Genomic DNA, 54375 nt, shown 5'->3' on the forward strand with positions numbered 1-54375 from the left:
AGTAGGGCAGTAGGGCAGTAGGGCAGTAGGGCAGTAGGGCAGTAGGGCAGTAGGGCAGTAGGGCAGTAGGGCAGTGGCTCGAGCGCCCTTTAAACATATTGCCCTACTGCCCTACTGCCCTATTCCCCTTAGCCACCAATCCCCCAGCGCCAACTGATCCGTGATCTCGAAGCGTTCGGAAACGCCGACACGGATCATGTTCAGGCTGCCCTCGCGGGTGTAGCGGAATTCACCTGATGCATTCGAGCCGGCGGGCCGACCGGCCTGGAATCTGATGACGCGGGTGCCGCCATCGGGCCAGGTCACGGTGACCTCGGCTTTGTCGCCCGTGTGGACAACGCCTGCCTTGCAACTGGTCATCGGCTGGCCGACATGGCGCGCGCAAGGAATTTCGTTGCGGGCACCCAGCGCCGGCGCGGGCCTGCCTGGCGGCTGCAGCCGCGCAACGGTTTGTGCGTTGGCCGGAGGCGCCGCATTGGCGGCGCGATTGCGGATGGGCTTGTCCGCTGCCGCGGGCGCCTGTGTCTCGCCGGCCGAAGGATTTTCGCTGGCAAAAAGCGCCAGGCGGTAAGCATCCTCGATGGCCACCCTGCCGATTGCCTCAACGGCAGTCATCGTGGGTTCGCGACCGGTCGCATCCAGGCGCGCCGTCAGGTCCGGCGGTGGCTGATCTGCAGTTGCCGGGTTCGAGTCGCCGGCTGCAGCGGCCGTGCTTTCGCCGGTCGCTTCGATATCCACCTCCGCAACTGCCGCCGGATTCTCGGGGTTCAGATAGCGCGCGGGAGCCCATCCCGTCCCTTGCGGGTTGTCGATTTCTGCGACCTTGCACCAACGATAGCCATTGACGTCGTTGCAGCCGAGATTGTTGACGCTCGTGCCATTCGGCAGCCGAGCCTTGATCTTGCCCATCGCCGATGCCGTGGCGCGGACGTTCAGGAGATCGCCCGGAGCAAGGTCGGTCACGATGGAGACGAAAGGCGCCTCCTCGGCCCTGGCCGGCAGCAGCGCCGTCAGCAGGAGAGGGGCGGCAATCAGCAGCGTCGTTCGGAGCGTAACTGTGCGCCTCATCATTTTGGCCGTGGGCGATAGAAGCATTTCCGAAGGCGCGGCCAGGCACCGAATCGCCACCGCATTCCAGGACGATTTTATAAGCGACGACATGGCGCTATGTAAGCCGGAAAATGCGGCTGGGGAATGGTGTTCGGTCCGCGGCATGAGCAAGCTCAGCGTGCGGCATGAACGCGTTGCGTTCAGTCGGACATGAATCCGGTGCGCAGCGCGTAGGCCCATTCCTGCCGTCCCGCCTGTTCGGCCTGCCGCGCTGCCGCCTCATGGTCATAGTCGACGGCGATGGCTTCGAAGCGGTCGGATCGGCCCGGCCCACCCAATTCGACGATGCCGTAGCGTGCATGCGGAGAGCCTTGCTCGGAGACATGCGCCGGTGGCGTGTCGTCGCCATAAGCGGGGCAGCCGATGCTGCCCGGATTGAAGACCACCGGGCCGTCGGGGATACGGATCAGTTCGCTGCGGTGGCTGTGGCCACACAGCACGATGCGGCAAGCGGGATCGAGCGCGGCCAGCCGCCGCTTGATGGCGACCAGCGGCGCGCGCGCCAGCCGGCCGTCGGCCATCGTATCGGTAAGGTATTTTTCGTCATGGTCGGGTCGGGCATGAAAGGCGGTCACGGCTGGGGCGATCTCCAGCGTGAGGGGCAAGGCCAACAGTGCCTCGCGCTGGACCGATGTCAGCCGTTCCTGCGCATAGCGGTCGGACGGCCACATGGCTTCATCCGCGGTATCTCGGGCGACGCGGCGGTCGTGGTTGCCGCGAACTGTCGGCAGGGCGAGCGCTTCAAGCCGCTCCATGGTTTCGCGCGGCCAGAGCGGGCCGGAGACGCAATCGCCGAGATTGACGATGAGGTCAGCACCACCGCGCAGCCGCAGATCGTCGAGCACGGCGTCCAGGGCGAGGATGTTGCCGTGGATATCGGCGAGAACGGCAATGCGCATGGGAAGCTCCGTTGGGTCGACGAATGACGCGTCGGGAAGGGCGGACCTGGCAGGACTTTGGTTGCTCTCCTCTGTTACACCAGGGCTATCGCAGCTGGAAAGCCGAGGCTTTCGCTCTACGATGTACCCCCACCCCTAACCCTCCCCAGTCCAAACAGTGGGGAGGGTTAGGGGCCCACCTTCGCAAGAATCCAAAATGCGATTGCCCTGCCTGCTACACGGGGGCGAGTTTCGGCCTCAGGCGCGGACTTCGATCTCGGAGGCGCCGACCGCGGGCAGAGCCGGGTCGTCGACGGCTGCGGCAATGACGCTATCGAGCAGCCCCGGAAAGCGGGCATTGAGATCGTCGCGCCGCAGCGTGATCAGCCGGCTGGTGCCGACGACCTCGGTGCGGGTGACGCCGGCCTCGCGCAATTTGGCCAGGTGGTAACTGAGATTGGTCTTTGAGCCGAGATCGAGGAATTGGCTGCAATTCAGCGGCACGCCCTCCTTGCTGGCGAGATAGCGCACGATGGCCAGCCGGGTGGGATCGCCGAGCACGGCAAGCACGTTCGGCAGGCTGATCTGGTCGGCGGTGGGGTGGGGCAGCGTCATGCCGGAGAACTAAGCGCAATCAGGGCCGATTTCAACGCATCTCCTCCTGGTGGATGCCCTCAGTTTCCACCTCCCGCTACCTTGTCCTGACATGGGGCTGTCAGCAGGGTTCGGCTATTCTCGGGCGGCTCATTGACAACATGCGCCATTATGTACAATTGTTCAATAACTTTTGAACTAAGGATTTCACTATGGACAAGCGCCTCTTCTGGCTTGCGCTCGGATCATTCACGATCGCGACCGAAGGCTTCGTCATCTCCAGCCTGCTGCCTGACATCGCGGGGGATGCCGGCATCTCGGTCCCGCTCGCCGGGACGCTGATCACCGCCTTCGCGCTCGCCTATGCGCTCGGCGCGCCGATCCTGGCGACGCTGACCGGCGAATGGGACCGGCGACGTGTCATCTTGTGGACGCTGGTGTTTTTCGTGCTGGGCAACCTGGCGGCGGCGCTCAGTTCCTCCTTCGAACTGCTGCTGATCGCGCGCATCGTCATGGCGCTGTCGTCCGGCCTGTTTGCGGCGACGGCGCAGGGGACGGCCGTGGCGCTTGTCGATGATCATCACCGCGCCCGCGCCATTGCCGTCGTCGTCGGCGGCACTACGGTGGCGGTGGCGGTCGGCGCACCGCTCGGCGCGCTTGTCGCGACGGTTGCCGGCTGGCGCGGCACGTTCTTTGCCATCGCCGGGCTCGGCGCACTGGCCGGCGCAATCCTGTGGTACCGGCTGCCGCGCGGCATCGTCGGCACCAAGCTGCCGCTCAGGCAGCGGCTGGCCGCAACGCTTCGCCCCGGCGTGCCGTCGATCCTGCTGACTACACTTTTGGCGCTCACCGGCGCCTTCACGGTCTTTGCCTTTGTCGCGCCGCTAGCCATCGAAGGTGGCGGCTTGAGCCCGATCGCGCTGCCCGGCATGCTGCTTGCCTTCGGCGTCGGCGCCGTCATCGGCAACATTGCCGGCGGGCAGGCCGCCGACCGCTTCGGCGCGACACGCACCGTCAGCTGGTCGCTGGCGCTGAGTGCGGTCATGCTGGTGATGCTTTCGGTGATCCCGGCCTTCCTGCCGCACAGCATCGCCGGGCCGGCGCTGATGGCCATGATGGTGCCGTGGGGCATCGTCGGCTGGGCCTTCCCGCCGGCGCAGGCCAGCCGCATCATCAGGCTGGCGCCCGACGCAGCGCCCATCGTGCTGTCGCTCAACGCTTCGGCGCTCTATCTCGGCGTGGCGCTGGGCGCCGTCGTCGGCGGCGCGGTGCTGCGCTATGGCGCGCCGGCTGATCTCGGCCTGGTCGCAGCGGTGTTCCCGATCCTGGGTCTTGGCGTCATGCTGGCCGGCCACCGGGCCGCCCGGGCGGTGGCCATGCCGGCGGAGTAAAGGGAGATCGCAGAAGCGTGGCGCTGTCCTCATCGCGCTGCCAGGCAGAATTTGGGCTCCTCTCCCCCACTCACATCTAGCCGAGTAAGGAACCCAGGTCCTGTAACCCCACACTACTTCCAGGTCCGGCGCCTCTCGATCTCGGCTTCGGATGGCTGTTGCTGGGCGAAGGAGCCAGTCTTGATCTCACCGGCGCGTTCATAGCTCGCTATGATGACGCCGGTGGTCGATGCCTGTGAGCGGTTCAGCTTGAAAGCCGCCGGCATTGCGCCGCTGCCAAACAGCCGCTTGCCCTTGCCCAGCACCAGCGGGAAGGTCAGCAGGCTGATCTCGTCGATCAGGTCGTTGGCGAGCAAGGTCTGGATGAGTTCGCTCGATCCCTGGATGAGCAGGTCCGGCCCGTCCTCCTGTTTGAGCTGGCGCAGGGTAGCCACGACGTCGTCGCCAAGCGACTGGCTGTTTTGCCACGACAGCGTGTCGGGCCGGTGGGTGGCCACATATTTGGTGACGGCGTTGAAACGGTCGGCGATCGGATCGTCTTTCTGGTACGGCCAATGCGCGGCGAAGATGTCGTAGGTCTTGCGGCCGAGGAGCAGCGCGAAGGGTTTTGCGAAGGTCTCACCAATAAAGGCGCTCCCGACGTCGTCCCAGTAATGGAACGTCCAGCCGCCGAATTCGAAGCCGCCGACCGGGTCTTCTTGCGGCCCACCGGGCGCCTGCATGACGCCGTCGAGGCTGACGAATGTCGCAGTGGTGATCTTCCTCATTGGAGTCTCCCTTTAATCATCCGAGCCGTTGCCGCCGGATTTCGGCCAAAGGACGTGCGAGCGGACGCCTGTCCGACAGGGCCGGAAAATTTCTGGGCTCCGGCGCATGTCGAGCGGCAAGCACAGGACGCCTCGACGCGGCGACGTCATTGCGACCGTCCGCCGCCAACACTTTGCGACGAGAACCAGACGTCGCCGATGACGGCGGTGGCGGTGCGGTCCGGCGCCTTGTCGGCCGTCAGCCAGATCTTGCGGCTGCGTGCCGCCTTGTCACGGTGGATTTTCGTCGAGGCCGCCGAGGCGCCGATGCAAGGGATAAACCATGATCGCATGAACGGATCGCAGGCAAACCCCTTATCCGTGCGTGTCACCATCACCGCGAGGCCAATGCGCTCGGCCGGACGCCACGGAAAGACCATGCGGCCGCCGGGCTTCAGCGCCTTCAGCCATTCGGCTGGGGGTGCCGCAACGCCGGCATTGACATAGATGATGTCGGACGGTGGCAGGCCGCCGACGACCGCATCGCCATGGATGACGGTCACATTGCCATAGGCTTCGAGATTCTTTCTTGCACGGTCGGCGAGACCGGAATCCAGTTCGAAGGCGGTGACTGCGCCGCCCGGCGAAACCAGTTTCGCCAGCAGAGCTGTGTAATAACCGGTGCCGGCGCCGACATGAGTGACGGCCTCGCCGGGTTTTGGCGCCACCTTGCCGATCCACATGGCATGCAGGAACGGCTCGCCATTGTTGATGCCCTTCTCGGCGTCGAGCGACACCAGCACGTTCTGATAGATGTGAACAGGATCGGCGCTCGGCGTTTCTACCTTGCCGTTGCCGGCGACGACCGTCCACGGCCCGGGCCCGAGAAAAGCTTCGCGCGGCACCGCGGCGAACACGTCCTCGAGACGCGGATCGGCCGAACCTGCATTGGCAGCCATCAGTCGCGCGTAGAATTTTCGGGTTTCGGCAATTCTGGTCATGTCGCGTGAGAAGATAGCGCGATTGACCGAATTGTCGCGCAGCCCCACGAACTCACTCAATGCATGGTCGAGAAAACCCTCAGCCGACGCGGCGAAGCGCGGCGCCGTGCGCTGCTCAAAGATTATGTGCAGCTTGTCGCCGACCTGATCGAGAACGGTAACGAGGCCCGCCAGGTCGACATCGCGGCGCGGCTCGGCGTCGCCCAGCCGACGGTGGCCAAGATGCTGACGCGGCCGACAGCCCTGCCGGAACCGCCGCGCTGCCGCGGCGTTTGAGATCGTGCCAGCAATTGGCGCGAGACCGAGGAGGATACGATGGGCGTTGAACAGGCACCGACAGCGAAGGGCAAGCAAGCGGCCAAGGGATTGAAGCAGGCTGCGGCGAAGGACGAACGCAAGACCGAAGCGGATACTGGACGCCCGCTCAAGAAGGGCGGGGCCCGCTTCGAGGAGCGCTCGAAAAGCTCGGACGGCAAGAGCGCGGGCACCAAGCAGAAGATCTGAGCGTGACTGACCAAGTCCAAGACCAAAAAAAGCGCCGGCAGGGCTCTCAGCCGCGGGTGTCGTGCAGGGACTGACCCCAGAGCCGGCGGCCCCTTGATGCGAAAAATACTGTGACTTGGCGCAACCATTGGGATAATTGTTTGTTGGGTCGGATCGGGCCATGAGATCGGCAAGATACCGGATACGTGCATCGCGGGGAGTTGCCATGCTCTGGAAAGGTCGTCGTCAAAGTGACAACGTCGAGGACCAACGCGGCCAGGGCGGCGGGCTCAACCTGCCGCGCGGCGGCCCCGGCCGTCTCCGCATCCCGATCGGCGGCCGCTCCGGCGGCGGAATGTCGCTGTCGACCATCATCATTCTCGTGGTCCTCTATTTCGGGCTGAAGGCCATCGGCATCGACCCGCTTCAGATCCTGGCCGGTGGCGGCTTGGTGCCGGGTGGCGGCGGTCAGATCACCGACACCAGCGGAGAACAGGGCGGTGGCACCGGGGCGCCCGCGTCCGACGAGATGAAGCAGTTCGTTTCGACCGTCCTGGCCGAGACCGAGGACACCTGGACCGGCATTTTCCAGGCCGAGGGCCTGACCTACGAGGACCCCAAGCTGGTCCTGTTCAGCGGCCAAATCCGTTCGGCTTGCGGCTTCGCCTCGTCCGCGGCCGGCCCGTTCTACTGCCCCGGCGACCGCAAGGTCTATCTCGACACCACCTTCTTCCAGCAGCTCGACCAGCAATTCGGCGCTTCGGGCGATTTTGCCCAGGCCTATGTGATCGCGCATGAGGTCGGCCACCATGTCCAGAACCTCACCGGCATCCTGCCCAAGTTCAACCAGATGCGGCAGCAGATGGGCGAGGCCGAGGCCAACCACATGTCGGTGCAGGTCGAGCTCCAGGCGGATTGCTTCGCCGGCGTCTGGGCGCATTTCACCGGGCAGAAAGGCATTCTGGAACAGGGCGACATGGATGAGGCGCTGAACGCCGCCCAGCAGATCGGCGACGACACGATGCAGAAGAAGATGCAGGGCTATGTCGTGCCGGAAAGCTTCAACCATGGCACCTCGCAGCAGCGTCAAACCTGGCTGGCACGCGGCTACAAGAGCGGCAAGCTGTCGGACTGCGATACGTTCAACACCCCGATCTGAGGTGTTTGGGCTCTCGTTGAAATGGGCGTTGAAAGCGGCGGCGATGCAGCCGCGCTCATGTCGACAGTTGATGTCAGGATGAAAATTCCTGGCCTGTTCCCTTATTGTTCTGTGGGGCTTGCTCGCCTATAACGAGCTTTCCGCCTTCGCTGCGAGGCGGCTCCAGGAGTCGATACCGTCATGATCGAAGCCAAAACCGCCAGGCGGGGCCTTGCGCTTGTTTTCACCACGCTGCTGCTCGACATCACCGGCATCGGCATCATCATGCCGGTGCTGCCGGCCTATCTGCAGGAACTGACCGGCGTCGGGGTCAGCGAAGCGGCGATCGAAGGCGGCTGGCTGTTCTTCGTCTATGCGGCCATGCAGTTCCTGTTCGCGCCGCTGGTCGGCAATCTCAGCGACCGCTTCGGCCGTCGTCCGATCCTGCTGGCCTCGGTGCTGACCTTCGCCGTCGACAATCTGATCTGCGCGGTGGCCTGGTCCTATTGGGTCCTGTTCATCGGCCGGGTGCTGGCCGGCATCAGCGGCGCCAGCTATTCGACCGCCTCCGCCTTCATCGCCGATGTCAGCACCGACGAGAACAGGGCGAAGAATTTCGGCCTGCTTGGCATCGCCTTCGGCGTCGGTTTCGTCATCGGCCCGGTGCTGGGCGGGTTGCTCGGCGAATTCGGGCCGCGCGTGCCGTTCTGGGGCGCGGCGGTGCTTGCTCTGATCAACTTCATCGTCGGCTGGTTCTTCCTGCCGGAAACGCTGGAGCAGCATCACCGGCGCCGCTTCGAATGGCGCCGCGCCAATCCTCTTGGCGCCCTGAAGCAGATGCGCAATTACAAGGGGATCGGCTGGATCGGGCTGGTGTTCTTCCTGATGACGCTCGGTCACATGATGTACCCTGCCGTGTGGTCGTTCGTCGGCAGTTACCGCTACGGCTGGAGCGAGCAGCAAATCGGCTTCTCACTCGGCGTCTTCGGCCTTGGCGGCGCATTGGTGATGGGTTTTGTTCTGCCGCGCGTCATCCCGCGGCTCGGCGAATGGCGGATCGCCGCCATCGGCCTTGCTTTTACCGCGCTCGCCGCCTTCGGCTATGCCGCGGCGTGGAAGGGCTGGATGATCTATGCGGTGATCGTGGCGACCTGCCTCGAAGCGCTGGCCGACCCGCCGCTGCGGAGCCTGGCGGCGGCCAAGGTGCCGCCCTCCGCGCAAGGCGAATTGCAAGGTGCGATGACCAGCGTGTTTTCGATCACCAGCATCATCACGCCGCTGCTTTATACGGGCATCTTCGCCTGGTTCACCGGGCCGAGCGCGCCGGTGACGTTCGGCGGCGCGCCCTTCGTGCTCGGCGGCATTTTTCTTGCTCTGTCGCTGATCGCATTCGTGCTCAGGGTCGAAAGACCGGTCGCGGTGAAGAACGTCACGACGGCGACGGTGCGAACCTGAATCAGGCGCGCTCTGCCAGCGCCGGCTCGCCGCGCTTTTCGCGGATGAGATTGACGAAGCGGCGGAACAGATAATGCGAGTCCTGCGGGCCCGGCGAGGCTTCGGGATGATGCTGGACCGAAAACACCGGCCTGCCGGTCAGGGTGATGCCGCAGTTCGAGCCGTCGAACAGCGAGACATGGGTTTCTTCGACGCCCGTGGGCAACGAGCCGGCATCGACGGCAAAGCCGTGGTTCATCGAGACGATCTCAACCTTGCCGGTGGTGTGATCCTTGACCGGATGATTGGCGCCGTGATGGCCTTGATGCATTTTGGCGGTCCTGCCGCCAAGCGCCAGCGCCAGCATCTGGTGGCCGAGGCAGATGCCGAAGACCGGGATGTCGGTCTTCAGCAGGTCCTGGATGACCGGAACGGCATAGTCGCCAGTGGCTTCCGGGTCGCCGGGACCGTTGGAGAGAAAGATGCCGTCGGGCCGCATGGCGAGGATATCCTCGGCGCCGGTGTTGGCCGGCACCACGGTGACCTTGGCGCCCAGGCCGGCAAGCAGGCGCAATATGTTGCGTTTTACGCCGTAGTCGATGGCGACGACATGCATGGACGGATCGGTCTGTTCGCCAAAGCCCTCGTCCCAGACCCACGGCGTCTCGCGCCAGACCGAGGACTGGCCGGAAGTGACGTCCTTGGCCAGGTCAAGCCCGATCAGGCCGGACCAGGCAGCGGCGCGGCGCTTCAGCTCCTCGATGTCGAAGATGCCGTCGGGCGCGTGCGCGATGACGGCGTTGGGCATGCCCTTTTCGCGGATCAGCGCGGTCAGCGCGCGGGTGTCGATGCCCGAAAGCGCAACGATGCCGCGTTTCTTCAGCCATTGGTCGAGACCAGAAGCGGCGCGATAGCTGGACGGATTGGTGACGTCGGCCTTGAACACGGCGCCGACTGCGCCGGCGCGGGCAACAGGGTTGAGATCCTCGATGTCCTCGTCATTGGTGCCGATATTGCCGATGTGCGGAAAGGTGAAGGTGACGATCTGGCCGGCATAGGACGGGTCGGTGAGGATTTCCTGATAGCCTGTCAGCGCGGTGTTGAAGCAGACTTCGGCGACGGCGGAGCCGGTGGCGCCAAGGCCGCGGCCCTCGATGACGGTTCCGTCGGCCAGCACCAGCAGGGCGGTCGGCTTCTCGGTGGCCCAAGTGGGGGTCGACGCGGCGGTCATCGTTGCCATGGCGGCACTCCTAAAGGCTGCGCCCTTCAATCGGTCCGGCGAACCATTCTGCGCAGCAAACCGCGCGCAGCGGCGATTTCGCAGCCAGCGCGCGCAAGCTTTTCGTATGGGCACGTCGTTGTCCCAAAACCGCTACGCACTTTTGGGCGAACGTGCACTAGAACTCAGTTCATGCAAGGCCCAGTACATAGGGGAAGGCGCCAGAGCGGTCAATGACGCTACGCCCGCAGGCGCGATTTATTTCGTCGAACAATATCAGCGCTTTGCCGGGCGGCGTCGAATTTGCCTTGGGCTTTCGGCACGGCTATTGTCCGTCGCATTCGAAGGAGAAAGCATCATGCGCGGCAAAATCGCCGAATCCCTGAAGAGCGCGATGAAGGCGCAGGACAAGCGCCGGCTGCCGACATTGCGGCTGATCCAGGCGGCCATTCACGATCGCGATATCGCCAATCGCGGCGCCGGCAAGGAGCCGGCCAGCGACGACGAGATCCTGCAGATACTGGCCAAGATGGTGAAGCAGCGCGAAGAGTCGGCCAAGGCCTTCGACGACGGCAAACGGCCGGAGCTTGCCGCGCAGGAGCGCGACGAGATGGCCATCATCCGCGATTTCCTGCCGACGCAACTGGGGCAGGCCGAGACCGAAACGGCGATCCGCGCCGCCATCGCCGAGACCGGCGCCAGCGGCGTCAAGGACATGGGCAAGGTTATGGCCGTGCTCAAGGAGAAATACGCCGGCCAGATGGATTTCTCCAAGGCGAGCGGCATCGTCAAGGGACTGCTGCAGTAGGATTTTGCCGCTGCAGCGAGTTCATAAAGCATTGGGGGAGGCGACAGCGAGGCGCCAGCCCTGGCCGCATATGATTGATTCTCAGGCACTCTTTGGTTTCTGAGAGCGGGCGGGGCGGGCGGCAGCTCGCACCGACAGGTTCAGTGCCACGGCGGCGCGAATGAGCGCCTTCAACGCCTCTTCATCGATCTTGTCGCCCTCATGGATGTCGATGGCGCGCCTGGTGTTGCCTTCGAGGCTGGAGTTGAAGAGGCCAGAAGGGTCCTCCAGCGAGGCGCCCTTGGCGAAGGTCATTTTCACGACATTCTTGTAGGTCTCACCGGTGCAGATAATTCCGGCGTGTTCCCACACCGGAACCCCTCTCCACTTCCACGCCTCGACCACTTCGGGATCGACCTGCTTGATGAGGGTTCGGATCCGAGCGAGCATCTCGCCCCGCCAATCGCTCAGCTCGTTGATTCTCGCATCTATCAACTGAGAGGGAGTGTCTCCTCCTGCTCCCTCCGTCGAGGCGCTCTTCTTCATGGCTGTTGTCGCTTTGGTCATGATTGGTCCCAGTGGCTTTCTGCACGTCGGCGTCCGGCGTCTGGGCTTCGTGCCAATGCCGGGTGACAACTCTCAACATCGCGGAGGAACCTTCGTCCCTCCGGACCCGATTTGCAATTGGGATCACACGAAAATGGAGCTACGATTTGGCGGCGCTTGTTGAACATTGTCGGCGCCGCCACCGGCGCCGGCGATCTTTCGGCGACATGGGCTCGCAGAGATGCTCGCGAGCCGACGCCGAACCATGAGGGGTCACGGCGATGTTGCACCGTCCCGATGGCAGACGCCCTTGGCTAATTCGCGATGCATCTCACATTCGCTCGCCGGGCAATTGGCTGGCTTGCTGCACCCAGGCGGCAAATTGAGCTTCGTCGAGCTGGTCCTCATAAATGTCGAGATAGCGCACGTCCTTGTGCTTGGACTCGCCGAGAGGGACAGGACGCAGCGACGTGCCCCGGAAGAAGGTCACTTTGACGTAGCGGGTGAAGACATGGAACGACAGGAACCAGCCCTGCCCCTCGATGCCGTAAAACGGCGAGTTCCATTTGACGGCCTTGTGCACGCCGGGGACGGTGCGCATGATGATTGCGTCGAGGCGGTGCCCGACATCGCTTTTCCAGCCCGGCATGGCCGCGATGTAGGCCTGCACGGGAGCGTCGCCTTCGGCCTTGGCGATCTGGGGGTTGCCGCCTGCGAGCAGTGCCGGCTTCGCTTCCTTGCCTGACTGCGGCTTCGGCGTCGCCTTGCGCGGTTTGGTTGCCGCGACCCGCTCGGCGGCGGCCTTCGCCGACTTCTCGGACCTGTGGTCGGCCATTGTGTTCACTCCAAAGTAGGTGGACCCAGTCGATGACACTTGATTTTAGAAAGCCGCCCCTGAAGATCAACGTCAGAATCTGAGGCGGCAGCGGAGCGATCGTACGTCATGGTTGAACTCGTCAAACCGGCGCTTGAACATCTGCCGTCGTACAAGGCCGCCCTTGAGCGCGGCTGGTCGCCGGACAATGTGCGGCTGATGGAGGCGACGCGCGAGCAGCTTGCGGCCATCGAAAAGGATCCAACGGCCTTCCTCGTCGATCTCGACGACCCTGATGCCAAGGGTGATCCGATCACCTTGCCTGATGGGACGAAAGTGCCGCGCCTGCCCGGATTCCGGCGCTGGATCTGGGACGGCGAAGTCGCCGGCTCGATCGGCCTTCGCTGGCAGCGCGGCACCGCCGAGCTGCCGCCACATGTGCTCGGCCACATCGGCTATGCCGTAGTGCCATGGAAGCGGCGGCGCGGCTATGCGACAGAGGCAGTGAGGCTGATGCTCGGCGAGGCGAGGGCGCTCGGCCTGCCCTTCGTCGAGATCACCGCCAAGCCGGGTAATCTCGCCTCGCAGAAGGTGGTCCTGGCCAATGGCGGACGGCTCGTCGGGCGATTCTTCGAGGACGCTGCCTATGGCGGCGCCGAAAGCCTGCGCTATCGCATCGACCTGTAGCGCCTGCCGACTATTCGGCAGCGGCCGGCAGCGGCGGCATCGTGTTTCGGCGCCACTCCCAGGTATGTGAGGCGAGCGCTACCGCCACGGCGACCAGCGTGGCCATGGCGCCAACCACCGGCAGGCTGCGATAGCCATAACCGGCATTGAGCATGGCGGCGCCGAGCGAGGCGGCCAGCGCGATGCCGACATTGAAGCCGGCCGGGATAAGCGATGAGGCGAGATTGGAGGCGTCCGCCGTCCAGGTCAGGATACGGGTCTGGATCGGGGTGCCGATGGCAAAGCTGAGACCACCCCAGATAGTGATCGCAACGACCATCGGCACCGGGTACGGGCTGGCGGCGTAAATGACGGCAAGTGTCACCGCCTGCATGAAAAGCATGGTGATGAGCGACGGCATCAGTTTCCAGTCGGAGAGCCGCCCGCCAAGAAAGACGCCGATCGTCGCGCCGACACCGTTGAGCAGCAGCACCCAGGGCACCAGGCCCTCGCCGAGGCCGGTGACTTCAAGCAGCGTCGGCGTGATGTAGGTGAACAGGCCGAACTGGCCGATCATCAGCATCAGCATGAGGATTAGCGACGTCCAAACCTGCTGGCGTGCGAGCACGCGGACCTCGCTGCCGAAACTGACGGGCCGGCGCGACGATCCCGTCCGGCGCGGCAGGAGGGCGGCCATGGCGGCGATGGAAACCACACCAAGCGCGCACATCACCCAGAACGTCGCGCGCCACCCCCAAATATTGCCGATCGCCGTGCCGGCCGGCACGCCGATGACATTGGAGACCGTGAGGCCCGACAGGATGAGCGCCACGGCCATTCCACGCTGATCCTGGCGGACCAGGCTGACCGCAACCACCATCGCGACGCCGAAATAGGCGCCGTGCGCCACGGCCACTGCAATCCGCAACAGCAACATGGAGGCGAAGTCGGGCGCAAGGGCGCAGGCGGCCTGGCCGATGGCGAAGGCTGCGGCAAGGCCAAGCAGCAACGCCTTGCGGGAGATTGTCTTGGTAGCGAGCGTCAACAGCGGTCCGCCGATCGCGATGCCGCCGGCGTAGCCGGAGACGAGATAGCCGGCCGTCGGGATGGAGACGCCAAGGCCGTCCGCCACCTGCGGCAGCAGGCCGGCGATGACGAACTCGGTGGTGCCGAATGCGAACGCAGCGATGAACAGGGCGATGAGGGGAAGCATGGCGCGGGAAGGCGATCCTTGAATGAGATGGCTCAAATCACGGACGAGAGCGGCGGGCAATCCAGAAATTCTCGACGCCGCTTTAGGTTTTCTTCATCGGTTCAGCCAGGCTCCGGCGGCACAAGACTAGACGGTCGCCGTCTTCCTTCCGTAGGGGGCGGATTTCAAGCGATCCTTAGAGCGCCTTGCGTTCTGGTGGAACCAATACCGCGCTCCAGGTCTTTGCTTGACGCGTGTTGTCCGACGCCAAGCGAAGACGGTTGGCTGAAAAATGCTCTAGCCGACAGACGGGAGGGTTAGCAAAGACTAATTTTCGCGCGCCGGCTGCAGGCAATTCCCGCGCTGGGCCCAATCTATCCGGCCTTCAGCCGCGAGCCGGTGAGCAGGCCGCGTTCCTCGAGCACGGGGTAGGCTATCGAGGCGAGCAGCGAGTTGATCTGCTTCAGGTCGCGGATGGTGTCGAGATGGATGGAACTGGTCTCGACGCTTTTGGCGGTGCCGTCGCGCAGCCGCACGAAATGGCTGGCGCTGGTCTCCTTCTCGCGGTCGCGCAGCCGATCCTTTTCCAGCACCAGCTGGCGGGCGGTCTCCGGATCGCGCGAGACCAGCACGTTGAAGGCAAGCCGCGCGTTGGCGAGCACCGAAGCGTGGAAGGCGCTAAGCTCGCGCCAACCCTCGGGCGTGAACTCCAGCCCGCGCTCGAGCTTCTTCCTGACATGCACCAGCATGTTGCGCACGATGATGTCGCCGACCTGTTCGAGCTTGACGCAGGCGCCGATCAACTCCTGGCAGCGCAGCGCCTCGTCCTCGCTCAGCGGGTTCCTGGTGACCTTGGCCAGATAGAGCTTTATCGACGCATGTTTCTTGTCGACGCGGTCGTCGAGCGCGGCCAGCGCCTTGATCTTGTCGGCGTCGGCGCTTTCATAGAGCTCGATGATGCGCTTCAGCATGATCTCGACCGTCTCGCAGACCCGCACCACCTCACGGGTGGCGTTGGCCAGCGCCTGGCTCGGCACATCGAGGGCGCTGTCGTTGAGCGCGGACAACTCGACGACGTCGAGCGCTTCTGCCGGCGCCGGTCTGGTGCCGAGCGCCACGATCTTTTCCGAAACGCGGTAGACGAGGCCGGCCAATGGCAGGCCGGCAACCAGGATCAGGATGTTGAAGAGGATATGGGCGTTGACGATCTGGTCGGGCACGGTGGCGCCGAGAAAGGTGACCGACGGTCTCAACCACAGGAACAGGATCAGCATGGCCAGCGAGCCCATGCCGCGCATTAGGAGATTGCCGATCGGTACGACACGCACGCCCGGCTCCGCATTGCGGGTGAGCAGCGGCGCGATGATCGACGAACCCAGATTGACGCCGAGCACCAGCACGATGCCGAGTTCGGGCGGGATGAAGCCGCGGCCGGCGAGCGTCACCATCAAAAGGACCGCGGCGATCGAGGAATGGAACAGCCAGGTGACCAGCGCCGCCAGCAGATAGGCGGTGACCGGATCGCCGGAGAAGTAATCGACGACGACCGGCATCAGCGTGCTCTGGCGCAGCGGCTCCGAGGCCTGGCCGATCATTTCCAGCGACAACACCAGCAGGCCGATGCCGACCAGGATGCGGCCGAACTGGCGCCAGTCGCGCCGCTCGGTGGCCATGAACATGACGGTGCCGGCGACAAGACAGACCGGCACCAGCAGCGACAGGTCGAAGGTGAGCAGCTTGACCACCAGCGCCGAGCCGATCTCGGCGCCGCGCACGGCAAGCTGGCCCGATATGCCGCTGACGATGCCGGCGCCGGCGAAGGAGCCGACCAGCAAGGTGACGGCGGTGGAGCTTTGCAGGGCGATCGCCAGGCCGCAGCCGGCCAGAACCGCCATGAAAGGATTGCGCATGGTGGCGCGCAGCTTGTGGCGCAGCACATCGCCATAGGCGCGCTCGACACCTGTCTTCACCAAGCGGGTGGCAAACAGCATCAGCGCCACCGCGCCGGCAAGATGCAGCAAAACGACCGAACCGCTCATGTCAGGCTCGCATTCCGACAGCCACCAGCAATATGGGAGCCGTGATGGCAAAGGCGCAAAAGAGGGGGCGAATCAAGGACATTGGAAAGGTCGATACTACTCCGATTACTTTTAGCCGGGTAATAAATTTTGCCCAATTCGGCCGGCTGTTGCGCGACAGGGCGTGTCGGAAATGGATGGATCGCAAAATGGTTGCATCGCCGGCCGGCTTCTTGATGGTCGCGCGCTCAAGTGCCGACGACCGCTTCAGATCAGGTTTGAGCCGAGTGTTGAGTTAGATGTTATAAACACATGAAATCATTACAAAAACGTAATCCGCGTGTTCAGTTTCGGTTCATTCTTCGGGCTCTATTGCTTGGGCATCGACAACCAAGGAGTACCCCGTCATGAAACGCATCATCCTTTCCGCAGTCGCCGTATCGATGCTGGCTGCGACGTCCCTGCAGGGCCAGGCAGCGCCGCTGAACGCGCCGAATGCACCGCAGTCGACCTACAGCCAGGTCGACTGGAAGAAGCCGGACAGGCACGTCAAGACGCGCGTCGTGGTGAAGAAGAAAGTCGTCGTCAAGAGGAACCATTGGCGCAACGGCCAGAGATATTCGAGTTGGAGGCGCCACCAGCCGGTCCGCGACTATCGCCACTATGGCCTGCGTCGTCCGGGCCGTGGCCAGGAATGGATCCGCGTCGGCAATGACTATCTCTTGGTCAGCGTCGTCTCCGGCATCATCTTCGGCGCGATTGCCGCGCACTGACTGTCAAACGTCGACCGGCGCAATGCCGGACAGGAAGGAGGGCTTGCAACCGGCCCCTAAGCCTAACTGAATGTGGATGTTCAGTCGGATAGTCGATGGTTATCCCTGGCATTGCAACGACTTGCAGGGGCTTGCTTGACCTGCTGGAGAAATCCGAAGAAGCGAGCATCCTTCCGGTTTGCAGGCGCTTCGGATTTCTCCTGCTTCTAGCCAGGATTGTCACAGGGTCAGCACTATGCGCGAGAGCCGGCCGAGTTCGACCAGTCGGTCGAGCAGGCCCGGCGTGCTTGCGAAATCGTCGGAACTCACGACGCCGATCGACGACGTGTCGACGCGGGTCCCGAACAGGATCAGGCATTTTTCTTCGTCGAAGCGCCGCGATGTCCAGATCATGCCGTCGAGTGTCTGATCGGCGTCGTGGATCGCTTGTGCCCAACCTCTTGTTGAGGGGTAGGAGGATGGCGGCGTGTCGATCAATGACTGACGGGTGATGCACCACTTGTTGAGATCCGGCTCGAAAAGGCGGGCTAGCTTCAAGTTGCGATCGATTTCGATGCGCGAGCCGGCGAGTTCTTCGATCTTGCTCAGCGGGACCGACTTGAAGGTCGCTGCAGGGTTGATGTCGTGGAACACTGGCTCGTAGGCGGCGCATCCGAAAGAAGTCGCTGCGTACATGGTCGGCACCTGGATACTCCGGCTTGTGAAGGGAGCGAACCTCGAGGAGCCGAAGCCGGGATTGAACTCGTGGGCGCGCCGGTTGCGTGAGTGTACGCGATGCAGTTCCGTCCCGGCGGGAAGCACGAGGACGTTGCATTCCAGGTCCGGAGGCGGAGCAGGGACGGATGTCAACCTGCCGCTTCCTCTCCCAACTTACGTGCCGCTTCGACGACCGCGTCTACCTTGCCCAGATTTTCCGAAGGAACCCCTCCGTCCAGCCACGGATTGGACGAAACGAACCAGAAAGCTACCTGCCACTGGCTCATGCCGGGCGGTAGCGCGTCCAGTACCCGCGCAACCGCCGGATCAGGCTTGCCGTCCTTGAACTGGAACGCGGGAAACAGCTCGCGGCCACTCAACTGTACGGAGAACGCCTTCCTTTCGGCCTTCCACCTGGACCCCGTGGCGCTCCTGTTGCGGGCGCTGTGGCCTGCCAGTTCGGCTAGCTCGGCACTCGTGAGGCAGGGGACTTCCTCCGCGAACCTCACGCGCGCCCTGGCGTTGTCAGCCTCGATCTTCGATCGGACTGCCGACATGGGGTCGTTGGCGGGCAACATGGCCTCCACCAAGAGTTCCATGTTCCGCTCCGACATCTCGGCTCGCTTTCTTGCAACAACTGCGCTGATCGGTTCCAGCAACCGGACGGCGGCGGGATCCAGTTTTTCGGAGGCCCCCACACCGTCGAAGACGTCCCTTACCGCCTTCCTCACGATGGCTTTCAATCGCTTTAAACCTGCGGCCTTGAGGTTCCGGCTTCGGGGTCCATTCTTTCCGCCGGCCTTCCTCGGCGCCTCTGCTGCGGTCAATCTTTCCATCAGCGTGTCCGCCATCAGCCGTTCGATTTCGGCCTCCTTGAGCATGCTGGACAGTGCGTTCGTCATTGGAGCCTCCACAGGTGAGATCAGTAATGATCGACGCAACTTACTTATATCATGTGCCGGCGTTCTTCAAGCGGAAGGCCGGCAACGGCCGTTCCGGCGCAGCCTTGACACATGCCTGCCGGCGGCCTGCTGGACGGTGCCGGGTGTGTCTCAGGCAAGTTGATGAGAACCATTGACACGGGTTCTTGACGGTGCGGCTGCCGACTACAAGATCGTGGGCACAGATATTCTCCGTGCGCTCACATGCATCCCACATTTCGGTTACGGGCCGGGGCTTGCAACGGCCGCCTTCTTTTTGCCCTGTGAAAACCGGGTATGGTTCGCATTAGGAGTCGTCGGGTTTCGCCGGCGTGATTATATGGACGCAAACGAGCCGTTTCCGATGCGCTTTCCACCTGCCTTCCTCGACGAAATACGCGACCGCGTGCCGATTTCCTCGGTGATCGGCCAGCGCGTGGCGTGGGACAGGAAGAAGACCAACGCGCCGCGCGGCGATTATTGGGCGTGCTGTCCCTTCCATGGCGAGAAGAGCCCGTCCTTTCACTGCGAGGACAAGAAGGGACGCTATCATTGCTTCGGCTGCTCGGTTTCGGGCGACCACTTCAAATTCCTCACCGAACTCGACGGAATGAGCTTTCCCGAAGCGGTCGAGAAGATCGCCGACATGGCCGGGGTGCCGATGCCGTTGCGCGATGCCCAGGAGGAACGGCGCGAAAAGGAACGCGCCAGCCTGACCGAAGTCATGGAAATGGCGACCGCCTTCTTCCAGGAGCGGCTGCAGGGACCGGAAGGCGCAAAAGCCCGCGCCTATCTGCGCGACCGCGGGCTGACGCCGGCGACGCAGCAGTCGTTCCGGCTCGGCTATGCGCCCGACAGTCGCAATGCGCTGAAGGAGCATCTTGCCGCCAAGGGCGTGCCCAAGGCCGATATCGAGGCATGCGGGCTGGTGCGCCATGGCGACGACGTTCCGGTTTCCTACGATTGGTTCCGCGACCGCATCATGTTCCCGATCCCGGACTCCAGAGGCAAGATAATCGCCTTTGGCGGGCGGGCGCTGGCAGCCGATGCGCTCGCCAAATACATGAATTCGCCCGACACCGAGCTCTTCCACAAGGGCAACGTGCTCTATAATTTCGCGCGAGCGCGCCAAGCGCTGGGAAAGGGGGCGCTGGGAAAGGGGGCGCTGGCCAAGGGCGGCACGGTGATTGCCGTCGAGGGCTATATGGACGTGATCGCGCTGGCGCAGGTCGGTTTCGAAAATGTCGTGGCGCCGCTCGGCACCGCGCTGACCGAAAACCAGCTTGAACTGCTGTGGCGGATGGCCGGCGAGCCGGTGCTGTGCTTCGATGGCGACCAGGCCGGACTGAAGGCGGCATGGCGCGCCGCCGACATGGCGCTGCCGGCGGTCCAGGCAGGCCGCTCGGTGCGTTTTGCGCTTCTGCCCGAAGGCAAGGACCCCGACGATCTGGTCAAGGCCGAAGGGCCGGACGCGTTTGGCGCCGTGCTTTCCGAGGCGCGGCCGCTCGCCGACCTTTTGTGGATGCGCGAAACGGCCGGCGGCATCTTCGACACGCCGGAACGACGGGCGGAACTGGAAAAAACGCTGCGCGAACTGACCAGCCGCATCCGCGACGAGAGCTTGCGCTATCACTACCAACAGGAAATGCGCGAGCGAGTGCTAAGCTTTTTCGGCGCCCAGCGCGGCGCGCGCCAAACCTATCAAGGGGGGCGCCAAGATGGGCGGTCCGGCGGGCGCTTTCAGGGCAAGGGCTCAGCTGCTGGCGGGCAGTTCGCACGCGGCGGCAATGCCGGTGGACGCACCGCGATCACCGAAAGCCTTGGCCGCTCGGCGCTGGTCAAGCGCGGCAGCGAGGGGATGTCGGTGCGCGAGGCGACGATCATCGCAGCTCTTGTCAATCATCCGGCGCTGATCGACGAGAATTTCGCGCATGTCGAGTTCCTCGACCTCGCCAACACCGATCTGAAGCGATTGCACGCGGCGATCCTCGATGCGATGGCGCATGACATGGCCAACGACCGCAACGCGGTGATCGCGACGATCGAACGTGCCGGCTGCGGCGAGATCTGGGCGCGCGTGGTGACGCTGATCAAACGGGCGCGGCAATGGCCGGCGCTGGAAACAGCCGGACTTGACGATGCCCGCGACGCCTTCAGCCAGGCGCTCCACTTGCAGCGCAGCGCGCGCACATTACATAAGGAGCTGAAACAGGCAGAAGCGGCGCTCGCCAGCGATCCCACGGACGAAAATTACCGGCATCTCGTCGAGATCCAGGCGCAATTTCGTGATGTGCAGGCGACGGAAGCGCTGATCGAAGGGTTCGGCGTGTCTTCGGGCCGGGCCGGGCGGGTGTAGGTCGAAGCTTACGAAAGAGTGAAAGTGCAGAACCGTGCTTGCGCGTCGAATCAGCCGCGGCGCTTTAAGTCGGGTAATTGATTCGCTTTTTTCATGCGAATCATGCGAGAGGCGCTTGACCTTCTGGCAGAATGACGGAATCAGGACGATTCGAAACGTTAACCCGCGCCGGCGTCGACGGAAATGCAGCGATGTGAGGTACCGGTCACTGGACAGGCAGTCAGCCTGCCACAGATACCAGGGTTAATCTGGACTTAACGAGAGATGCAGTTACTGGCCCGGGGGAACGCGTTCTAGCGCGAGCGCATCTGATAAACCGGTACGGCAGCTTACGCGGCTTGATACTTATGCGGCTAGATACCTGGCCGCTTGGAGAAAATAAAGAATGGCGACAAAAGAAAAGGAAGAGGTCGAGACCGAACGTGAAGGCGCCACCGATGGCCCTCTGCTCGACCTTTCCGACGATGCTGTCAAGAAGATGATCAAGGCCGCCAAGAAGCGCGGCTATGTCACCATGGACGAACTGAATTCGGTGCTGCCCTCGGAGGAAGTCACCTCCGAGCAGATCGAGGACACGATGGCCATGCTCTCCGACATGGGCATCAACGTGGTCGAGGACGACGAGCAGGGCGAGGAGCCCGAAGCTGCCGACGCGGCTGCCGACGCTGAGGAAGACGCCAACGAACTGGCCGAGCAGACCGGTACCGCCGTAGCTGCGACGACCACCAAGAAAGAGCCGACCGATCGCACCGACGATCCGGTTCGCATGTATCTGCGCGAGATGGGCTCGGTCGAGCTTCTGTCGCGCGAGGGCGAAATCGCGATTGCCAAGCGCATCGAGGCTGGCCGCGAGACGATGATCGCGGGCCTGTGCGAAAGCCCGCTGACCTTCCAGGCCATCATCATCTGGCGTGACGAGCTCAACGAATCGAAGATCCTCTTGCGCGAGATCATCGACCTCGAAGCGACCTATGCCGGACCGGAGGCCAAGCAGGCGCCGGTGGTCGAGCGGATCGAGGAAGCCAAGACCGACGACAAGCCGCGCCGTTCGCGCGAGGACGAGGACGACATCACCAATGTCGGCGGCGACACGCGCGGTCTGACTGATGACGACGAGGAAGACGAGGATGAAGCCAGCCTGTCGCTGGCGGCGATGGAAGCGGAGCTGCGCCCGCAGGTGATGGAGACGCTCGACGTCATCGCCGACACCTACAAGAAGTTGCGCAAGCTGCAGGACCAGCAGGTCGAGAACCGGCTGGCTGCCGCCGGCACGCTGTCGCCCAGCCAGGACCGCCGGCTGAAGGAGCTGAAGGACCAACTGATCAAGGCGGTGAAGTCGCTATCCCTGAACACGGCGCGCATCGAGGCATTGGTCGAGCAACTCTACGACATCAACAAGCGCCTGGTGCAGAACGAAGGCAAGCTGTTGCGGCTGGCCGAAAGCTATGGCGTGCGCCGCGAGGAATTCCTGAAGGAGTATCAGGGCTCGGAGCTCGATCCCAACTGGACGCGCTCGATCGGCAATCTGACCTCGCGCGGCTGGAAGGAATTCACCAAGAACGAGAAGGACGCGATCCGCGACCTGCGCGCCGAGATCCAGAACCTCGCCACCGAAACGGCGATCTCGATCCTGGAATTCCGCAGGATCGTCAACCAGGTGCAGAAGGGCGAGCGCGAAGCCGCGATCGCCAAGAAGGAAATGGTCGAGGCCAATCTGCGCCTCGTCATTTCCATCGCCAAGAAATACACCAATCGCGGCCTGCAGTTCCTCGATCTGATCCAGGAAGGCAATATCGGCCTGATGAAGGCGGTCGACAAATTCGAATATCGCCGCGGCTACAAGTTCTCGACCTATGCGACGTGGTGGATCCGGCAAGCGATCACCCGCTCGATCGCCGACCAGGCGCGCACCATCCGCATTCCGGTGCATATGATCGAGACGATCAACAAGATCGTGCGCACCTCGCGCCAGATGCTGCACGAGATCGGCCGCGAGCCGACACCGGAGGAACTGGCGGAAAAGCTCGCCATGCCGCTGGAAAAAGTGCGCAAGGTGCTGAAGATCGCCAAGGAACCGATCTCGCTCGAAACGCCGGTCGGCGACGAGGAGGATTCGCATCTGGGCGATTTCATCGAGGACAAGATGGCGATCCTGCCGATCGACGCGGCGATCCAGGCCAATCTGCGCGAGACGACGACGCGGGTGCTTGCTTCGCTCACCCCGCGTGAAGAGCGCGTGCTCAGAATGCGCTTCGGCATCGGCATGAACACCGACCACACGCTGGAGGAAGTCGGCCAGCAGTTCTCGGTCACCCGAGAGCGCATTCGCCAGATCGAAGCCAAGGCGCTGCGCAAGCTCAAGCACCCGAGCCGCTCGCGCAAGCTGCGGAGCTTCCTCGACAGCTGATGCCGGGCAAGATAACAATTTAAGGGGCGCTGCGGCGCCCTTTTTCGTTCAGGGATTGTCTCGCCGGACGGTGCGGTTGTTGTTGCAGCATACCGGCTGTGGGAGGATAATCGGGTGTCGGATGCATTTTCTGGGCGACAAACCCGGATGCCCGCCCCGGCGGTGACGCCGCGCTCCGAGGCCTCCGGAGGGAGGTGTGCATGACAACCTATATCGTGCTGATCAACTGGACCGAGCAGGGCGCCAGAAATGTGCGCGAGTCGCCGAAGCGGCTCGATGCCGCCAAGAAGCTGCTGGGAGACATGGGCGGCTCGTTCAAGGCTTTTTATCTCACCATGGGCGAATGCGACATGGTGGCGGTCGTCGAAGCGCCCGACGATGCGGTGCTCGCTCGTTTCTCGCTGATGCTGGCGTCAGGCGGCAACGTGAGGACGCGGACGCTCAAGGCCTTCCCGGAATTGGCGTATCGCGAAATCATCGCCTCGCTCGGCTGAGGCGTGCGCGGCCATAGACCCGCGCAAGCTGACGGACATCGGACGGTCAGGCGCCGCTCGACGGCGCCCGGCCGGCCAGTCTGGCCCGAAGTGGCTTGCCCGAAATGTTGCGGGGCGAAGGTATTTCCCAGATAGTCAGCACAGCATTTCAACGCGCGTCTCGAGACACATGCCCAAGCCTCTGCTGACCATCTGGTACAATACCCGTTGTCCGGTTTGCGATGCCGGCATCGTCAGGCAGAAGCGGCGGCTGGTCGAGGCGATCAAGGCCGGGCGGATCGCGTTTCGCGACATCAATGCCGAACCGGCGGCGCTGGCCGGATACGGCGTGTCGCTGGAGGACATCCGCCGCCGGCTGCACGCAACCGATGCGGACGGCAAGCTGCTGGTCGGCGCCGACGTCGCAATTGCCGTCTGGCTGAGAACGCCGGGCGAGGGCTGGCTGGCAGCGCTGTTCGGCAACCGCGCCGCGCTGCCATTGACGCGCTATGCCTATGATCGCTTCGCCGATCTTCTCTATGCCTGGAACCGGCGCAAGGGCCGCTGGTAGGCGGTATTAGCCAAGCTCGGTGACGAAATCAATCTGGTGGCACCGTTCTCAGATACATCGTAAGATATATCTTGACTCAACGGCCTCAGTCGCATATTTGAGATATATCGTAAGACATAACTCAAGGAGCAGGCAATGCACGGACATCATCATTTCGGCGAGCATGCCGAGCGCGTTTTCGTGCATATGGCCGGCAAGTTCGGCGGTCGTGGCGGCGGCTTCGGCCCATTCGGCCACGGCATGAGGGGCGGCGGGCGCGGCGGGCCGGGCGACATGTTCCGGGCCGGGCGTATGCTGGCCGACGGCGATCTCAAGCTGATCACGCTGTCGCTGCTGGCCGAGGCGCCGCGCCACGGCTATGACATCATCAAGGCGCTGGAGGAACGCACGAGCGGCGTCTACAGCCCGAGCCCCGGCGTGGTCTATCCGACGCTGACCTTCCTGGAAGAGGCCGGCTATGCCGTCTCGTCGGCGGAAGGCAACAAGAAGGTGTTTTCGATTACCGAGGCAGGGCAGGCGCATCTCAATGACAATCGCGAGATGGTCGACCATGTGCTCGATCATCTCGAGCGTTTCGGCCGCAAAATGGCAAAGGCGCGTGACTGGTTCGGCTGGAACGACCATGGCGAGGATAGCGGACGTCGCGGCCGCGGCGGTTCGGAAAAGCGCGACGAATTCCGCACCGTGCGCCAGCGGCTACGCGCAGCCCTCGGCGACATTGTCGACGCGCCCGCTGAAAAACAGGCCGAGGCGATCGCGATATTGAAAGGGGCGGCCGAAGCCCTCGAAGCGCTGTCGCGCGACTGACTTCCAGGCCGGATGCGGCCCTTGCCCGTTTGCCTAAGGATCGCTAGTGAAATCATCCTGCACCACGCTATGTGATGCAGGATGATAGCCGTTGGAGGGCGCGCCCATGTCTTTTCTGAAACGTCTTTTCGGCGGTGGCGGCGGTGACGCGGGCGAGCCAAAGAGTGCTGCACCGGCAAAGCAGATCGAGCACAAGGGATTTTTGATCAGCGCCACGCCGTACAAGGCGGAAGGCCAATACCAGACCTGCGGCGTGGTTTCCAAGGAGATCGACGGCGTGATGAAGGAGCACAAATTCATCCGCGCCGATCGTTTTGCCGGGCTCGACGACGCTGTCGACATCTCGATCAAAAAGGGCATTCAGCTGGTCGACGAACAGGGCGAGAAGATGTTCGGGTGAGACCCGATCGGTCTCCGGCGTATCTTGAAACGAACAAGGCAAGCGCCCTGTCAGGCGCCTGCCTTTGATTTCAAGTTGCCGACGGCTGGCGGCCTACGCCGCCGCAGCCTGTTTGCTTACGGTCGATGTCACCAAGGCATCCACCTTGGCTGATGCCTTGGCCAGAGCGGCAGTGACCGCATCCGGCCCCATGCCGACGCCTTCGATGCGGATGACTTCGACGTCGGTCATGCCGATGAAGCCAAGCACGCTGCGCAGGTAAGGGATGGCGTGGTCCATCTGCACGGCAGCGCCTTCCGAATAGATGCCGCCCGAGGCGAGGACGATGTAGACCTTCTTGCCGGTGACGAGGCCCTTCGGGCCATTCTCGCCATAAGAGAAAGTCTTGCCGGTGCGGGAGACGTGGTCGACCCAGGATTTCAGCGTCGATGAGATGCCGAAATTGATGAATCCGGTGGCCAGGATGATGGTGTCGGCCGCAAACAGCTCATCGAGCACGCCGTCGGAAACGCCGACGACCTCGGCCTGGCGCTGGGTGCGGGCCTCGGCGGGCGTATAGATGCCGGTCGAATAGTCCGGATCGATGTGCGGCAGCGGGTTTGCGACGAGATCGCGTGCGACGAGCTTGGCCGAAGGATCGGCGGCGAGCAGCTTTTCTGCAAGTTCAGTGGCGATGCGGGTCGAATGCGAGGCATTGCCGCGCGGACTGGATGTGACGAGAAGGATGGACATGGCGGGTCTCCAGGGTTGGCTGAACTGTCCCGACCTATATGGGCGAGCTGACCCATTTGAAAAACCGGTATATTTTATGTATGTTCCATCCAAATAGTGGATAGAACGATGCAGCCAAACCCGACGCTCGATCAGCTTCAGATCCTTGTCACCGTCGCCGACACCGGCAGCTTCTCCGCCGCCGGCCGCAAGCTCAACCGAGCGCAGTCGGTCATCAGCTACGCCATCGCCAATCTCGAGGCGCAGCTTGGGCTGAAACTGTTCGAGCGCGAGGGCACGCGCGAGCCGCATCTGACCGATGTCGGCCGGGCGACGCTGGAAGATGCGCGGCGCATGGTCGGCGTATTGCAGCGCATCCGCTCTCGCGTCGACAGCCACAAGCAGGGCTTGGAGGCTGAAGTCGCGCTGTCGGTCGATGCGACGCTGCCTTCCACCGTGCTGGTGCGCGTGTTGAAGGCGTTCGAGGCGCAATTTCCAACCGTGATGCTGCGCCTGCATATCGGCACGCTCGGGCTGATCCCCGATCATGTCGTCAATGGACATGCCGATCTCGGTATTGGCGGCCTGCTGGGCGAGGTCGACGCGCATCTTGTGCGTATTGGCTTCATGTCGATGGTCCCGGCGGCCGCGCCAAGCCATCCGCTGGCGCTGCTTCCCAAGCCGGTGCCGCTGGAGGAGGTGCGCGAACACATCCAACTTGTCGTCAGCGACCAGTCCGAGCGCACCAAAGGGCGCGACTACGGCGTCTATGCCTACCGCACCTGGCGACTTACGGATATGCGAACCAAGCATGCGCTGATGCGCGAAGGGTTGGGCTGGGGCGGACTGCCGCGATGGTTGATTGCTGACGATGTGGCCAACGGCCGGCTGGTGGAACTCGATCTGGAGCCGTATCGCGAAGTCCGCGCGCCGCTTTATGCCATGCACCGCGCCGACCGTAGCCCGAAGCCGGCTGCGGCCTGGCTGATCGACCAGTTCAAGCGCCAGCTTGGCTGTTTCAACGAGTTCGAGCCGAACCAGGGGCCTGGGGCGACAGACCATCAATCAGCGCCATGAGAACGGCACGGTAGTCCTCGGTCGAAGCGCCTGCTTCGATGGCGAGCGCCGCGCGGTCGAAGGCGGCGGCAAGCAGCGCGGTCAGCGCTTCCACCGGCAATCTCATCATGGACTGCGAGCGCATCGCGGCAACCAGGCCTTCGCGCAACGAGCGGTTGCCGTGGCGGTCGTCGATCTCGTCCATGGCTGCGCGGCCGAGCACGGCCGGCCCGTCGAGCAACAGCAGCCGGGTGCGGCCGGGTGCGCGCATGGCGGCAAGATAGGCATCCGAGCCGGCGATCAGCGCATCGCGGGCAAACAGCGAGGGCGGCGAGGCGCGCTCGATCTCTTCCGCCACAGCCGCCGCCTCCTGCTCGACCGCTGCGGCGAACAGCGCCTGCTTGTCGGCAAAGTGATGATAGAGCGCGCCGCGGGTGACGCCGGCCGCAGCCACGATCTCTGGCGTGCCGGTCTCCGCATAGGACTTCTCGGTGAACAGTTTTCGCGCCGCTGATACCAGGTCGGCGCGCGTCGCTTCGGTGCGATCGCGGTTGGAGCGGCGCGCAGTTCTTTGTTGCATACATTCAGCCTGTATGTTAATGCATATTTGCATGCAGACTGTATGTTATTTGACGGGAGAAGGAAAGATGAAGACGACAAGCTATTATCCGGTGCTGATGACCGGCGACGTTGCCGGCACGAAGGCCTTCTATGTCGCGCATTTCAGCTTCAAGCCGCTGTTCGAGAGCGACTGGTACGTGCATCTGCAATCAACCGAGGATCGCCGCGTCAATCTCGGCATCGTCCACGGCGATCATGAAACCATTCCTGAGGAAGGGCGCGGCCGTACCTCCGGCCTGCTGATCAATTTCGAGGTCAAGAACCCGGATGCGGTCTATGAGCGGGTCATCGCCGCCGGCCTGCCGATCCTGCGAACGCTCCGCGACGAAGCCTTCGGCCAGCGCCATTTCATCACAAAAGACCCCAATGGCGTGCTGATCGACGTGATCAAGCCGATCCCGCCGAGCGCTGAGTTTCTGGAGCAGTTTGTTGAAGGCGCGGCGGCCTGAGCGGGATAGCGGCTGGCAGGAATTGTCTGTAGATATCACCTGAAGCCTTCAGCCGCGTGGCCGGTCATGTCTTTGCGGTCTATGCTGAGCTCATCAGCCTGGGCCCATTCCATGCGTGAAATCTGCCTTGTCCGCGCACCCTCCAACCTTGGCCTGCGTCCGCTGAGGCCAGGTCATATTCCGGGCACGTGGCGTGCGCCGCAGGCGTTGACCGAAGCCGGCCTGATCGAGACGCTTTCGCCCCTCAAAGTGGTTGATCTTGATCGGCCCGCCTATAACACGGAGCCGCAGCCGGGCACCCGGCTGCGCAACGGCAATGCGATACGCAGCTTCAATCTCGGACTCGCCGAAGTGGTTGCCGGCGCGCTGAGACGAGGCGAGTTCCCGCTGGTCGTCGGCGGCGACTGCGCGGTCCTGCTTGGCGCGCTGGCTGGCGCACGGCGATCTGGTCCCCTGGCACTGGTCCATGTCGACGGCCACAGCGATTTCCGCCATCCGGGCAATTACGACGTCGATGCTTCACTCGGCTCGGCCGCCGGCATGGACCTTGCGCTCGCCACCGGACGTGGTGAGCCGTTGCTGACCGACTGGCCTGAGATCGCGAGCCCGCTTGTTGCGGACGAACAGGTGGTTCAGATCGGCGAACGCGAGAACCGCAACCCCGACTTCGCCTGGCCCGACATCACTTCGACCGCGATGACGCTGATCGATGTCTTTGCCGCGCGGGAGCTCGGCGCGGCAAAGGTCCTGGAAAAGACCTGGACCACGCTGGCGCGAACCGGCTGGCCCTATTGGGTGCATTTCGACGTCGATGCGCTCGATCAGACGGTGATGCCGGCGGTGGATTCACCGGGCAGTCCCGGCATCGATCCCGACGATCTCGTCGCCATCCTCGCGGCGTTGGTGGCGGATCCGCGCTGCACTGGAATGGACATGACGATTTTCGATCCGGACCTCGATCCGACCGGCGAGCTGGCGGTGCTGCTGGTTTCGCTGCTTGGCCAGATGTTTGCGCCGCGATAGTTGTCAGGCCCGCGCCACCGGCATCACCGTGACCTGAGTAATGCCGGAGCGGCGCACCACCGTGCACAGCGTCTCGCGGCCGATGCGCTCGGCGTCGAGCAAGCGCACCAGATCGTCGACGCCGGTGACCGGGCGGCCGTCGATGGCGGCGATGATGTCGCCCTCTTTCAGGCCTGCTCTGGCGGCCGGGCTGTTCGCCTCGACACTGCGCAGGCGCACCGCTGTGCTGCTCGACACTTGCGACAAAAGGGCGGCGCGACGCGGCAGGGTTGTCGTGTCGGCCGAGACACCGATGAAGGCGCGGCGGACGCGGCCGAAGCGGATGATCTCGGAAATGACGAAATTGGCGGTGTTGGAGGCAACCGCGAAGGCAATGCCTTGCGCGCCATGGATCATGGCTGTGTTGACGCCGATAACCTCGCCCGCCGACGACACCAGCGGTCCGCCGGAATTGCCGGGGTTGAGCGCTGCGTCGGTCTGGATGACATCGTCTATCAGCCGGCCGGTGGAAGCACGCATCGAGCGGCCGAGCGCCGAGACGACACCTGATGTGACGGTCCATTCGAAGCCGAGCGGGTTGCCGATGGCAATGGCGATCTGGCCGCGCCGCAGGCGCTTGGAATCGCCGAGCGGCGCAATATCGGCAAAGCTACCGTCGGCACGCACCAGCGCGATGTCGGTGTCGGGGTCGCGGCCGAGAACGCGGCCTTCTCTGGAGACGCCGTCCGGCATGGTGACGCGGACGCTGCGGGCATCGCCAACGACGTGGAAATTGGTGACGACCAGCCCATCCGGTGTGATGACGAAGCCGGAGCCCAGGCCGCCGGCACCACCGATGCGCTCGATGCGGCAGACGGCGGGACCGATGCGGTCCACGGCATCAGCGACCGTTGCCGAATAATCGTCGAGCAGCGCATCGTCGAACTGCAATTGCTGGGCGGGGAGGGACATGGCAGGGCTCCGTGTCTTTAGAGCAAGATGAAGGATGCCTATATGTGCGGAGCGGCCGGATCGGCCGCGACCTGACCAGATGGCCAGTCCAACGCCCAACTAGCCGTCAGGCGAGTACCCGCCAACGCGCTGCCGAGCGATATCTGGGGTAGAGCGACGAGCGTCCATTGGACGCTCAAAGTGCGCTCTAAGACTTTGAGTTCTCGCACCGTGTTTTCCGAAAATCGATGCCCGATTTTCGGGCCGAGGCGAAAAAGACCCAGGAGACCGACATGAGCGACTTCAATCTAAGTGCATTTTCCAACGCCATCGCCGATATCGCCGCCGCAGCGGCGCCGGCGACGGCGAGCTTTGCCACGCATCAGCATCGCACCGCGACCGCCTTCCATTGGCGCGACGGCTATTTTGTCGCTGCCGAGGAGGCGGTGGAGGCCGGCGAGGAGATCGAGCTGACGCTTTCTTCGGGCGACAAGGTGAAGGCTGAGCTGGTCGGCCGCGATCCATCCACCGGGACCGCCCTTCTGAAGCCGACCGGCGCGCCGGACGTGCCGCCGCTGACCAAGGCAGGCACGGCGCGGCCGGGCCATCTGGCCATTGCCGTCGGCAATAGCGACGGTGCGTCGCTCGCTGCATTCGGAACGGTTGGTGAGGTCGGTCCGGCCTGGCGCTCGATGCGCGGCGGCACGATCGACCGGCGCATCAATCTGGCCGTCAATGCCGGTGGCCGTTTCGAGGGCGGCCCGGTGCTCGACGCCAAGGGCGCACTGATCGGCATGCTGCTGTTCGGGCCGCGCCGGCGGGCGCTGGTTATGCCTTACGAGACGATCGAACGGGCGGTGGCGACGCTGCGCGAGAAGGGCCATGTCGCGCGCGGCTATCTCGGCGCCGGCCTGCACCCGATCCGCAACGGCGACACGCATGGCGCGATGGTGATGAGCCTCGACGACAATGGCCCGGCGAAGGCGGCCGGCCTGCACCTTGGCGACATCATCGCGTCGTGGAACGGCGAGGCCGTGCACGGCCCGCGCGAGCTGATCCGCAGGCTCGGGCCGGACAGCGCCGGCGCGTCGGTGACGCTCGGCGTGGTGCGCGGCGGCGAACGGCGCGACGTCGTGCTGACCATCGGCGAAAAGCCGCTAAACTGAGAAGATCGATGGCAAGTCACAGGATCACGGGGCGGCGGCTGACGGTGCTGATCGCGCTCGATGACGTCGTGCGCGCCGAGCACCTGTCCACCGCTCTTGCCGCGACCGGCGATCTGCTGCCGATTGTGGCCGGTAGCACCAATAGCGCCGACAGAGCGGATGTCGCGATCGTCGATGGCGTTTACCTGGAAAGAGGGGGCGTGGAAGGCGGGCCCAGCGATCCCGCGATACCTCGGGTGCTCCTGTCGCAACGAGCGAGCCGGCAGCGGCCGGCCGATACCGTGTTTGCCGTGCTGCCGCCGGCAGTGGACGATCTGCTGATCGCTGCCGCCGCGCGACTGGCGGCGGCTGGCTATCGGATCTCGGGCGAGGGCCGCCCCTTGTCCGATCGACATGACGATTTCGCCTTCCATGACGACGATCTCTCCGACGAGGAGCCGGTCGGCGACAGCGCCAGCCGGCCGGTGCTGTCGCCGCGCGAGAGCGAAGTGCTGGCGCTTTTGGCCGAAGGCGCGCCCAACAAGGTGATCGCGCGGCGCCTGAACATTTCCGTGCATACGGCGAAGTTCCACGTCGCGGCGATTCTGATCAAGCTAGGTGCGGCCAACCGCACCGACGCCATCGCCATCGCCATGCGACAAGGCCTGGTGCTGGTTTAGTGAATGACGTCCCAAGGCAGGATGTCGGGCGACCATTGTCAAAGTTTGCGCCGCCCCTCATCCGCCTGCCGGCACCTTCTCCCCGTATAGTAACGGGGAGAAGGAAGCTGAACGCAGTCACGGCTCAATTCTTGCGACGTTGCCAGTTGGCGAAAGCTGCGATGAAGGCGTCCTTCTCCCCGTCTCTATTCGGGGAGAAGTGCCCGGCAGGGCGATGAGGGGGCAGCGCAACGCCGCGAGAATCCTCCGCAGCGTCACCACCTCTCGATGCTCCCCGCTCTTGTGTCGGGCGACGGCACGCGGCAAGGATTGTGCAAAGAGGCCGGCACAGGAAAGGCGCAAGACATGTCGCTCAAGGGAAAGACGCTGTTCATCTCCGGCGGGTCGCGCGGCATCGGGCTGGCGATCGCGCTGCGCGCCGCGCGCGACGGCGCCAATGTGACCATCGCGGCCAAGACCGCCGAGCCCCACCCGAAGCTGCCGGGCACGATCTATACGGCGGCTGAGGAGATCGAGCAGGCCGGCGGCAAGGCATTGCCGATGCTGTGCGACATACGCGAGGAGGGGCAGGTGGCCGAGGCGGTCGCCAGAACCGTCGAAAAATTCGGCGGCATCGACATCTGCATCAACAATGCCAGCGCCATCCAACTCACCGGCACGCTGGAAACCGACATGAAGCGCTACGACCTGATGCACCAGATCAACACACGCGGCACGTTCCTGGTTTCCAAAATGTGCATTCCGCACCTGAAGTTGGCCGACAATCCTCACATCTTGAATCTGGCGCCACCACTCGACATGAAGGCCAAATGGTTCAAGAATCATGTCGCCTATACGATGGCCAAATTCGGCATGTCGATGTGCACGCTGGGCATGAGCGCGGAGTTCGCCAGGGACGGCATCGCCGTCAATTCGCTGTGGCCGATCTCGACGATCGATACGGCAGCGGTGCGCAATCTTCTGGGCGGGGCGACAGTGGCGGCGATGAGCCGTTCGCCCGATATCATGGCCGATGCCGCGCATGCGATCCTGCTCAGGCCGTCGCGCGAAGCGACCGGCAATTTCTACATCGACGAGGAGGTGCTGCGCGCCGAGGGCGTCAGCGATTTTTCGATCTATGCGCCTGACGCGACAGGTCCGCTTGCCGGCGATTTCTTCGTGCCGGACGAGGTGTTTGCGAATTCGAAAACCAACGTGAAAAATATCTACTGACTGGCACCGGCATAGCCCTCATTTCCCAACCGAAGCCGGAAACAAAAACCCCGCCGGCGAGGGGGTACCGGCGGGGCTCATGTGTCCCGCTGGAGTCGGGACAGGGCAGGGAAGCCCTAGCCAGAATCTGGGGTGGACGACCTCGCGATTCAATGCCTGGTTAAAATCGCGACTTACATTCTCCTTCAACCTCGGCTGATTGCCGGAAATTGCCCAACCCGGAGAAACCGGGGTGGGCTATATCTTCCCGCATAGATTCCAGAAACCAGTTCAGGTTTCTGAAACTGCGAGTTAATTCGCGCTGGCGACCGGCGCCACCAGCGAGGTGATGCGGCGGATGGCGACGCGACGGTTCTCGCGCTCCGGCTCCGATGTGTCGACCTTGAGATACTCCTCGCCATAGCCCTGTGTCGTCAGGTTCTCCGGCGGGATGCTGAAGGCATTGCTCAGGGCTTCGGCGACCGCCTCCGCGCGACGATCGGACAAAGCGAGGTTCGCCTCCGGCTTGCCGACGGCATCGGTATGGCCTTCGATCAGGAAGGTTTCCGCCGGGTTCTTCTCGAGCAGCTTCTCCATGGCGCTGGCGACGCCTTCCAGTTTCTGCACCTCGGTTTCGGGGATCGAGGCTGAACCGAATTCGAAGTTCAGCGTGTCGAGGTCGATGCGGCGGGCGATGTCGCGCACGCGGGCCGAGCGCTTGACCTCGTCGATCGAGTAGAGACGCTGCACCCTCTCCACCGGCGGCTGTTCAAGGAAGGCATAGTAGTCGTCCGGATCCTCGACCTCCTCGGAATCCAGAATGTACTCCTCGCGCGGAATGTCGATCCGAATCGGCGGCAGGTCGTCGCCTGGATCGCGCCAGTCGCCATCGTCCTCATAGTGCCGCTCGTCAACATAGCTCAGCACATATTCGCGTCCGTCGGGCGCGATGCGTGAACGCTGGACGACATCACCGTAGCGGTTGCGGATGGTGACGATCTGGATACCATTGTCACGCTCGACGATTTCCCGGGTGCGATTGCTCGACAACTCCTCATAGTAGACGTTCCGCGCGCCACGCCGCATGCGCGGCGCATCGTCGCTTTCCACGATCGTCTGGTTGTTGAACTGGAGGATAACACGGTCGCCGAGTTCCCTGACGACGTCGACCCCGCGCGGGCGTTCACGACGGCGGCGAACGTTTTCCTCGTCGGGCGCACGCTCAACGCGTCTGCCCTTTTCCTCCGTCGCCCGAACCATCCTCTCAAGCTTGATCGCCTGCTGGGCCGCCCTGTCGTCGGTGGGCGGCGGTCCCTGATCGACCGGCGCCGGCCTCGGGGCTTCCGCCTGTTCGCCGTTCTGCTGCGTCGGCTGTCCACCCGCGTCCTGGCCGCCGGTCTCTTGCGCGTTGTCCCTGCCGCCCCTGCGCTTGCGCACGGCATCCTTCTGGCTGTCGAACACGGGAGCCTCGCCTTGGGCCGGACCTTCACCTTCGGCGGGCGCGGCCTGCTCGCGCTCGGCGGGCTGCTCGCCGGTTGAGGGCTGCTCGCCTGTCACCGGCTGTTCGTCGATAGGCTTCTTGCGACGGTCCTTAGCCTGATCCCGGGGCTTTTCGCCCTCGGCGGGAGCCGTTTGCTGGTCGGTCGGAAGCGGCTCGTCCTGCTCGCCGGCTTCCTTCCTGGCTGGCTGTTCGGATGGTGCGGCTTCGATCTGCTGATCCTGCTCCCGCTTCTTCCTGCGCGGCGTGACCTGCTCGTTGTCATTTGCAGGCGCGGCGTTTTCGCGAGGCGCAGCCTGCTCGGCTTCCTGCTGCTGTTGCCGGTCGCGCTTCTTTCTGCGCGGTTCTGGCTGTTCGTCGCTGGCAGGCGCCGCCTGCTCGGCGGGCTTTTCGGCAGGTGCTGCTTCCTCCTGCTGTTGCCGGTCACGCTTCTTCCTGCGCGGCTCGGGCTGTTCGTCGCTCGCAGGTGCCGCCTGCTCAGCGGGCCGTTCGGCCGGTGCGGCTTCCTCCTGCTGTTGCCGGTCACGCTTCTTTCTGCGCGGCTCGGGCTGTTCGTCGCTGGCAGGTGCGGCCTGCTCGGCGGGCCGTTCGGCCGGTGCGGCTTCCTCCTGCTGTTGCCGGTCACGCTTCTTCCTGCGCGGCTCGGGCTGTTCGTCGCTCGCAGGTGCGGCCCGCTCGGCGGGTGCGGCTTCCTCTTGCTGTTGCTGCTCGCGCTTCTTCCTGCGCTGACCGCCCTGCTGCTCCTCGCCGGAAGGCGCGGCCTGTTCCTCGCGCTTCTTGCGAGGCTTCTGCTCCGGTTCCGCCTGCGGTGCGCAGCCTTCCGCCGACTCGCCTTCGGGGCAATTCGATTGCACGGGGATCAACGGCGTGGCGGTACTCTGCGGTGGGTCGAACGCGGCGCTGCCCTGCAACGGGAATGCGCCCAACGGCGCGGACGCCATCAGCAGGCCAAGTGCCGTGCCTGCCAGAATCCGTGGTTGGCGTTTCATTAAAAATCCTCCTTTGGCGTCCCATCCCGGCCCAAACTGTTCATCAACCGGATTGGTTCCGGTTAGCGGGCATTAACGGCTACGAAGGGCAATTGGCCGGCGTTTTGAAGGCGACTTCGTGTTATTCCTATGGTGCCGGCCTATGGGGCTGGCCGGGCCTGCGTCTGTTGCGGTGCTTGACCTTCACCCGGCCAGGGGCCACATCCCGTCGATGGAAACGCCGTTCTGGAAAATCAAGACGCTCGAGGCGATGACCCCGGCCGAGTGGGAATCGCTTTGCGACGGCTGCGGCAAATGCTGCCTGTCGAAACTCGAGGACGAAGACACCGGCGCGATTTACTGGACGAGCGTCGGCTGCCGGCTGTTCGACGCCGAAACCTGTCGCTGTTCCGATTATGCCAACCGGTTGGCGCGCGTCCCGGACTGCGTCGGTCTGACGCCGCAGAATGTGCGCACCATCAGTTGGCTGCCCAAAACCTGCGCCTACCGGCTGGTCGCCGAGGGCCACGATCTCTACTGGTGGCACAGGCTGGTGTCAGGCAGTGCCGAGACGGTGCATGAGGCCGGCATCTCCATGCGGGGCCGGGTCAGCGCCAGCGAGACCGATCTTGCCGAGCCCGACGACTATTTCGAGCACATGCTGGACGACGAGCCCTAGCGACGGGCCTTCAGGACCCGGAACCGGCTGCCCGACAGCGCGTTTTCTATCCAATGGTTCAGAACCGACCGGATTGTTCAGAACCGGAAGCCGAGAAGACTGCGCAATTGCTTGTTGCTACATGAACCGGAAATGAACGGCCGGTTCGTAGAAAGTTCGGATACGCAAGCGCATTCTCCTCGTCATCGGTAAGACATATTGGTTCGATCAAAGGCGGGCGGAAGCCCTGAACAAGGAGAGAAGACATGTTCAACACGATCAAGACGGCGGCCCTTTCGGCGCTTATCGGCCTCGGCACGCTTGCCGCCATTCCCGCCACAGCCCATGCAGACAGCATCTACCTCGGCTTCGGCAACGATGACGATCCGCGCGTCGGCGTCTATTCCGGCGATGATGACGATGGTTACTACCGCGAACGCCGCCGCGAACGCGACTGGCGCCGGTCCTGCTCGCCAAACCGTGCTCTCGGCAAGGCAGAGCGCATGGGTCTGCGCCGTGCCCGTATCATCGACGTCGGCCGCCGCACCGTGAAAGTAGCGGGCCGCCAGTATGGCGACCGCGTCGTGGTCGTGTTCGCCAATGAGCGCGGCTGCCCGGTCCTCTACCGGTAAGCGTTCGCACGTTGCCTACCGGCACGGCCTGTCTGGCAGTATGACCTTCTGCGAAGGTCAGCTTTAGGGACACGACCTTCGCAGAAGGTCGGTCTGGAGTAGAGCCCCCGAGATAGAAGGGTGCGGCTCGAAAAAACCCCGGAGGACCAGTCCTCGGGGGTTTTTTAATGCAGCAAAGTCAATGTTGCCGGTTACCCGCGCTTCAGCGGGCGGTCACTTCAACTCGAAAGTGACTGTGACCTGCACCGTGTAGGAATTCTCGCCAGCCTGCACCGGAACCGATTCGCGGGCCGCATCAAAGGCCTTGGCGGTCATCGGTATCGGCGGCGGCGCGACGTTCTGGTCGGTGATTTCCAGCACCCGCCCGATGCTGACGCCGGCGGCTTCGGCCAGCGTCCTGGCCTTGGCCATTGCGTCGGCGACCGCCTTCTTGCGGGCTTCGGTGACAGTTGCCGTTGGATCCTCGTTGGAGAACGAGATGCCGCCGCCCTGGTTGACGCCGAGCGATACCGCCTTGTCGAGAATCTCGCCTGTCTTGTCGATGTCGCGGATGCGCACCGAAAGCGTGTTGGTCACCTGGTAGGCGATGAGTTCGGCTTCCTGGCTGCCGTCCGGCTTGTTGGTATAATTGTAGCGCGGGCTGATCTGGATGCCGGCTGTCTGCAGGTCGCGCTCCTTGATGCCGGCCGACTTCATTGCGGCGATCACCGAGGCCATGGCGTCGTTGTTGGCATCGAGCGCGGCACGCGCGGTCTTGGCCTCGCGCATGACGCTGAGCGTCAGCAGCGCCAGATCGGGGGCCGCGGTCGCTTCGCCTTCGCCAGTGACGACGATGCGGGGCGGCGGCGGCGAATCGGCCGCGCCGGCCATCGCCGGAAAAGCGATTGCGGCGGCGAGCGCCAACGGCAAAAGATGTCTGGTCATAAAAATCTCCTCGGTCTGCGATCCAGTCGCGCTTGTCGACTACCGCATCGGCATAAAAATCGGAATCGATTTTCGGGAAGCTCGATGCGTAGATTCAAAGCGGTAGAGCGTATTTTGTATTTTGCGCGTCTAAGTGGACGCACCTCGCTCTAATGTCTGAATATGGGCTGATTTGGACGATTTCGGCCAGCCCATCCGGAAAGCCTTGTGCGGTTCGGGGAAAAACATTAATCCAGCCGCGTGTGGGGCCTGTAGCTCAATGGTTAGAGCCGGCGGCTCATAACCGCTTGGTTGGGGGTTCGAGTCCCTCCGGGCCCACCATAACCTTTGATTTAATTGATAAAAAGTGCCCTCGGCCCAAAACGTTTTGGGCCCATTATGGGCCCAAGACAAGGCCGTGGCCCCGGTTTGTTCCGACTCGATTTGGTTATTTGACAATGCGGAGGTTTGTCCGCCGCTTCATGGCGTCGCGTTTGGCCTCGCGCTCGTTGATGGCACGAGCAATATCAACCGCGATCCGCTTCTTATTGGCCTCGCGGACATACTCATCCGTCACGGCCATTGAGGAATGGCCCATCGCCTCCATAATGGCCCGCGCTTGGATGTTGCATTCAGCGAGGTAGGTGCCGAAGGTGCGGCGCAGGCCATGGAGCGTGTAGCCGCTAGGAATTCCCGCCTGCCGGGTCCAGTGCTGCATCATGCCGGTCAGGCTCTTTTCCGAGAACGACCTGCCATACGCGTTTTTCAAGACGGTACCGCCCTTCGAACGATCGAGCGGTTCTAGAGCTGCTGCCAGCTTGTCCACGACCGGAATGAACATCTCCCGCCCGCCATGGCGATTGCGATTCTTCTTCTGGCGGAAATCGAAGGCCTCGATCAACTCCAGCAAGCCATCGAACAGTTCGATCTCCTCGGTCACAAGATCGTCCCAATCGAGGGCGGCGATATCGCCACGCCGGTTCCCGAGCCAGAAGCCAAGCGCGTAGCAGGTGCGCGCGGCTGTGCCCACAGGGTGTCGCTCTTCGAACTTTTCCCGGATTGCGATCGGCCAGGCCGGGTTCTTGGTCGATTTGGGTATACGCACACGGATGGATAGCGAGGGATCATCCTGCGGTTTGATCCATTTCTCGACGTCGGTCGCGACCCACAGGAGCTTCTTGATGGCGACCAACATGTGTTTTGCCACAGTCCGATTTGTCGCGAAGACGCCCTCGATAATCGTCCGCAGCCGATCCGCGTCCAGGTGGTGGACCGGAGTATCGCGCCAGGTAAGCGGATAGCCGGAATCGACCTGCAAGTTAAGAAAGCGTTCAATTAGCCGCGCATTCTTTTTCTGCGTCGCTTCATCAAAATCCAGCCATTCCATCGTCGTTTCAAGCCGGCGCGCGGCATGGCCAAAGGTTTTTGGCAGTGCCCGACCGGGCAAATCGACGATAACTGCCTTCCTGCCTTGACCCTGCGTGGCCTTCTCATAAGCCGCCTCGAACTCGGGATCGCCTGGCTTACCGGGAAGGCGGATTTCGGGCATGCCTTTTGCGCGGTAACGATAAGCTACCTTGCCGTTCTTGAGACGCGAAGAGACCCCAGGGTAGCGCGCATCCTTGAAGGGCCTAGCCATCAAACGCTCCTTCCAGACTTCTGCCGCCGGTTCTCGACGCGCGGGGAGTTCTCCAGCATGGCCTGTAGCGAAAGGGTTTTGCTTTCGATGGCAACGCGCAGGAGCACAGGGTAAGGGAAGCCTCTGCCTTGCTCTATGCCTTCGAACGTGCGTTTCGGTATTCCCAGCACCTTAGCTGCGGCTTCGGCAGTGAATCCCCCCTTGGCTCGCCAGGCTTTCACTTCTTGGGCAATCTTCTCATTCTCGTTCACGTCACGCCTTCCTAGCAGTCACCAGTCTACTACGCCTATAGCGTATTCACAATGAACGTAGTGCTATCTTTTTTGCCCGTCTCGCCTGCTTCGCTCTAACAGCTCTTGGAGACCGCCGTCTTCGTCCGGCAACGAGGTGAAAGCGATGTCCAGAGCTACACGATCCCAGACGGCGCGGCTGTTGATGCGCTTAGGCTTCGGCATACGCCCATCGGCAACCATTTCGTCGAAAAGCGTCGATCCGATACCGATATAACGAGCTGCGTCCTCACGAGAGAGACCTCGTGGGGGATACGAGAATGCGTCACTCTTCATGGACGCTGCCTCGTCCCCGATACTCCGGGGCGTGTTGGTGTCGAAGTACAAAGCCGCATCTTGGTTGCCATTTCGAAGCGACGAGATCGTGCTTACTTAAATAAGAGGAGCCCCGTTAAGCGGAAGCGGCCTGACTAGGTCCGTTCGGCGCAAACTGGCAGCAACGTGTGAACCGGATGGATCACGGCAGCAGAGCGTTTCTAAGCGGACTCGTGGCACGACCGAGGCTAACCACCTGCGAGTGCCTGGCTGGCCCTCTTGCGCAGCCTCGCTCAGTGTCGAACTCGGCACCGTTATCCCGAGGGCTGTCGAAAACCGCCGTCACAGAGTTGGCTCTCTTAGGTGCTGAAACGGATATTTCTAATCTGTCGGGTTTAACTCATCCCTCAAACTTTAGATGGACCAATGCAATTTCGGCTCCTCGATCGAAGTCGACGATCGCGCCGCACAGCGATTGGCAGCTTTGCGCCAAAATTAAAACCATCCCTGACGTGATTACTGATCGCGGGCCTTCTCGGCGCAGTGGTAACGCTAGCATTCTCATTCTGGGAAGCGAGAGTGAACCGTCGTGCCACATCAGCCGCTATCTATCTTGCGGTCGTTCTATCGATGCGGGAAGAGTAGAAGGCCTCTGACAAAGCCTCTCCTGATGAGCAAGAGGATCATTTAGCGGAGGTCCTGAACCTCACCGCGATCGCCTGTGGGATCGCGGCTGACGGGATCCTTGCCGGTAGAAGCACGAGCATACTTTTAGAGAGCGAACGCTACCGCGCACGACGTTTACGACAGCGGGCCAAGGAACGCTCCGCTGACAGCCCTCGTGGCCATGCATAATCCCCGAGGTTGAGATCACCGTCGCCCTTTCCCTTAAGGGTCCAATCCAAGCCTTCGGCGGCCTCAGTGTTCGAGCGCTACCAAGCTATTGTCTTTCCGGGGCTCTAAGCTACAAGTCGCCGCAGAACAGGCTCAACCCATCATGACGGACTTCTTCATCAGCTATACGCATGCCGATACGGCGTGGGCCGAATGGGTCGGCTACGTGCTCGAGGAGGCGGGATTCACCGTCATCATCCAAGCTTGGGATTTCCGGCCAGGAAGCAACTTTGTGCTGGAGATGCAAATGGCGGCTGCCGAAGCAGACCGCACAATTCTGGTGTTGTCGCCTGATTACCTGAACTCGCAGTTCGCATCTTCGGAATGGGCGGCAGCCTTCACGAGCGATCCTCAAGGACTTAAGCGAAAACTGGTCCCCGTTCAGGTGCGGCTCTGCCAACCGGTCGGGCTGCTGACCTCACTCGTGCAAATCCGCATCGCCGATATAGCCGAGGATGCCGCACGGACAACCTTGCTCGCCGGCATCGACAGCAAGCGCGCGAAACCGGCTACACGGCCGCGTTTTCCGGGCGTCCCCGGCGCCGCACCACACAAGGATTTCCCAGGACCAAGCGATCAGGATTCTACCACTGGGTCGCGTCTGGCGAGTATCATTCCAGCCCTCAAGCGCGCCCCCACCGACGTCGACAAGCGGCGCTTCATCCGCGATTGCTTTGAAACAATCAAAGCACTGTTCGAAACGAACCTGAAACTCGCCCAGCAGGAGCCGCGCATCGAAATGGATTTCCAGTCTGTCGCCGCCGACTTCCGGGCCGAGCTTTTCGTCGACGGCAGCAGCAAGTGTACGTGCAGGGTTTGGATGGGGGGCATGCTCTCGGACAACGGCATTCAGTTCTCCGAAGATCCGCGCATCAATGATAACAGCTTCAATGAGCTCCTAACGGTAGGACACGAAGGCGGCCTCTATCTCGTTGCGACCATGGCGATGGGGATGTCCGAGTTCGAAAAGTCTATCAACGTGAAACGGATGACCGCTAAACAGGCTGCCGACTATCTCTGGCACCGTTTTACGTGGCGGCTGGCGCAATAAAGACGTGGCTTGTCACTGCAGAGTAACGGGGGGCGGGAACGCGAGGGTCGGGTCCAGGGGATCCTCGCCCGGTCTCGGTCGGCTCGATACGACCGAGGCGCGCTCCGCGCGGTTTACCAAAGTGGGACATCAATTATCGACGCCGGTTCTACAAGTTCGTAGCCGAATTGTCGCTTTAGCCGTTTAACGATCTCGTCCTTAGACAACCGGCCCTCTTCGCTGTCAAAGGCCGTGCAGTCCACGTTCCGGCCCTTCTGCCGGGCCTCCTGCGCGGCCTTGTGCCACCGTGACTCATGCAGGAGCGGGCCGACCACTGCGAAGTTCCCCTTATCGCGGTCCATAATGTAAAGGAAGAATCGATGTTCATCGCTCACAGGGCACTCCACCTAAATCGGCCGCCACAGGTTCTGTTGCTTGACGGGGCCCAGTCTACTTACATAAGCAACACGAGGCGAGGCAAAATATCCGGGGCCGTGCGGCTTGGACTCGGGACGCGAGGGTCAGGTCTACTTCCAGCGACGTCCTCTTCGGGCCCATCAGCAGGGAATGGTCGACATCGAGTAATCCAGCGAAGCGGGACGCCACCTATCAGATCGGGCAGCGGTTGGTGATCCGGGATACGGGCGTGCTCCGGTTCGTGGACCTCGTCGAACGGCTCGGCATGGCTCTTATTGCGAAGGTGTAAGGTCAGAATACGTCGACCATGGCACCTTTCGAGCTGGTTTGGATACGGACCCGGCCATCTTTGCGGGTGCTGAGGACGCGCCGGCGCTCCCCGTTCAGCTCGAAACCCCGGCATCGGCTCTGGTACCAGCTCACTGTTTCCTGTGAGGCGTATTCCTTGCCGGAGTCGGAGATCACGACAAAGGCCGGAGAGAGGCCAGTCTCTTTGAACAGACGCTCGCTGCACCCGTTGCGCCTGCCATGGTGGGAGGCAACCAGGATGTCCACTTCACCCATGGCCGTCCGGAAACTCTCGCGCTCCAGCAGCCGCTCCCACCCTGCAACTTCCATGTCGCCGGGAAAGCAAATCGTTACGCCGTGGCTTTCAATGATCGAGACCAGGCTGAGGTTATTCTCATCCTCGAACTCCACCGGATAGCGGTTCCAGAAGCTGCGGATTTTGAAATCGCCATAATCGATGTTGCTGGTGACGGGGCCGGTGTACCTGGTCATCATATCCGCGAGCGCATCAATACCCCTGCCGATGCCGCCGATTTCCTTCAGGTACCGTAGGTTTTCGGCCGAAACCGAGGGGTTTTTCACCAGAGTGCCGATGCTGACAGCCGAGACCAGGTTGTGCAGGTCGCTCGCATGGTCTTCGTCGAAATTGGAAATGATGAGCTTGTCGAGATGGGTGATGCCCCAGCTCGGCAGATAAGCCGACGGCCGCCAGTTGGTGGTCGAGTTGTGGCCGGCATCAATCAGGATGTGCCTGTTGGTACTCGTGACGATGTAGGAACACTGCCCGTGTTCGACGTCAAAAATCCTGAGGTCCATGGCTCAATTGCCCGTGCTCGCGGTATTGCGAGCCGCGGCGCCCTGCTCAAGCTGGATCTTGTCACAGGTCGCGAGCAACGCTGTTGCGTACTGGGTTCCCGCTTCCAAAACCCACCCTTTCGTCACCACAAGGATCCAGATGAGCGTCGCGAACGCGTTCACCGCTATGGCTGACAGCACGGCCGGGCCGAGCGGCGTCAAATTTGCAATAGCGGCTCGCCACTCATGCTTCTGGAGAAGATCGATGAACCTAGGATTGTTGTAGATGATGGCACCTACGAAGGCCAGCAAGGTAAAGATACAGACGGTTATGCCGATCGGCTTGAGTCCCCGAAGGTTGCGGCGAAAGCCGTACTGGGCATTTTCGCGGTTCACCATCGCGAACTCCTTGCCTCTGGCCCGTTCCTTAAGCCAGATCACGGCCGAATCGTAAACGGCATTGGCAGCGCCAGGGTCCGAGGCCTCCTGCGCAGCGGTCGGAAAAGCCGGCAGGTCCGGCACAGCCGAGCCGAGGAACGCGTGATAGCGCTGGCGGGTATGCACATCGAGTTCGCTGGTGTGGCGCAACAGGATCGTTGTTGGCCAGCCACCCCATCGTTTGCGCAGCCCAGGTTCGATGCGTCGTCCCTTGGTTCGCGCCCACGATCCGAGGGCATAGAGCAACCCGCAGGATGTGGCGATCGTGAGAAGCGTTGCCGCGACACTCGATACGATCAGCCAAGGGAACCATGCCATGACCGCCAGTAAGGGCGGAAAGATCGTCAACAAGCCCGGGAACAGCCGGGCTTGGCGACCGTAGCCGTCGAACATCTGCGCAATGTCAGTGGTGAGAGGAATTGCCATGGCTATTCCTCGTATTCGTCGGGATAGGCGGCCGCGGGAACTGCGGTCCATCCCCGGTTGGGCGCGTTCTCATAGGAACAAAGGCTTTTTCCTTCCGTCATGTAGAGATTCGCCCCGCGATGGATCATCGCGCGCATCACAACTTTTCGCGGATGATCCTCATCCTCCTTGGCCGAGCTGACGATTGCCGTGAAATGCCCCTGAGCGGGCTGGTTCTCGAGGCGCGGGCCGACGATTGCATCCAGCAATTCGGACGTCAGATTGCGCCGACCGCCGTGATGCGGAACTTGGAAGCGATCAATGCCCGGAAGCGTCAGGCCCGCGAATGGGGCATAGTTAATGACTTCAGCCAGGCCATCCCGGCCGGTGTCCGCCGTCAACAGGATCTTTTTGCCGCAGAGCAGGGCGAACTGCACCACGCTCATCTCGTTTTCATTGCTGGTATCCTCGGCCGGGAACGCTTCGGCGCCCCATGCCGCCCTGATATATGCGACAGCGCTCTTCGCCTTCTCGACCAGCGTGGTGAAGAACCCGCCGACCGCAGATTCTTCCGTTTTTGCCTCCGGCGTCTTGTTGGACGTGACGACGAGGTCCATGAAACGGGCACGCGTGGGTGCCATGACGCGGAACGCACCGATCGATGCGCCCTGGAATGGCTCGCGAATTTCAATCCCCTTGTCGAGGGCCATATCCTCGAGGGCGGCGAGATTTGCATAGGCAGACCGCAGCGCGGAACGCAGTCGGCCGACGCTCTCGTAGGTCTCGAATCTCCCTATAAGCTCGTCCGCGTACATCCACGGCCGCAGCATCCACAGGACACCGACCTGGAAATGCTCCAGGATGGCGATCAAGCCGCGTGCGTGGTCACCGTCGTTATGGGTGGCCACGACATGATCGATGAATGCGGGATTGCCGTAGTGCGCAACAATATGATCCCGGAGGGCGTTTCCGGTGGTTGCGTAGCCGCCGTCGACGACGTGAATATAATTCGCGCCATCTTTCTCGTAGCGCAGCGCTATTGCGTCGCCACTCTTCTTGGTCTCTACACCAAGAAAGTCGATCTCAAAATAGTCTGCCATGTGGTTCCCCCTCGGCCCCTTAAAAAATACTGCAAAAGCCTTCTCTCACAAAGTTGTCGTAAAATGTGACTTCGAACCGCCAGTTGCAAGGGTGCCTATTCACAAAGTATGAAGTAGAAATCACGTTGGGCACTCGTCTCACTCGAGCACATCCGGGCACCGGGCGTGCCCGAACAGTGTGCCCTCGCATCGCGGCCGAGCCAGAACTCGGGCATATGTCCGCTTCGCGACGCAAACGGGACGTTCACGATGCGTGGAGGACAGCGGGCTGGCTGCATACCTAATTGAGATTACCCGCGCGTTCCGGCGTTCTCAATTTTTCCAGATAATCTGCCCACCACTGCATCATCTTGACGCGCTCGTCCCAGTGCTCCGCCCGAGCATAGGCGCGCCGAACGTCGTTATTTTCAATATGAGCCAGTTGTCGCTCTACGGCGTCTGGATGCCACTTGGCGCATTCGTTCAACAGAGTTGATGCTGTTGCTCGGAAGCCATGGGCCGTTGCTTCATTCTTGCTGTACCCCATGCGACGCAGGGCGGCGTTGAGTGTATTGTCGGAAATCGGACGGGAAGGCGATCGCACGCTTGGAAACAGCAGCGTCCCGGCGCCGGACATTTTTTTAAGCACGGCCAGGATATTCAATGCCTGCGTTGAAAGAGGAACGCGGTGCGGTCGTCGCATTTTCATTCGCGCTTCCGGGATAGTCCATACCGAACTTTCGAAGTCGAACTCCCCCCATTCGGCAGCGCGAAGCTCACCGGGGCGGGGAAACAGCAGCGCCATCAACATCAGAGCCGCTCGGGTTGCGGGCTGTCCGTCGAATGTCTCGATCGCACGTAGCAAGCCGCCCAATGCCTTCGGATCGGTAATGGCGGCACGCGGCGTGACCCTTGGCCTGATGAGCGCGCCCCTCAGCGCGGACGTTGGGTCAGTGTCGGCGCGTGCAGTGGCGATGGCGTATCGAAAGACGCTGCCAATGGTCGAGCGCAGCCGCCTGGCCGACTCGTATCGACCGCGCACCTCCACGCTACGAAGGGCTGCAAGGATAGTGGCCGCATCAATGTCCCGAATGCACTTGTGCCCACAGGCGGGATAGGCGAAGTCGAGTAGCCATTTAACCTTGGTGATAGTCCGGTCGGCACGTCCCTCTTTCTTCAGCTTGTCCACATATTCCTCGGCGATCGATCGAAAGCTGTCCTTTGCCGAACCGACCTTTCGCAACTTGCGTTCCTGTGCGGGATCGATGCCAGTTAGGAGGAGACGTTTGGCGTCATCGCGCGCCTTGCGTGCTTCGGCGAGCGAAATAAGGGGATAGCTGCCCAACGCCAGAAGCTTCTGCTTGCCGTCAAATCGATAGGCGAGGCGCCATAGGCGGGATCCGGTGGGCTGCACCCAGAGCTGGAGCCCGCCACCGTCAGACAATTTCAATAGCTTGGTAGCAGGACGGGCATTTCGGCATTTCACGTCGGAAAGGGCCATTTGTGGGACACCTCCCTTTGGCTGTTTCGATACCATCAGGATGTCCAGTACCAACGGAAATACCAGCCCTCCGCCCCGTTGGATCAAATACGCCGAAATTCCATGAAACGCGCTCAATCGCGCCATTCTTCCCAAAAAGATGAACGATTTCAGTCACTTGTGGAAACAGAAGCGTAGAAGCTTCGGCGAAAGGGAGTGTCGGGAGAAGAGGGGATGGTGCCCAGAGGCGGATTCGAACCACCGACACGCGGATTTTCAGTCCGCTGCTCTACCAACTGAGCTATCTGGGCCTGTTCCGGCACGCGGGCAGTTCTGCACGCCGGATTTCTTGAAAGCGCCGCAGGCGCCCCTTGAAAGCGCGTGGGTTATAGCACGGGAATCCGGCCTGTCCAGCGCCTAAGCGTTGATTTCAAGCGGCAAACGAGCAATCACTGGACAGCTCGATCATGGGACGTGGTCGAAGTCACCAAGCCGTGCCGAACAGCTTCATTTGGGAGGCTCGTTGTCCGTTTCGTCCTCGTCGTCGCGGCCCGGAATGACATAGGCGCCCTTGAGCCAGCGGTTGAGGTCGATGTCCTTGCAGCGCACGGAGCAGAACGGGTAGGTCTCGCGCGCCGACGGCTTGCCGCATTCGGGGCAGGGCCGCTTGGGGCGCAGCGGCGTGACCTTGTCGTCCGAACCTGAGTTCATGGCCGAACTGACTGCCAGTTGGCATGCACCTTGAAGCCCTCGCCGGCCAGCAGCGCCACCGTCTCATACAGCGGCAGGCCAACGACGTTGGTGTAGGAGCCGACAAGCTTGACCACGAAGGCGCCGGCGAGACCCTGGACTGCGTAGCCGCCGGCCTTGCCGCGCCATTCTCCCGAGGCCACATAGGCGTCGATCTCGGCGCGCGGCATCCGCTTGAAACGCACCCTGGTCTCGACCAGCCGCTGGCGCAGCTTGCCGCTCGGCGTAACCAGGCAGATGCCGGAATAGACCCGATGCGAACGGCCTGATAGCAGTCCGAGGCAATTGACGACGTCGTCGAACGTTTCGGCCTTGGGCAGGATGCGCCGGCCGACGGCGACCACCGTGTCGGCGGCCAGCACGAAGCTCGGTGCATAATCCTCTTCCGTCTGCAGCGAGGCCAGCGCCTTTTCGGCCTTTTCCTTCGACAGGCGCTTGGCCAGCGAGCGTGGATGCTCGGCGCGCAACGGCGTTTCGTCGACACCGGCCGGCAGCACGCGGTCCGGCTCGATGCCGGCCTGCTGCAGCAGCTCGATTCGGCGCGGCGAACCCGAGGCAAGCACGAGCTTCTGCAAAATGCTCATCGCGATCCCGGCCGAGCTCTGACGATCTTACTTGAAACGGTAGGTGATGCGGCCCTTGGTCAGGTCGTAGGGTGTCATCTCGACAAGGACCTTGTCGCCGGTCAGCACGCGGATACGGTTCTTGCGCATGCGGCCGGCGGTGTGGGCGATGATTTCGTGTTCGTTTTCAAGCTTCACCCTGAACATCGCATTGGGCAATAATTCCGTGACGACACCCGGAAACTCGAGGACTTCTTCCTTCGGCATTCGATACCTTTGCTTGGATGGATTCCCAGCGCCTAGAGCATGATGCCGAAAAGTGTGAAGCGGTTTTCGGACGACATCATGCTCTACGTCTTGGATTTAGAGGCGGATTCAGATTTCAGGTCGAACAGACCTGAAATCATCCGACTCTAGCCGGAATTTGGGCGGAACCTATATGATAATCGTGCGCTTGTGAACATGCTTAAATCAGCCCGGTTTCTCTGCTTCCGGCGCCAGAAAACGGCGGCCGATCCGCGCCCTCAGCCGTTCGCGCACCTCGCGATAGGCGGCCATGATCTGCTCGCGCGTGCCGCCGACGCCAGTCGGGTCCGGCATCGGCCAATATTCGACGTCGACGGCAAGCGAGCGGGTAAGCTCGAGCGCGGTGTGATGGGCTTCCGGCGACAGCGTGATGATCAGGTCGAAATAGTCGTCCTCGAGATCGTCCAGTGTCCTCGGGTGCCGGTCGCCGAGCGAAAGCCCGTCCTCGGCCAGCACGGCGTCGACGAACGGGTCGCGTTCGCCGCCGCGCACCCCGGCCGACGCGACGAAGGTCGCGGCCGGAAGCACTTTGCGCGCCAGCAGTTCGGCCATCGGCGAGCGCACGGCGTTCATGGCGCAGACGAACAGGATCGAGCGGGGCAGGATCGAGCGGGGCAGAGGGACTGACAGTTCAGCCTCGCCAGTGCAGTACGCAGACCAGCGTGAACAGCCGGCGCGCCGTGTCGAAATCGATGTCGATCTTGCCGGCCAGCCGGTCCATCAGTGTCTGCGAGCCCTCATTGTGCAGGCCGCGCCGGCCCATGTCGATCGCCTCGATCTGGCTGGGCGTCGAGCTGCGGATGGCATCGTAATAGCTTTCGCAGATCATGTAATAGTCCTTGACGATGCGCCTGAGCGGCGTCAGCGACAGGATGTGGGTTACGACCGCCGCGCCATCCTCGCGCGCCACCGCGAAGACCAGGCGGGATTCGGCCAGCGACAGTTTTAGCCGGTAGGGCCCGGCACCGTCGTCATTGACCGGCTGGAAGCTGTTTTCCTCGATCAGGTCGAAGATCGCCACCGCCCGCTCATGCTCGACGTCGGGCGTCGAACGGCCGATCGATTCGTCGAGTTCGACATCGATCAGCCTGGCACGGGTTCGATCGTAGTCCGCCATGTCAGCTACATATTCAGCCGGATGGCGACGGAGCGTCCATGCGCGTCGAGGCCTTCCGCTGTGGCCAGCGCGATGGCCGCCGGCGCCAGCGCCCGCAATTGCTCCGGCCCGAGCTTCAGGATCGAGGTGCGCTTGACGAAATCGAGCACCGAAAGCCCGGACGAGAAGCGCGCCGAGCGCGCCGTCGGCAGCACGTGGTTGGAGCCGCCGACATAGTCGCCGATGGCTTCCGGCGTGTGGCGGCCGAGAAAGACGGCGCCGGCATTGCGCATCCGCGCCAGGAAGGCTTCCGGCTCGTCGATGGCAAGCTCGACATGTTCGGCCGCGATGCGGTCGACCAGCGGCAGCGCCGCCTCGATTCGGGGGACGTGGATGACGGCGCCGAAATCGCGCCAGCTCGCCGCCGCCGTCCCGGCGCGCGACAGGCTTTGCAACTGGCGTTCGACCGCCCGCTCGACCGCCGCGCCGAAGTCAGGATCGTCGGTGATCAGGATCGACTGCGCCGACACGTCATGCTCGGCCTGGGCAAGCAGGTCGGCGGCGATCCAGTCCGGATCGTTGCTGCCGTCGGCCACGACAAGCACTTCCGATGGCCCGGCGATCATGTCGATGCCGACCGTGCCGAACACCTGGCGCTTGGCCGCGGCGACATAGGCATTGCCGGGGCCGACGATCTTGGCGACCGGCTTTATCGTTTCGGTGCCGTAGGCCAGCGCTGCGATCGCCTGCGCGCCGCCGACACGATAGATCTCGGATATGCCGGTCAGGTCCGCCGCCACCAGCACCAGCGGATTGATGATGCCGCCGGGCGCCGGCACCGCCATGACGATCCGCTCGACGCCGGCGACCTTGGCCGGCACGGCGCCCATCAGCACCGAGCTTGGATAGCTCGCCGTTCCGCCCGGCACGTAGAGCCCGACCGCCTCGATCGCGGTCCAGCGCGAGCCGAGCTCGACGCCGGCAGCGTCGGTATAGCGGTCGTCGTTCGGCCGCTGCCGCTCGTGATGCGAACGGATGCGGTCACGGGCGAATTTGAGCGCGTCGATCGTCTGCGGGTCGGCCGCATCGTAGGCCTTGGCGATGTCGTCTTTCGACACGGCAATGCCGAGGCCTTTCAGGTCGGCCTTTTCGAATTTCTGCGTGTAGTCGATGAGCGCCGCGTCGCCCTCGGCGCGCACCCGCGCGATGATCGCGCGCACCACCGCGTCGACGTCCTCCGAGACCTCGCGCTTGGTCAAAAGGAACGCGGCAAACCGCGGCTCGAAATCGGCATCGGACAGGCGAAGCGTGATGGCCATCTTGTTCGCTCAGGCTCTGTGGAAGGGGCGCGACGTCGCTTCCCAGGCGCCGCCAATGTCAGCCAGCCGCGCCTCGATGCACTCGACATCGAGCATGATCGCGCCGCCGCCTGAAAAGATCAGCTCGACAATGCCGGCCGGCTTGTCGAGCGCGACGAAGCTGATCGCCAGCAGCGACAGCACCTCGTCCGGCTTGTCGCGGGCAATGCCGCTGGTCTTGGCGCCCAGCACCCGGTCGAAATGCAGCACGCTTTGCCGCCGCTCATTGTGCTGGCGGAACAGCCCCGATTTCGCCTCCCAGACGAAGCGGTTCATCGTCATCACGAAGCGCTTGACCGCCGGCATGTATTCGAGGTCGCCGACCTTGAGCACGGCGTCCTGGACATGGGCCGAGACGATGCTCAGATCCTGATCGTCGAGCGCGACAAGCTTGAGAAGGTTCATGCGGAGTTCGCACCTGCGAGTTGACTATTCGACCTTCTGTTAGGCGGTCTTTCCAGCTCGTGCAACCGCGCCTGAGGTTCGGCTGGGCAATCGCTGAGGTCGGCGCCGCCCCTCATTGCCCTGCCGGGCATTTCTCCCCGTATGGTGACGGGGAGAAAGACGCCTGCAGAGGATTCGGCAATTACCGGCGTTGCAGAAAGGGCGCCGAGGTCGCGGCCAGCCCCTTCTCCCCGTCACTATACGGGGAGAAGATGCCGGCAGGCAGATGAGGGGCGGCGCCGACCTCGGCAATTCCGCGCAGTTATCACCCCGAAATCCGCTCGATCTCCGCGCCGCAGCCGGACAGCTTTTCTTCCAGCCGCTCAAAACCGCGGTCGAGATGATAGACCCGGTTGACCGTGGTCTCGCCTTCGGCCGCCAGGCCGGCGATGACCAGCGACACCGAAGCGCGAAGGTCGGTCGCCATCACCGGCGCGCCCTTCAGCTTCGGCACGCCGTCGACGATCGCCGTCTGGCCGGACAATGTTATGTGGGCGCCGAGCCGGGCAAGTTCCTGGACGTGCATGAAACGGTTTTCGAAGATCGTCTCGGTGATGCGCGACTTGCCCTTGGCCATCGTCATCAGGCCCATGAACTGCGCCTGCAGGTCGGTCGGGAACGCCGGGAAGGGCGCTGTCGTCACGTCGACCGGCGCAATGCCGGCGCCGTTGCGCCTGACACGGATGCCGGAATTGGTCTGCGTGATCTCGGCGCCGGTTTGGGAAATCACGTCGAGCGCGGTCTGCAGCAGGTCCGCCCGCGCGCCTTCGAGCACGACGTCGCCGCCGGTCATGGCGACGGCCATCGCATAGGTGCCGGTCTCGATGCGGTCGGGTATCACCCGGACGCGCGCGCCCGACAGCGCCTCGACCCCATCGATGGTGATGGTCGCGGTGCCGGCGCCGGAAATCCTGGCGCCCATGGCGTTGAGGCATTCGGCGAGGTTGACGATCTCGGGCTCGCGGGCGGCGTTTTCGAGCACCGTCTCGCCCTTGGCCAGGGACGCCGCCATGACAAGCACATGGGTGGCGCCGACCGACACTTTCGGGAAGACGTAGCGATTGCCGACAAGACGGCCGTTCCTGGTCTTGGCGATGACATAGCCGGTGTCGACGTCGATATCGGCGCCCAGCGCCTGGAGGCCTTCCAGGAAAAGATCGACTGGCCGCGTGCCGATGGCGCAGCCGCCGGGCAGCGACACCTTGGCCTCGCCCATGCGGGCAAGCAGCGGGCCGATCACCCAGAACGAGGCGCGCATCTTCGACACCAGCTCGTAGGGGGCCGTTGTATCGACGATGTTGCGGGCGGAGAAAGTGACGGTGCGCGAATAGCCCTCCTGCTGCTTTTCGCGGCGTCCGTTGACCGAATAGTCGACGCCGTGATTGCCGAGGATGCGGATCAACTGCTCGACATCGGCCAGATGCGGCACGTTTTCCAGGGTCAGCGTGTCGTCGGTGAGCAGCGAAGCGATCATCAGCGGCAGCGCGGCGTTCTTCGCGCCCGAGATCGGGATGCTTCCGGCAAGCTTGTTGCCGCCGACAATTCTGATGCGATCCATTTAAAGAGCGTCCCCTCGGCCGAAAGGCCGGTTTAATCGGTTGAGTCAGTTGTGGCCCGTCTAAACCATTGGCCGGCTTGGTTCAAGAAACAGGATTCCCGCGCGGTGGCTGTCGATAATAGGTCAATCCTTTTGCCTTTCGAGCCCGTCCGGCCGCTTGTCGGCCCCGCCAGTGCGTCGCGAGCGCGACTGCGCCTTGCGCTTCTGCAGATTGGCGCGCAATTGCTCGGCGAGCCGGGTCTTGCGGTCAGCTTTTGTCGACGGCCCGCCCTTGTCAGATGGGCCCTCCTTGTCGGGTGGACCCTCCTTGTCAGATGGAATTGCCTTGTCGTTCATGGTTCCGTCCCGGCTGACCCGCTATTCAGGGATAGCCAACATTGTGGCGCTGCCATGTCCGCAAAAGCCGTCGGAGCGGGCTTTCACAGATGGCTTGCACTTGGCCTTGCGCTTGCCGGTTCGATATGGCAGAAGCCCCGCCATCAGCGGCTGCGGTAGCTCAGTGGTAGAGCACTCCCTTGGTAAGGGAGAGGTCGAGAGTTCAATCCTCTCTCGCAGCACCAGTTTATCCCCTTGAAATCATTGAAGTCATTGACACGCAACGGTTTCTGTCCATTCTGACGTTACAAATGCCGTAACAAATCGGATAGAATCTTGATGACGGGTCGCGTTCGAAATCTCCTGAATCGGGACGGCCGCTATTTTGCACGGCTGGTCGTTCCGAAAGAGCTTCGGCCGTATATGGACGGGAAGACCGAGCTACGAACAGCGCTCGGCCCCGATTACCGGACGGCACTGAAGACGCTGCCAGGTGCTGTTGCCGCCCTTCAGCACAGAATAGCACTCGGCGAGCGCCGAGCCGTCGCTGCTGGAGAACGGTCCATAACTATCGGCCGCTATCCACTTTCCCCACCTCAAATCGCCAGCCGAGACTATCAAGCGCTGCTCGCCTTCGATGCAGAGATCCGGGCGCATTATCATCAATATGCGGGCTTTGAGGTGGACTATGAGAAAGGCCGGCGCTTGCGTGATGGGTATGCCGGAAAGCTATCCGATGATGAGCTTCAACAGCTCGTTGGTGATCGTGTCGAACGCTTCAAGTCTCTCGGCAATCACGCGGCGGCCATGGGGAGTGTGGAATGGCGCCTGATCGCACAGGCTCTTTGTGTCTCGACCTATGAGGCTATGGCAAGGCAAGACGAACGAAACGACGGTGACTTCACCGGTAACCCTTCGCACCCGTTGCTAACAGCCGCTCAGCCCGCCGAGGATGACCGCCAGCCAGTTCCTCTCAAAGGTCTGCTCAGAGACTACCTTGACGAGCGCGCCGCAGACGGGAAGGGCGGGGAGGCACGTAGGCGCTGGACGCCTGTTTTCGCCAACTTGTCCAAGTTCATCCGCCATGACG

General features: G+C 62.8%; 57 protein-coding genes, 3 tRNA genes and 1 pseudogene (1 of these 61 only partly in view). 26 read left to right on the forward strand and 35 right to left on the reverse strand.

The window, feature by feature from the left end; translation table 11 throughout:
- Positions 1–111 precede the first annotated feature (111 nt).
- From AC0L2B_RS08955 to AC0L2B_RS08965, 3 genes are all read right to left on the reverse strand, one after another.
- Positions 112–1068, reverse strand: coding sequence for an SH3 domain-containing protein (locus AC0L2B_RS08955; protein ID WP_208602516.1), 957 nt, complete (start codon positions 1066–1068; stop codon positions 112–114).
- Positions 1069–1250: 182 nt separating this feature from the next.
- Positions 1251–2009, reverse strand: a complete 759-nt coding sequence (locus tag AC0L2B_RS08960) for a metallophosphoesterase family protein (protein WP_473744992.1) — start codon at positions 2007–2009, stop codon at positions 1251–1253.
- A 237-nt stretch (positions 2010–2246) separates the two neighbouring features.
- Positions 2247–2603 (reverse strand): ArsR/SmtB family transcription factor, encoded by a 357-nt coding sequence (locus AC0L2B_RS08965; protein WP_027151146.1) that lies wholly within the window; start codon positions 2601–2603, stop codon positions 2247–2249.
- Positions 2604–2794: 191 nt separating this feature from the next.
- Here AC0L2B_RS08965 and AC0L2B_RS08970 point away from each other — a divergent pair, with 191 nt between their 5' ends.
- A complete protein-coding gene (locus AC0L2B_RS08970) occupies positions 2795–3973 on the forward strand; it encodes an MFS transporter (RefSeq protein WP_287309939.1) in 1179 nt (392 codons plus the stop codon).
- A 113-nt stretch (positions 3974–4086) separates the two neighbouring features.
- Here the strand turns inward: AC0L2B_RS08970 and AC0L2B_RS08975 are convergent, their stop codons facing one another.
- Both AC0L2B_RS08975 and AC0L2B_RS08980 read right to left on the reverse strand, forming a co-directional pair.
- Entirely contained in the window at positions 4087–4740 is a 654-nt protein-coding gene (locus AC0L2B_RS08975; protein ID WP_473744994.1) for a dihydrofolate reductase family protein, read from the reverse strand.
- A gap of 146 nt (positions 4741–4886) precedes the next feature.
- On the reverse strand, positions 4887–5720 hold the full coding sequence (locus tag AC0L2B_RS08980) for a protein-L-isoaspartate O-methyltransferase family protein (RefSeq protein ID WP_473745101.1): 834 nt from the start codon (positions 5718–5720) through the stop codon (positions 4887–4889).
- Positions 5721–5813: 93 nt separating this feature from the next.
- On the opposite strand from AC0L2B_RS08980, the pseudogene AC0L2B_RS08985 reads away from it, so the two are divergent.
- The 4 genes and pseudogenes from AC0L2B_RS08985 to AC0L2B_RS09000 all read left to right on the forward strand — a co-directional run.
- Positions 5814–5954: pseudogene (locus AC0L2B_RS08985) on the forward strand (manganese-binding transcriptional regulator MntR); the annotation flags it as partial.
- An 81-nt stretch (positions 5955–6035) separates the two neighbouring features.
- Positions 6036–6224 (forward strand): hypothetical protein, encoded by a 189-nt coding sequence (locus AC0L2B_RS08990; RefSeq protein WP_023799765.1) that lies wholly within the window; start codon positions 6036–6038, stop codon positions 6222–6224.
- 205 nt (positions 6225–6429) lie between these two features.
- Complete coding sequence (gene ypfJ / locus AC0L2B_RS08995; RefSeq protein WP_473744995.1) at positions 6430–7362, forward strand: KPN_02809 family neutral zinc metallopeptidase; 933 nt, start codon at positions 6430–6432, stop codon at positions 7360–7362.
- A 180-nt stretch (positions 7363–7542) separates the two neighbouring features.
- The gene (locus AC0L2B_RS09000; protein ID WP_473744997.1) at positions 7543–8796 is read left to right on the forward strand and encodes a TCR/Tet family MFS transporter; all 1254 of its coding nucleotides are present in this window, start codon (positions 7543–7545) and stop codon (positions 8794–8796) included.
- 1 nt (position 8797) lies between these two features.
- Here AC0L2B_RS09000 and carA read toward each other — a convergent pair whose 3' ends face one another.
- Complete coding sequence (carA, locus tag AC0L2B_RS09005) at positions 8798–10015, reverse strand: glutamine-hydrolyzing carbamoyl-phosphate synthase small subunit (RefSeq protein ID WP_128171088.1); 1218 nt, start codon at positions 10013–10015, stop codon at positions 8798–8800.
- A 337-nt stretch (positions 10016–10352) separates the two neighbouring features.
- On the opposite strand from carA, the gene AC0L2B_RS09010 reads away from it, so the two are divergent.
- The gene (locus AC0L2B_RS09010; RefSeq protein WP_236387232.1) at positions 10353–10802 is read left to right on the forward strand and encodes a GatB/YqeY domain-containing protein; all 450 of its coding nucleotides are present in this window, start codon (positions 10353–10355) and stop codon (positions 10800–10802) included.
- An 81-nt stretch (positions 10803–10883) separates the two neighbouring features.
- On the opposite strand, the gene AC0L2B_RS09015 is transcribed toward AC0L2B_RS09010, so the two are convergent.
- Both AC0L2B_RS09015 and AC0L2B_RS09020 read right to left on the reverse strand, forming a co-directional pair.
- Positions 10884–11348, reverse strand: coding sequence for a DUF1801 domain-containing protein (locus tag AC0L2B_RS09015; RefSeq protein WP_473744998.1), 465 nt, complete (start codon positions 11346–11348; stop codon positions 10884–10886).
- A gap of 310 nt (positions 11349–11658) precedes the next feature.
- Complete coding sequence (locus AC0L2B_RS09020; RefSeq protein WP_473744999.1) at positions 11659–12162, reverse strand: DUF1801 domain-containing protein; 504 nt, start codon at positions 12160–12162, stop codon at positions 11659–11661.
- 108 nt (positions 12163–12270) lie between these two features.
- On the opposite strand from AC0L2B_RS09020, the gene AC0L2B_RS09025 reads away from it, so the two are divergent.
- Positions 12271–12828 (forward strand): GNAT family N-acetyltransferase, encoded by a 558-nt coding sequence (locus AC0L2B_RS09025; protein WP_473745000.1) that lies wholly within the window; start codon positions 12271–12273, stop codon positions 12826–12828.
- A 10-nt stretch (positions 12829–12838) separates the two neighbouring features.
- Here AC0L2B_RS09025 and AC0L2B_RS09030 read toward each other — a convergent pair whose 3' ends face one another.
- Complete coding sequence (locus tag AC0L2B_RS09030; protein ID WP_473745001.1) at positions 12839–14020, reverse strand: MFS transporter; 1182 nt, start codon at positions 14018–14020, stop codon at positions 12839–12841.
- 353 nt (positions 14021–14373) lie between these two features.
- Positions 14374–16038, reverse strand: coding sequence for a Na/Pi cotransporter family protein (locus AC0L2B_RS09035; protein ID WP_473745002.1), 1665 nt, complete (start codon positions 16036–16038; stop codon positions 14374–14376).
- Between the two features lie 386 nt (positions 16039–16424).
- On the opposite strand from AC0L2B_RS09035, the gene AC0L2B_RS09040 reads away from it, so the two are divergent.
- A complete protein-coding gene (locus AC0L2B_RS09040) occupies positions 16425–16790 on the forward strand; it encodes an RcnB family protein (RefSeq protein ID WP_023799752.1) in 366 nt (121 codons plus the stop codon).
- Positions 16791–17009: 219 nt separating this feature from the next.
- Here AC0L2B_RS09040 and AC0L2B_RS09045 read toward each other — a convergent pair whose 3' ends face one another.
- Together AC0L2B_RS09045 and AC0L2B_RS09050 are read right to left on the reverse strand one after the other, a co-directional pair.
- On the reverse strand, positions 17010–17591 hold the full coding sequence (locus tag AC0L2B_RS09045) for an RES family NAD+ phosphorylase (protein WP_473745102.1): 582 nt from the start codon (positions 17589–17591) through the stop codon (positions 17010–17012).
- Positions 17592–17635: 44 nt separating this feature from the next.
- Positions 17636–18388, reverse strand: coding sequence for a hypothetical protein (locus AC0L2B_RS09050; protein ID WP_473745003.1), 753 nt, complete (start codon positions 18386–18388; stop codon positions 17636–17638).
- 382 nt (positions 18389–18770) lie between these two features.
- On the opposite strand from AC0L2B_RS09050, the gene dnaG reads away from it, so the two are divergent.
- From dnaG to AC0L2B_RS09080, 6 genes are all read left to right on the forward strand, one after another.
- Complete coding sequence (gene dnaG, locus AC0L2B_RS09055) at positions 18771–20762, forward strand: DNA primase (RefSeq protein WP_473745103.1); 1992 nt, start codon at positions 18771–18773, stop codon at positions 20760–20762.
- Between the two features lie 385 nt (positions 20763–21147).
- The gene (rpoD, locus tag AC0L2B_RS09060) at positions 21148–23169 is read left to right on the forward strand and encodes an RNA polymerase sigma factor RpoD (protein ID WP_023799750.1); all 2022 of its coding nucleotides are present in this window, start codon (positions 21148–21150) and stop codon (positions 23167–23169) included.
- 200 nt (positions 23170–23369) lie between these two features.
- The gene (locus tag AC0L2B_RS09065) at positions 23370–23663 is read left to right on the forward strand and encodes a GYD domain-containing protein (RefSeq protein WP_128170295.1); all 294 of its coding nucleotides are present in this window, start codon (positions 23370–23372) and stop codon (positions 23661–23663) included.
- 169 nt (positions 23664–23832) lie between these two features.
- On the forward strand, positions 23833–24213 hold the full coding sequence (locus AC0L2B_RS09070; RefSeq protein WP_473745004.1) for a thiol-disulfide oxidoreductase DCC family protein: 381 nt from the start codon (positions 23833–23835) through the stop codon (positions 24211–24213).
- Between the two features lie 135 nt (positions 24214–24348).
- Complete coding sequence (locus tag AC0L2B_RS09075; RefSeq protein ID WP_473745005.1) at positions 24349–25020, forward strand: PadR family transcriptional regulator; 672 nt, start codon at positions 24349–24351, stop codon at positions 25018–25020.
- A gap of 106 nt (positions 25021–25126) precedes the next feature.
- On the forward strand, positions 25127–25420 hold the full coding sequence (locus AC0L2B_RS09080) for an HlyU family transcriptional regulator (protein WP_065009209.1): 294 nt from the start codon (positions 25127–25129) through the stop codon (positions 25418–25420).
- Between the two features lie 93 nt (positions 25421–25513).
- Here the strand turns inward: AC0L2B_RS09080 and AC0L2B_RS09085 are convergent, their stop codons facing one another.
- On the reverse strand, positions 25514–26152 hold the full coding sequence (locus AC0L2B_RS09085) for an FMN-dependent NADH-azoreductase (RefSeq protein ID WP_023799745.1): 639 nt from the start codon (positions 26150–26152) through the stop codon (positions 25514–25516).
- A 108-nt stretch (positions 26153–26260) separates the two neighbouring features.
- Between AC0L2B_RS09085 and AC0L2B_RS09090 the strand changes: the two genes are divergently transcribed.
- Positions 26261–27208: a LysR family transcriptional regulator gene (locus AC0L2B_RS09090; RefSeq protein WP_128170293.1), complete on the forward strand. Its 948-nt coding sequence runs from the start codon at positions 26261–26263 to the stop codon at positions 27206–27208.
- Here AC0L2B_RS09090 and AC0L2B_RS09095 read toward each other — a convergent pair.
- Positions 27150–27767, reverse strand: a complete 618-nt coding sequence (locus AC0L2B_RS09095) for a TetR/AcrR family transcriptional regulator (RefSeq protein WP_473745006.1) — start codon at positions 27765–27767, stop codon at positions 27150–27152. The two genes, AC0L2B_RS09090 and AC0L2B_RS09095, sit on opposite strands and share 59 nt — an antisense overlap.
- A 67-nt stretch (positions 27768–27834) precedes the next feature.
- On the opposite strand from AC0L2B_RS09095, the gene AC0L2B_RS09100 reads away from it, so the two are divergent.
- Positions 27835–28257 (forward strand): VOC family protein, encoded by a 423-nt coding sequence (locus tag AC0L2B_RS09100; protein ID WP_473517826.1) that lies wholly within the window; start codon positions 27835–27837, stop codon positions 28255–28257.
- A 111-nt stretch (positions 28258–28368) separates the two neighbouring features.
- The gene (locus AC0L2B_RS09105) at positions 28369–29280 is read left to right on the forward strand and encodes an arginase family protein (RefSeq protein ID WP_473745007.1); all 912 of its coding nucleotides are present in this window, start codon (positions 28369–28371) and stop codon (positions 29278–29280) included.
- 3 nt (positions 29281–29283) lie between these two features.
- On the opposite strand, the gene AC0L2B_RS09110 is transcribed toward AC0L2B_RS09105, so the two are convergent.
- Positions 29284–30231 (reverse strand): S1C family serine protease, encoded by a 948-nt coding sequence (locus tag AC0L2B_RS09110; RefSeq protein ID WP_473745009.1) that lies wholly within the window; start codon positions 30229–30231, stop codon positions 29284–29286.
- Positions 30232–30503: 272 nt separating this feature from the next.
- On the opposite strand from AC0L2B_RS09110, the gene AC0L2B_RS09115 reads away from it, so the two are divergent.
- The 3 genes from AC0L2B_RS09115 (at position 30504) to AC0L2B_RS09125 (ending at position 33247) form a co-directional block, all read left to right on the forward strand.
- Entirely contained in the window at positions 30504–31376 is an 873-nt protein-coding gene (locus AC0L2B_RS09115; RefSeq protein WP_473494845.1) for a S1C family serine protease, read from the forward strand.
- 8 nt (positions 31377–31384) lie between these two features.
- Complete coding sequence (locus tag AC0L2B_RS09120) at positions 31385–32035, forward strand: helix-turn-helix transcriptional regulator (RefSeq protein WP_473745010.1); 651 nt, start codon at positions 31385–31387, stop codon at positions 32033–32035.
- A 345-nt stretch (positions 32036–32380) separates the two neighbouring features.
- On the forward strand, positions 32381–33247 hold the full coding sequence (locus AC0L2B_RS09125; protein WP_287073548.1) for an SDR family oxidoreductase: 867 nt from the start codon (positions 32381–32383) through the stop codon (positions 33245–33247).
- A 291-nt stretch (positions 33248–33538) separates the two neighbouring features.
- Here AC0L2B_RS09125 and AC0L2B_RS09130 read toward each other — a convergent pair whose 3' ends face one another.
- Positions 33539–35713: an OmpA family protein gene (locus AC0L2B_RS09130; RefSeq protein WP_473745012.1), complete on the reverse strand. Its 2175-nt coding sequence runs from the start codon at positions 35711–35713 to the stop codon at positions 33539–33541.
- A 211-nt stretch (positions 35714–35924) separates the two neighbouring features.
- On the opposite strand from AC0L2B_RS09130, the gene AC0L2B_RS09135 reads away from it, so the two are divergent.
- Both AC0L2B_RS09135 and AC0L2B_RS09140 read left to right on the forward strand, forming a co-directional pair.
- The gene (locus tag AC0L2B_RS09135; protein ID WP_287195921.1) at positions 35925–36371 is read left to right on the forward strand and encodes a YcgN family cysteine cluster protein; all 447 of its coding nucleotides are present in this window, start codon (positions 35925–35927) and stop codon (positions 36369–36371) included.
- 245 nt (positions 36372–36616) lie between these two features.
- Positions 36617–36982, forward strand: a complete 366-nt coding sequence (locus tag AC0L2B_RS09140; protein WP_287299340.1) for a hypothetical protein — start codon at positions 36617–36619, stop codon at positions 36980–36982.
- 213 nt (positions 36983–37195) lie between these two features.
- Here the strand turns inward: AC0L2B_RS09140 and AC0L2B_RS09145 are convergent, their stop codons facing one another.
- Entirely contained in the window at positions 37196–37906 is a 711-nt protein-coding gene (locus AC0L2B_RS09145) for an SIMPL domain-containing protein (RefSeq protein ID WP_027151186.1), read from the reverse strand.
- 245 nt (positions 37907–38151) lie between these two features.
- Here AC0L2B_RS09145 and AC0L2B_RS09150 point away from each other — a divergent pair.
- A tRNA-Ile gene (locus AC0L2B_RS09150) sits at positions 38152–38227 on the forward strand.
- A gap of 106 nt (positions 38228–38333) precedes the next feature.
- Here the strand turns inward: AC0L2B_RS09150 and AC0L2B_RS09155 are convergent.
- The 3 genes from AC0L2B_RS09155 to AC0L2B_RS09165 form a co-directional block, all read right to left on the reverse strand.
- Positions 38334–39524 carry a site-specific integrase gene (locus tag AC0L2B_RS09155; protein ID WP_473745015.1) on the reverse strand — a complete coding sequence of 397 codons (1191 nt, stop codon included), beginning with the start codon at positions 39522–39524 and terminating at the stop codon, positions 38334–38336.
- Complete coding sequence (locus AC0L2B_RS09160) at positions 39524–39775, reverse strand: helix-turn-helix domain-containing protein (RefSeq protein ID WP_473511312.1); 252 nt, start codon at positions 39773–39775, stop codon at positions 39524–39526. Before AC0L2B_RS09160 ends, AC0L2B_RS09155 begins: the two co-directional genes overlap by 1 nt.
- 63 nt (positions 39776–39838) lie before the next feature.
- Positions 39839–40090 (reverse strand): helix-turn-helix transcriptional regulator, encoded by a 252-nt coding sequence (locus AC0L2B_RS09165; protein ID WP_473511313.1) that lies wholly within the window; start codon positions 40088–40090, stop codon positions 39839–39841.
- Positions 40091–41066: 976 nt separating this feature from the next.
- Between AC0L2B_RS09165 and AC0L2B_RS09170 the strand changes: the two genes are divergently transcribed.
- On the forward strand, positions 41067–42014 hold the full coding sequence (locus tag AC0L2B_RS09170; RefSeq protein ID WP_473511315.1) for a toll/interleukin-1 receptor domain-containing protein: 948 nt from the start codon (positions 41067–41069) through the stop codon (positions 42012–42014).
- A gap of 113 nt (positions 42015–42127) precedes the next feature.
- On the opposite strand, the gene AC0L2B_RS09175 is transcribed toward AC0L2B_RS09170, so the two are convergent.
- The 15 genes from AC0L2B_RS09175 to AC0L2B_RS09245 all read right to left on the reverse strand — a co-directional run bounded on the left by AC0L2B_RS09175 (position 42128) and on the right by AC0L2B_RS09245 (position 53306).
- Positions 42128–42388 carry a hypothetical protein gene (locus AC0L2B_RS09175; protein ID WP_473745017.1) on the reverse strand — a complete coding sequence of 87 codons (261 nt, stop codon included), beginning with the start codon at positions 42386–42388 and terminating at the stop codon, positions 42128–42130.
- A gap of 313 nt (positions 42389–42701) precedes the next feature.
- Positions 42702–43514, reverse strand: coding sequence for a ComEC/Rec2 family competence protein (locus AC0L2B_RS09180; protein ID WP_473511317.1), 813 nt, complete (start codon positions 43512–43514; stop codon positions 42702–42704).
- Positions 43515–43517: 3 nt separating this feature from the next.
- On the reverse strand, positions 43518–44357 hold the full coding sequence (locus tag AC0L2B_RS09185) for a hypothetical protein (RefSeq protein WP_473511318.1): 840 nt from the start codon (positions 44355–44357) through the stop codon (positions 43518–43520).
- A 2-nt stretch (positions 44358–44359) separates the two neighbouring features.
- A complete protein-coding gene (locus AC0L2B_RS09190; protein WP_473511320.1) occupies positions 44360–45436 on the reverse strand; it encodes a ComEC/Rec2 family competence protein in 1077 nt (358 codons plus the stop codon).
- Between the two features lie 280 nt (positions 45437–45716).
- A complete protein-coding gene (locus AC0L2B_RS09195; protein ID WP_473511322.1) occupies positions 45717–46916 on the reverse strand; it encodes a tyrosine-type recombinase/integrase in 1200 nt (399 codons plus the stop codon).
- Positions 46917–47130: 214 nt separating this feature from the next.
- Positions 47131–47206, reverse strand: a tRNA-Phe gene (locus AC0L2B_RS09200).
- A 196-nt stretch (positions 47207–47402) separates the two neighbouring features.
- Positions 47403–47606 (reverse strand): DNA gyrase inhibitor YacG, encoded by a 204-nt coding sequence (gene yacG, locus AC0L2B_RS09205; RefSeq protein ID WP_473745021.1) that lies wholly within the window; start codon positions 47604–47606, stop codon positions 47403–47405.
- Complete coding sequence (locus tag AC0L2B_RS09210; RefSeq protein WP_473745023.1) at positions 47603–48229, reverse strand: Maf-like protein; 627 nt, start codon at positions 48227–48229, stop codon at positions 47603–47605. The genes yacG and AC0L2B_RS09210 overlap by 4 nt, the downstream gene beginning before the upstream one ends.
- A gap of 27 nt (positions 48230–48256) precedes the next feature.
- Positions 48257–48475 carry a translation initiation factor IF-1 gene (infA, locus tag AC0L2B_RS09215; protein WP_006200926.1) on the reverse strand — a complete coding sequence of 73 codons (219 nt, stop codon included), beginning with the start codon at positions 48473–48475 and terminating at the stop codon, positions 48257–48259.
- Between the two features lie 204 nt (positions 48476–48679).
- Positions 48680–49144, reverse strand: a complete 465-nt coding sequence (locus tag AC0L2B_RS09220; protein ID WP_473745104.1) for an arsenate-mycothiol transferase ArsC — start codon at positions 49142–49144, stop codon at positions 48680–48682.
- A gap of 1 nt (position 49145) precedes the next feature.
- A complete protein-coding gene (locus AC0L2B_RS09225) occupies positions 49146–49631 on the reverse strand; it encodes a UPF0262 family protein (RefSeq protein ID WP_023803277.1) in 486 nt (161 codons plus the stop codon).
- A 5-nt stretch (positions 49632–49636) separates the two neighbouring features.
- Entirely contained in the window at positions 49637–50929 is a 1293-nt protein-coding gene (gene hisD / locus AC0L2B_RS09230) for a histidinol dehydrogenase (protein WP_473745026.1), read from the reverse strand.
- Positions 50930–50938: 9 nt separating this feature from the next.
- Positions 50939–51373 (reverse strand): DUF2948 family protein, encoded by a 435-nt coding sequence (locus tag AC0L2B_RS09235; protein ID WP_292407002.1) that lies wholly within the window; start codon positions 51371–51373, stop codon positions 50939–50941.
- A gap of 304 nt (positions 51374–51677) precedes the next feature.
- The gene (gene murA, locus AC0L2B_RS09240; RefSeq protein ID WP_473745028.1) at positions 51678–52970 is read right to left on the reverse strand and encodes a UDP-N-acetylglucosamine 1-carboxyvinyltransferase; all 1293 of its coding nucleotides are present in this window, start codon (positions 52968–52970) and stop codon (positions 51678–51680) included.
- A gap of 123 nt (positions 52971–53093) precedes the next feature.
- Positions 53094–53306, reverse strand: coding sequence for a hypothetical protein (locus tag AC0L2B_RS09245; RefSeq protein WP_128187797.1), 213 nt, complete (start codon positions 53304–53306; stop codon positions 53094–53096).
- 149 nt (positions 53307–53455) lie between these two features.
- Between AC0L2B_RS09245 and AC0L2B_RS09250 the strand changes: the two genes are divergently transcribed.
- Together AC0L2B_RS09250 and AC0L2B_RS09255 are read left to right on the forward strand one after the other, a co-directional pair.
- Positions 53456–53530, forward strand: a tRNA-Thr gene (locus AC0L2B_RS09250).
- A gap of 94 nt (positions 53531–53624) precedes the next feature.
- Positions 53625–54375 carry the beginning of a site-specific integrase gene (locus tag AC0L2B_RS09255; protein WP_473745030.1) on the forward strand. Its footprint extends 821 nt past the window's final position, so 751 of the gene's 1572 nt are visible here — the first part of the coding sequence; the start codon lies at positions 53625–53627; its stop codon lies off the right edge, out of view.

Source organism: Mesorhizobium sp. WSM4815, from assembly GCF_055811575.1.

Bases quoted from the DNA above. Each gene is read 5' to 3' on its own strand.
- AC0L2B_RS09050 (WP_473745003.1), bottom strand. From the start codon at position 18,388: ATGACGAACGCACTGTCCAGCATGCTCAAGGAGGCCGAAATCGAACGG.
- AC0L2B_RS09070 (WP_473745004.1), top strand. From the start codon at position 23,833: ATGCCCAAGCCTCTGCTGACCATCTGGTACAATACCCGTTGTCCGGTT.
- AC0L2B_RS09120 (WP_473745010.1), top strand. From the start codon at position 31,385: ATGGCAAGTCACAGGATCACGGGGCGGCGGCTGACGGTGCTGATCGCG.
- AC0L2B_RS09130 (WP_473745012.1), bottom strand. From the start codon at position 35,713: ATGAAACGCCAACCACGGATTCTGGCAGGCACGGCACTTGGCCTGCTG.
- AC0L2B_RS09035 (WP_473745002.1), bottom strand. From the start codon at position 16,038: ATGAGCGGTTCGGTCGTTTTGCTGCATCTTGCCGGCGCGGTGGCGCTG.
- AC0L2B_RS09010 (WP_236387232.1), top strand. From the start codon at position 10,353: ATGCGCGGCAAAATCGCCGAATCCCTGAAGAGCGCGATGAAGGCGCAG.
- AC0L2B_RS09025 (WP_473745000.1), top strand. From the start codon at position 12,271: ATGGTTGAACTCGTCAAACCGGCGCTTGAACATCTGCCGTCGTACAAG.
- AC0L2B_RS09235 (WP_292407002.1), bottom strand. From the start codon at position 51,373: ATGAACCTTCTCAAGCTTGTCGCGCTCGACGATCAGGATCTGAGCATC.
- infA (WP_006200926.1), bottom strand. From the start codon at position 48,475: ATGCCGAAGGAAGAAGTCCTCGAGTTTCCGGGTGTCGTCACGGAATTA.
- AC0L2B_RS08960 (WP_473744992.1), bottom strand. From the start codon at position 2,009: ATGCGCATTGCCGTTCTCGCCGATATCCACGGCAACATCCTCGCCCTG.
- AC0L2B_RS08965 (WP_027151146.1), bottom strand. From the start codon at position 2,603: ATGACGCTGCCCCACCCCACCGCCGACCAGATCAGCCTGCCGAACGTG.
- AC0L2B_RS09170 (WP_473511315.1), top strand. From the start codon at position 41,067: ATGACGGACTTCTTCATCAGCTATACGCATGCCGATACGGCGTGGGCC.
- AC0L2B_RS09000 (WP_473744997.1), top strand. From the start codon at position 7,543: ATGATCGAAGCCAAAACCGCCAGGCGGGGCCTTGCGCTTGTTTTCACC.
- AC0L2B_RS09080 (WP_065009209.1), top strand. From the start codon at position 25,127: ATGTCTTTTCTGAAACGTCTTTTCGGCGGTGGCGGCGGTGACGCGGGC.
- AC0L2B_RS09245 (WP_128187797.1), bottom strand. From the start codon at position 53,306: ATGAACGACAAGGCAATTCCATCTGACAAGGAGGGTCCACCCGACAAG.
- carA (WP_128171088.1), bottom strand. From the start codon at position 10,015: ATGGCAACGATGACCGCCGCGTCGACCCCCACTTGGGCCACCGAGAAG.
- AC0L2B_RS09140 (WP_287299340.1), top strand. From the start codon at position 36,617: ATGTTCAACACGATCAAGACGGCGGCCCTTTCGGCGCTTATCGGCCTC.
- AC0L2B_RS09040 (WP_023799752.1), top strand. From the start codon at position 16,425: ATGAAACGCATCATCCTTTCCGCAGTCGCCGTATCGATGCTGGCTGCG.
- AC0L2B_RS09190 (WP_473511320.1), bottom strand. From the start codon at position 45,436: ATGGCAGACTATTTTGAGATCGACTTTCTTGGTGTAGAGACCAAGAAG.
- AC0L2B_RS08980 (WP_473745101.1), bottom strand. From the start codon at position 5,720: ATGACCAGAATTGCCGAAACCCGAAAATTCTACGCGCGACTGATGGCT.
- murA (WP_473745028.1), bottom strand. From the start codon at position 52,970: ATGGATCGCATCAGAATTGTCGGCGGCAACAAGCTTGCCGGAAGCATC.
- AC0L2B_RS08990 (WP_023799765.1), top strand. From the start codon at position 6,036: ATGGGCGTTGAACAGGCACCGACAGCGAAGGGCAAGCAAGCGGCCAAG.
- AC0L2B_RS09185 (WP_473511318.1), bottom strand. From the start codon at position 44,357: ATGGCAATTCCTCTCACCACTGACATTGCGCAGATGTTCGACGGCTAC.
- AC0L2B_RS09085 (WP_023799745.1), bottom strand. From the start codon at position 26,152: ATGTCCATCCTTCTCGTCACATCCAGTCCGCGCGGCAATGCCTCGCAT.
- hisD (WP_473745026.1), bottom strand. From the start codon at position 50,929: ATGGCCATCACGCTTCGCCTGTCCGATGCCGATTTCGAGCCGCGGTTT.
- AC0L2B_RS09095 (WP_473745006.1), bottom strand. From the start codon at position 27,767: ATGCAACAAAGAACTGCGCGCCGCTCCAACCGCGATCGCACCGAAGCG.
- AC0L2B_RS09195 (WP_473511322.1), bottom strand. From the start codon at position 46,916: ATGGCCCTTTCCGACGTGAAATGCCGAAATGCCCGTCCTGCTACCAAG.
- ypfJ (WP_473744995.1), top strand. From the start codon at position 6,430: ATGCTCTGGAAAGGTCGTCGTCAAAGTGACAACGTCGAGGACCAACGC.
- AC0L2B_RS09125 (WP_287073548.1), top strand. From the start codon at position 32,381: ATGTCGCTCAAGGGAAAGACGCTGTTCATCTCCGGCGGGTCGCGCGGC.
- AC0L2B_RS09145 (WP_027151186.1), bottom strand. From the start codon at position 37,906: ATGACCAGACATCTTTTGCCGTTGGCGCTCGCCGCCGCAATCGCTTTT.
- AC0L2B_RS08970 (WP_287309939.1), top strand. From the start codon at position 2,795: ATGGACAAGCGCCTCTTCTGGCTTGCGCTCGGATCATTCACGATCGCG.
- AC0L2B_RS08975 (WP_473744994.1), bottom strand. From the start codon at position 4,740: ATGAGGAAGATCACCACTGCGACATTCGTCAGCCTCGACGGCGTCATG.
- AC0L2B_RS09075 (WP_473745005.1), top strand. From the start codon at position 24,349: ATGCACGGACATCATCATTTCGGCGAGCATGCCGAGCGCGTTTTCGTG.
- AC0L2B_RS09110 (WP_473745009.1), bottom strand. From the start codon at position 30,231: ATGTCCCTCCCCGCCCAGCAATTGCAGTTCGACGATGCGCTGCTCGAC.
- AC0L2B_RS09165 (WP_473511313.1), bottom strand. From the start codon at position 40,090: ATGAAGAGTGACGCATTCTCGTATCCCCCACGAGGTCTCTCTCGTGAG.
- AC0L2B_RS09115 (WP_473494845.1), top strand. From the start codon at position 30,504: ATGAGCGACTTCAATCTAAGTGCATTTTCCAACGCCATCGCCGATATC.
- AC0L2B_RS09015 (WP_473744998.1), bottom strand. From the start codon at position 11,348: ATGACCAAAGCGACAACAGCCATGAAGAAGAGCGCCTCGACGGAGGGA.
- AC0L2B_RS09030 (WP_473745001.1), bottom strand. From the start codon at position 14,020: ATGCTTCCCCTCATCGCCCTGTTCATCGCTGCGTTCGCATTCGGCACC.
- dnaG (WP_473745103.1), top strand. From the start codon at position 18,771: ATGCGCTTTCCACCTGCCTTCCTCGACGAAATACGCGACCGCGTGCCG.
- AC0L2B_RS09180 (WP_473511317.1), bottom strand. From the start codon at position 43,514: ATGGACCTCAGGATTTTTGACGTCGAACACGGGCAGTGTTCCTACATC.
- rpoD (WP_023799750.1), top strand. From the start codon at position 21,148: ATGGCGACAAAAGAAAAGGAAGAGGTCGAGACCGAACGTGAAGGCGCC.
- AC0L2B_RS09020 (WP_473744999.1), bottom strand. From the start codon at position 12,162: ATGGCCGACCACAGGTCCGAGAAGTCGGCGAAGGCCGCCGCCGAGCGG.
- AC0L2B_RS09105 (WP_473745007.1), top strand. From the start codon at position 28,369: ATGCGTGAAATCTGCCTTGTCCGCGCACCCTCCAACCTTGGCCTGCGT.
- AC0L2B_RS09065 (WP_128170295.1), top strand. From the start codon at position 23,370: ATGACAACCTATATCGTGCTGATCAACTGGACCGAGCAGGGCGCCAGA.
- AC0L2B_RS09155 (WP_473745015.1), bottom strand. From the start codon at position 39,524: ATGGCTAGGCCCTTCAAGGATGCGCGCTACCCTGGGGTCTCTTCGCGT.
- AC0L2B_RS09210 (WP_473745023.1), bottom strand. From the start codon at position 48,229: ATGAGCATTTTGCAGAAGCTCGTGCTTGCCTCGGGTTCGCCGCGCCGA.
- AC0L2B_RS08955 (WP_208602516.1), bottom strand. From the start codon at position 1,068: ATGAGGCGCACAGTTACGCTCCGAACGACGCTGCTGATTGCCGCCCCT.
- AC0L2B_RS09100 (WP_473517826.1), top strand. From the start codon at position 27,835: ATGAAGACGACAAGCTATTATCCGGTGCTGATGACCGGCGACGTTGCC.
- AC0L2B_RS09135 (WP_287195921.1), top strand. From the start codon at position 35,925: ATGGAAACGCCGTTCTGGAAAATCAAGACGCTCGAGGCGATGACCCCG.
- AC0L2B_RS09225 (WP_023803277.1), bottom strand. From the start codon at position 49,631: ATGGCGGACTACGATCGAACCCGTGCCAGGCTGATCGATGTCGAACTC.
- yacG (WP_473745021.1), bottom strand. From the start codon at position 47,606: ATGAACTCAGGTTCGGACGACAAGGTCACGCCGCTGCGCCCCAAGCGG.
- AC0L2B_RS09090 (WP_128170293.1), top strand. From the start codon at position 26,261: ATGCAGCCAAACCCGACGCTCGATCAGCTTCAGATCCTTGTCACCGTC.